46 protein-coding genes and 1 tRNA gene (2 of these 47 cut by a window edge) are annotated in these 57,671 nt (G+C 74.3%); 17 read left to right on the top strand and 30 right to left on the bottom strand.

Annotated features, from left to right (window positions below):
- The 3 genes from rsgA to hisN form a co-directional block, all read left to right on the top strand.
- On the top strand, positions 1-880 hold the 3' portion of the coding sequence (gene rsgA, locus ACIRST_RS07805; protein WP_350523018.1) for a ribosome small subunit-dependent GTPase A. 176 nt of this gene lie to the left of the window's left edge; only the last 880 of its 1,056 coding nucleotides appear in the window; its start codon lies off the left edge, out of view; the stop codon is at positions 878-880.
- 118 nt (positions 881-998) lie between these two features.
- Positions 999-1,322: a DMT family transporter gene (locus ACIRST_RS07800; RefSeq protein WP_402800727.1), complete on the top strand. Its 324-nt coding sequence runs from the start codon at positions 999-1,001 to the stop codon at positions 1,320-1,322.
- Between the two features lie 109 nt (positions 1,323-1,431).
- Entirely contained in the window at positions 1,432-2,229 is a 798-nt protein-coding gene (hisN, locus tag ACIRST_RS07795) for a histidinol-phosphatase (protein ID WP_396544470.1), read from the top strand.
- Between the two features lie 70 nt (positions 2,230-2,299).
- Here the strand turns inward: hisN and ACIRST_RS07790 are convergent, their stop codons facing one another.
- Positions 2,300-3,775, bottom strand: coding sequence for a catalase (locus ACIRST_RS07790; RefSeq protein WP_396544472.1), 1,476 nt, complete (start codon positions 3,773-3,775; stop codon positions 2,300-2,302).
- A 103-nt stretch (positions 3,776-3,878) separates the two neighbouring features.
- Here ACIRST_RS07790 and ACIRST_RS07785 point away from each other — a divergent pair, with 103 nt between their 5' ends.
- The gene (locus ACIRST_RS07785; RefSeq protein WP_396544474.1) at positions 3,879-4,292 is read left to right on the top strand and encodes a Fur family transcriptional regulator; all 414 of its coding nucleotides are present in this window, start codon (positions 3,879-3,881) and stop codon (positions 4,290-4,292) included.
- A gap of 36 nt (positions 4,293-4,328) precedes the next feature.
- Here the strand turns inward: ACIRST_RS07785 and ACIRST_RS07780 are convergent, their stop codons facing one another.
- The 3 genes from ACIRST_RS07780 to ACIRST_RS07770 form a co-directional block, all read right to left on the bottom strand.
- A complete protein-coding gene (locus ACIRST_RS07780) occupies positions 4,329-6,302 on the bottom strand; it encodes a tetratricopeptide repeat protein (RefSeq protein WP_402800725.1) in 1,974 nt (657 codons plus the stop codon).
- 367 nt (positions 6,303-6,669) lie between these two features.
- Positions 6,670-6,743, bottom strand: a tRNA-Met gene (locus ACIRST_RS07775).
- Positions 6,744-6,832: 89 nt separating this feature from the next.
- Positions 6,833-9,823: a UPF0182 family protein gene (locus ACIRST_RS07770; RefSeq protein WP_350523024.1), complete on the bottom strand. Its 2,991-nt coding sequence runs from the start codon at positions 9,821-9,823 to the stop codon at positions 6,833-6,835.
- 223 nt (positions 9,824-10,046) lie between these two features.
- Here ACIRST_RS07770 and ACIRST_RS07765 point away from each other — a divergent pair, with 223 nt between their 5' ends.
- Positions 10,047-10,619, top strand: a complete 573-nt coding sequence (locus ACIRST_RS07765) for a PPA1309 family protein (RefSeq protein WP_350523025.1) — start codon at positions 10,047-10,049, stop codon at positions 10,617-10,619.
- 3 nt (positions 10,620-10,622) lie between these two features.
- Here ACIRST_RS07765 and ACIRST_RS07760 read toward each other — a convergent pair whose 3' ends face one another.
- From ACIRST_RS07760 to ACIRST_RS07745, 4 genes are all read right to left on the bottom strand, one after another.
- A complete protein-coding gene (locus ACIRST_RS07760; RefSeq protein ID WP_350523026.1) occupies positions 10,623-11,735 on the bottom strand; it encodes a PDZ domain-containing protein in 1,113 nt (370 codons plus the stop codon).
- Positions 11,736-11,777: 42 nt separating this feature from the next.
- Positions 11,778-11,969, bottom strand: a complete 192-nt coding sequence (locus tag ACIRST_RS07755; protein WP_350523027.1) for a hypothetical protein — start codon at positions 11,967-11,969, stop codon at positions 11,778-11,780.
- A gap of 322 nt (positions 11,970-12,291) precedes the next feature.
- Entirely contained in the window at positions 12,292-12,732 is a 441-nt protein-coding gene (locus ACIRST_RS07750; protein WP_350523028.1) for a molybdenum cofactor biosynthesis protein MoaE, read from the bottom strand.
- 136 nt (positions 12,733-12,868) lie between these two features.
- On the bottom strand, positions 12,869-14,017 hold the full coding sequence (locus tag ACIRST_RS07745) for an NAD-dependent epimerase/dehydratase family protein (RefSeq protein ID WP_402800723.1): 1,149 nt from the start codon (positions 14,015-14,017) through the stop codon (positions 12,869-12,871).
- A gap of 198 nt (positions 14,018-14,215) precedes the next feature.
- Between ACIRST_RS07745 and ACIRST_RS07740 the strand changes: the two genes are divergently transcribed.
- Entirely contained in the window at positions 14,216-15,730 is a 1,515-nt protein-coding gene (locus ACIRST_RS07740; RefSeq protein ID WP_402800722.1) for a zinc-dependent metalloprotease, read from the top strand.
- On the top strand, positions 15,727-16,317 hold the full coding sequence (locus ACIRST_RS07735; RefSeq protein WP_402800720.1) for an NUDIX hydrolase: 591 nt from the start codon (positions 15,727-15,729) through the stop codon (positions 16,315-16,317). Before ACIRST_RS07740 ends, ACIRST_RS07735 begins: the two co-directional genes overlap by 4 nt.
- Positions 16,318-16,470: 153 nt before the next feature.
- Here ACIRST_RS07735 and ACIRST_RS07730 read toward each other — a convergent pair whose 3' ends face one another.
- On the bottom strand, positions 16,471-17,100 hold the full coding sequence (locus ACIRST_RS07730; RefSeq protein WP_402800719.1) for a M48 family metallopeptidase: 630 nt from the start codon (positions 17,098-17,100) through the stop codon (positions 16,471-16,473).
- 360 nt (positions 17,101-17,460) lie between these two features.
- On the opposite strand from ACIRST_RS07730, the gene ACIRST_RS07725 reads away from it, so the two are divergent.
- Complete coding sequence (locus ACIRST_RS07725) at positions 17,461-18,549, top strand: TOMM precursor leader peptide-binding protein (RefSeq protein WP_350522096.1); 1,089 nt, start codon at positions 17,461-17,463, stop codon at positions 18,547-18,549.
- A 133-nt stretch (positions 18,550-18,682) separates the two neighbouring features.
- On the opposite strand, the gene ACIRST_RS07720 is transcribed toward ACIRST_RS07725, so the two are convergent.
- Positions 18,683-20,230, bottom strand: a complete 1,548-nt coding sequence (locus ACIRST_RS07720; protein WP_350522097.1) for an MFS transporter — start codon at positions 20,228-20,230, stop codon at positions 18,683-18,685.
- Positions 20,231-20,385: 155 nt separating this feature from the next.
- On the opposite strand from ACIRST_RS07720, the gene ACIRST_RS07715 reads away from it, so the two are divergent.
- Positions 20,386-21,108: a TetR/AcrR family transcriptional regulator C-terminal domain-containing protein gene (locus tag ACIRST_RS07715; protein WP_396544494.1), complete on the top strand. Its 723-nt coding sequence runs from the start codon at positions 20,386-20,388 to the stop codon at positions 21,106-21,108.
- Between the two features lie 160 nt (positions 21,109-21,268).
- Positions 21,269-22,663, top strand: coding sequence for an AarF/ABC1/UbiB kinase family protein (locus ACIRST_RS07710; RefSeq protein WP_350522099.1), 1,395 nt, complete (start codon positions 21,269-21,271; stop codon positions 22,661-22,663).
- A gap of 128 nt (positions 22,664-22,791) precedes the next feature.
- Here the strand turns inward: ACIRST_RS07710 and ACIRST_RS07705 are convergent, their stop codons facing one another.
- From ACIRST_RS07705 to ACIRST_RS07690, 4 genes are all read right to left on the bottom strand, one after another.
- Positions 22,792-23,190: a hypothetical protein gene (locus ACIRST_RS07705; protein WP_350522100.1), complete on the bottom strand. Its 399-nt coding sequence runs from the start codon at positions 23,188-23,190 to the stop codon at positions 22,792-22,794.
- Positions 23,187-23,555, bottom strand: a complete 369-nt coding sequence (locus ACIRST_RS07700) for a WhiB family transcriptional regulator (protein WP_402219043.1) — start codon at positions 23,553-23,555, stop codon at positions 23,187-23,189. The genes ACIRST_RS07705 and ACIRST_RS07700 overlap by 4 nt, the downstream gene beginning before the upstream one ends.
- Before the next feature lie 169 nt (positions 23,556-23,724).
- On the bottom strand, positions 23,725-24,183 hold the full coding sequence (locus ACIRST_RS07695; protein WP_350522101.1) for a hypothetical protein: 459 nt from the start codon (positions 24,181-24,183) through the stop codon (positions 23,725-23,727).
- Positions 24,184-24,442: 259 nt separating this feature from the next.
- The gene (locus ACIRST_RS07690) at positions 24,443-26,710 is read right to left on the bottom strand and encodes an ATP-dependent DNA helicase UvrD2 (RefSeq protein ID WP_402800716.1); all 2,268 of its coding nucleotides are present in this window, start codon (positions 26,708-26,710) and stop codon (positions 24,443-24,445) included.
- Positions 26,711-26,874: 164 nt separating this feature from the next.
- Between ACIRST_RS07690 and ACIRST_RS07685 the strand changes: the two genes are divergently transcribed.
- On the top strand, positions 26,875-27,132 hold the full coding sequence (locus tag ACIRST_RS07685; protein WP_350522102.1) for a mycoredoxin: 258 nt from the start codon (positions 26,875-26,877) through the stop codon (positions 27,130-27,132).
- A gap of 28 nt (positions 27,133-27,160) precedes the next feature.
- Here ACIRST_RS07685 and ACIRST_RS07680 read toward each other — a convergent pair whose 3' ends face one another.
- From ACIRST_RS07680 to ACIRST_RS07655, 6 genes are all read right to left on the bottom strand, one after another.
- Positions 27,161-28,000, bottom strand: coding sequence for a GntR family transcriptional regulator (locus ACIRST_RS07680; RefSeq protein ID WP_350522103.1), 840 nt, complete (start codon positions 27,998-28,000; stop codon positions 27,161-27,163).
- A 240-nt stretch (positions 28,001-28,240) separates the two neighbouring features.
- Positions 28,241-29,152 (bottom strand): NAD(+) diphosphatase, encoded by a 912-nt coding sequence (gene nudC, locus ACIRST_RS07675; protein ID WP_350522248.1) that lies wholly within the window; start codon positions 29,150-29,152, stop codon positions 28,241-28,243.
- A 99-nt stretch (positions 29,153-29,251) separates the two neighbouring features.
- Positions 29,252-30,655, bottom strand: a complete 1,404-nt coding sequence (locus ACIRST_RS07670) for a dipeptidase (RefSeq protein ID WP_350522104.1) — start codon at positions 30,653-30,655, stop codon at positions 29,252-29,254.
- Between the two features lie 154 nt (positions 30,656-30,809).
- Positions 30,810-33,680, bottom strand: a complete 2,871-nt coding sequence (locus ACIRST_RS07665) for an FtsX-like permease family protein (protein WP_402800714.1) — start codon at positions 33,678-33,680, stop codon at positions 30,810-30,812.
- Positions 33,677-34,444 carry an ABC transporter ATP-binding protein gene (locus ACIRST_RS07660; RefSeq protein WP_396544744.1) on the bottom strand — a complete coding sequence of 256 codons (768 nt, stop codon included), beginning with the start codon at positions 34,442-34,444 and terminating at the stop codon, positions 33,677-33,679. Before ACIRST_RS07660 ends, ACIRST_RS07665 begins: the two co-directional genes overlap by 4 nt.
- A gap of 71 nt (positions 34,445-34,515) precedes the next feature.
- A complete protein-coding gene (locus ACIRST_RS07655) occupies positions 34,516-35,145 on the bottom strand; it encodes a PadR family transcriptional regulator (protein ID WP_350522107.1) in 630 nt (209 codons plus the stop codon).
- Positions 35,146-35,224: 79 nt separating this feature from the next.
- On the opposite strand from ACIRST_RS07655, the gene ACIRST_RS07650 reads away from it, so the two are divergent.
- Positions 35,225-36,196: an endonuclease/exonuclease/phosphatase family protein gene (locus tag ACIRST_RS07650; RefSeq protein ID WP_402800713.1), complete on the top strand. Its 972-nt coding sequence runs from the start codon at positions 35,225-35,227 to the stop codon at positions 36,194-36,196.
- A 10-nt stretch (positions 36,197-36,206) separates the two neighbouring features.
- Here ACIRST_RS07650 and ACIRST_RS07645 read toward each other — a convergent pair whose 3' ends face one another.
- The 4 genes from ACIRST_RS07645 to ACIRST_RS07630 form a co-directional block, all read right to left on the bottom strand.
- Entirely contained in the window at positions 36,207-37,421 is a 1,215-nt protein-coding gene (locus tag ACIRST_RS07645) for a PP2C family protein-serine/threonine phosphatase (protein WP_350522109.1), read from the bottom strand.
- A gap of 194 nt (positions 37,422-37,615) precedes the next feature.
- Complete coding sequence (locus tag ACIRST_RS07640; protein ID WP_402800712.1) at positions 37,616-40,825, bottom strand: UvrD-helicase domain-containing protein; 3,210 nt, start codon at positions 40,823-40,825, stop codon at positions 37,616-37,618.
- Between the two features lie 90 nt (positions 40,826-40,915).
- Positions 40,916-44,320: an ATP-dependent helicase gene (locus ACIRST_RS07635; RefSeq protein WP_402800710.1), complete on the bottom strand. Its 3,405-nt coding sequence runs from the start codon at positions 44,318-44,320 to the stop codon at positions 40,916-40,918.
- Positions 44,321-44,411: 91 nt separating this feature from the next.
- Entirely contained in the window at positions 44,412-44,789 is a 378-nt protein-coding gene (locus ACIRST_RS07630; protein ID WP_396544520.1) for an MGMT family protein, read from the bottom strand.
- A 134-nt stretch (positions 44,790-44,923) separates the two neighbouring features.
- Between ACIRST_RS07630 and ACIRST_RS07625 the strand changes: the two genes are divergently transcribed.
- Positions 44,924-47,707 (top strand): flippase-like domain-containing protein, encoded by a 2,784-nt coding sequence (locus tag ACIRST_RS07625; RefSeq protein ID WP_402800708.1) that lies wholly within the window; start codon positions 44,924-44,926, stop codon positions 47,705-47,707.
- 73 nt (positions 47,708-47,780) lie between these two features.
- Here the strand turns inward: ACIRST_RS07625 and moeZ are convergent, their stop codons facing one another.
- The 5 genes from moeZ to ACIRST_RS07600 form a co-directional block, all read right to left on the bottom strand.
- Positions 47,781-48,959, bottom strand: coding sequence for an adenylyltransferase/sulfurtransferase MoeZ (gene moeZ / locus ACIRST_RS07620; protein ID WP_350522114.1), 1,179 nt, complete (start codon positions 48,957-48,959; stop codon positions 47,781-47,783).
- A gap of 233 nt (positions 48,960-49,192) precedes the next feature.
- Positions 49,193-50,212, bottom strand: a complete 1,020-nt coding sequence (locus ACIRST_RS07615; protein ID WP_402800706.1) for an NAD-dependent epimerase/dehydratase family protein — start codon at positions 50,210-50,212, stop codon at positions 49,193-49,195.
- A 112-nt stretch (positions 50,213-50,324) separates the two neighbouring features.
- Positions 50,325-51,416, bottom strand: coding sequence for a hypothetical protein (locus ACIRST_RS07610; RefSeq protein WP_402800703.1), 1,092 nt, complete (start codon positions 51,414-51,416; stop codon positions 50,325-50,327).
- Entirely contained in the window at positions 51,416-53,044 is a 1,629-nt protein-coding gene (locus tag ACIRST_RS07605) for a DUF3492 domain-containing protein (protein ID WP_402800701.1), read from the bottom strand. The genes ACIRST_RS07610 and ACIRST_RS07605 overlap by 1 nt, the downstream gene beginning before the upstream one ends.
- A 490-nt stretch (positions 53,045-53,534) precedes the next feature.
- Complete coding sequence (locus ACIRST_RS07600; RefSeq protein WP_350522118.1) at positions 53,535-54,437, bottom strand: alpha/beta hydrolase; 903 nt, start codon at positions 54,435-54,437, stop codon at positions 53,535-53,537.
- 220 nt (positions 54,438-54,657) lie between these two features.
- Between ACIRST_RS07600 and ACIRST_RS07595 the strand changes: the two genes are divergently transcribed.
- The 3 genes from ACIRST_RS07595 to ACIRST_RS07585 all read left to right on the top strand — a co-directional run bounded on the left by ACIRST_RS07595 (position 54,658) and on the right by ACIRST_RS07585 (position 56,139).
- A complete protein-coding gene (locus tag ACIRST_RS07595; RefSeq protein WP_350522119.1) occupies positions 54,658-55,317 on the top strand; it encodes a TetR/AcrR family transcriptional regulator in 660 nt (219 codons plus the stop codon).
- A 131-nt stretch (positions 55,318-55,448) separates the two neighbouring features.
- Positions 55,449-55,676 carry a DUF3107 domain-containing protein gene (locus tag ACIRST_RS07590; protein ID WP_350522120.1) on the top strand — a complete coding sequence of 76 codons (228 nt, stop codon included), beginning with the start codon at positions 55,449-55,451 and terminating at the stop codon, positions 55,674-55,676.
- 136 nt (positions 55,677-55,812) lie between these two features.
- Positions 55,813-56,139, top strand: a complete 327-nt coding sequence (locus ACIRST_RS07585) for a hypothetical protein (protein WP_350522121.1) — start codon at positions 55,813-55,815, stop codon at positions 56,137-56,139.
- Positions 56,140-56,147: 8 nt separating this feature from the next.
- Here ACIRST_RS07585 and ACIRST_RS07580 read toward each other — a convergent pair whose 3' ends face one another.
- Entirely contained in the window at positions 56,148-56,876 is a 729-nt protein-coding gene (locus ACIRST_RS07580; protein ID WP_350522122.1) for a ferritin-like fold-containing protein, read from the bottom strand.
- Positions 56,877-57,352: 476 nt separating this feature from the next.
- Here ACIRST_RS07580 and ACIRST_RS07575 point away from each other — a divergent pair, with 476 nt between their 5' ends.
- Positions 57,353-57,671: the start of a DEAD/DEAH box helicase gene (locus tag ACIRST_RS07575; protein WP_402800698.1), read on the top strand. 1,973 nt of this gene lie beyond the right edge of the window; the window shows 319 of its 2,292 coding nt (coding positions 1-319); the start codon lies at positions 57,353-57,355; its stop codon lies beyond the right edge, outside the window.

Below are 57,671 nucleotides of genomic sequence, written 5' to 3'. Positions count from 1 at the left end.
GCGCGAGGTCGTCGCCATGAAGGCCCGCGAGCTAGGCCGCAAGGGGGTGGTCGTCGGCGACGTGGTCAACCTGGTCGGCGACCTCTCCGGGGACGCCGACACCCTCGCCCGGATCGTCCGGGTCGAGGAGCGCAGCTCGGTGCTCCGGCGTACCGCGGACGACGACGACCCGTACGAGCGGATCGTCGTCGCCAACGCCGAGCAGCTGGCCATCGTCACCGCGCTGGCGGACCCGGAGCCGCGCCCCCGGCTGATCGACCGCTGTCTGGTGGCCGCGTACGACGCGGGCATGGAGCCGCTGCTGGTGCTCACCAAGTCGGACCTCGCCCCGGCCTCGACCCTCCTGGACTCCTACGCCTCGCTCGGCATCCGGTACGTGGTCACCCGCCGCGACGAGCTGGAGACCACCGGCGCCGAGGCCGTCCGCGAGCACCTGCGCGGGCGCTCCACGGTGTTCATCGGCCACTCCGGCGTCGGCAAGACGACCCTGGTCAACGCCCTCGTCCCGGACCGCCAGCGGCAGACCGGCCACGTCAACGCGGTGACCGGCCGCGGCCGGCACACCACCGTCTCCGCCCTGGCGCTGCGGCTGCCGCCGCCGCCCGGTGCCAAGCCGGGCTCGAAGAAGGCGCTGGACCCGGGCTGGGTGATCGACACCCCGGGCTTCCGTTCCTTCGGCCTCTCGCACATCGACCCGTCCCGGGTCATCCTCGCCTTCCCGGACCTGGAGCCCGGCACCGTCGACTGCCCGCGCGCGTGCAGCCACGACGAGCCGGACTGCGCGCTGGACGCCTGGGTCGCCGACGGCCACGCCGAGGCCGCCCGGCTCTACTCGCTGCGCCGCCTGCTGGCCAGCAAGGAGGCCCGCGAGGGCGACTGAGCCCTCCGGGCCCCCGAGGTCCGTGGCCCGTTCGAGGTGTCGGACCGCGCCCGCCTGGCGATCATAGGAAGGTCGGGCCGGGTGCGGTCCGACCGTCGATCCACTGGGAGGGCGCGCGATGGCATGGGCCCTGGTGATCCTGGCCGGCCTGCTGGAGACCGGCTTCGCGATCAACCTCAAGCTCAGCGAGGGTTTCACCAAGCTCTGGCCCACCATCAGCTTCTGCGTGTTCGCCCTCGGCAGCTTCGGTCTGCTCACCCTCTCGCTGAAGAGCCTGCCCATCGGCCCCGCCTACGCCGTCTGGACGGGCATCGGCGCGGCCGGCACCGCCATCTACGGCATGGTCTTCCTGGACGAGAGCACCTCGGTGCTCAAGCTGGTCTCGATCTCCCTGGTGATCACGGGGGTCATCGGCCTCCAGCTCAGCGGTACGACGCACTGAGCCGACGCACGACGCACGGCGCACGGCGCACCGGGGCGCGCGGGAACGCCTCGTCCCGCTCCGCGAGCCCGGCTGTGCCGATCGGGGCGGGCTCGCTAGGGTCTTGGACATGGCCGACTACCACGACGATCTCCGACTCGCCCACGTCCTCGCCGACTCGGCCGACTCGGTCACCCTGGAGCGATTCCGCGCCCTCGACCTGAAGATCGAGACCAAGCCGGACCTCACCCCGGTGAGTGACGCCGACAAGGCCGCCGAGGAGCTCGTGCGCAGCGTGCTCCAGCGCGCCCGCCCGCGCGACGCGATCCTGGGCGAGGAGTTCGGCCTGCAGGGTTCCGGCCCGCGCCGCTGGGTGATCGACCCGATCGACGGCACCAAGAACTACATCCGCGGGGTCCCGGTCTGGGCCACCCTGATCGCCCTGCTGGAGGACGGCCCGGACGGCGTCGAGCGCCCGGTGGTGGGCATCGTCTCCGCCCCCGCGCTGCAGCGCCGCTGGTGGGCGGCCAAGGGTCTCGGCGCCTTCGCCGGCCGCAGCCTGGCCAAGGCCTCCCGGATCCACGTCTCCGGCGTCTCCCGGATCGAGGACGCGTCCTTCTCCTACTCCTCGCTCACCGGCTGGGAGGAGCGCGGCCGCCTCGACCCGTTCCTGGACCTCACCCGGGCCTGCTGGCGCACCCGTGCCTACGGCGACTTCTGGTCCTACATGATGGTCGCCGAGGGCGCCGTCGACATCGCCGCCGAACCCGAGCTGTCGCTGTGGGACATGGCGGCCAACTGCGTCATCGTCGAGGAGGCCGGCGGCCGCTTCACCGGCCTGGACGGCATCCCGGGCCCCGGCGGCGCGGACGCCGTCGCCTCCAACGGCCTGCTGCACGAGGAGGCGCTGCGCCGCCTCTCGGTCTGAACGTGGATGCAGGCCCTGTGACCGGTGGGAGCCGGTCACAGGGCCTGCTGCTTTCTCGGGCCGGTCGCTGCTACCGCTTGCGCAGCTCCCGGACCGCCGCCTCCAGCCGCTGCCCGTAATCGGCGTCGGCCTTGCGGAAGTTGTCGATCGCCCGCTCGACGATGTCCTCGCGGTCGGCCGAGACCTTGGCGATGAAGCCGGCCAGGTTGGCGATCAGCCGCTGCTTCTCGTCCTCCGAGAACAGCCGGTACAGGTTGCCGGCCTGCACGAAGTCGTCGTCCTCGGCGTGCGCGGGCGCCACGTGGGTGCCGGTGAGGCCGTCGACCGCCGTGGCGGCCCACAGCGGGCGGCCGGTCTGCACGGGGCCGCCGAAGCTGTTCGGCTCGTAGTTCTTCTGCCGCCCGTGGCGCCCGTCGTACAGGTGGCCGTCGCGGCCGTTGGTGCGCGCCTCGGTGGCGTGCGGGCGGTTCACCGGCAGGTGGTCGGCGTTGATGCCGACCCGGTAGCGGTGGGCGTCGGCGTACGCGAACAGGCGGCCCTGGAGCATCTTGTCCGGGGACGGGCCGATGCCGGGCACGAAGTGCGCCGGGGAGAAGACCGACTGCTCGACCTCGGCGAAGACGTTGTCGGGGTTGCGGTTGAGCTCCAGCCGGCCGATCTCGACCGGCGGGTAGTCGGCGTGCGGCCAGACCTTGGTCAGGTCGAAGGGGTTGAAGCGGTAGTTCGCCGCGTCGGCCGCCGGCATGATCTGGACCTGCACCGTCCAGCTCGGGAAGTCGCCGCGCTCGATCGACTCGCGCAGGTCGCGCTGGTGGCTGTCCGGGTCCTCGCCGGCGAGGGTGTTGGCCTCGGCCTGGGTGAGGTTGCGGATGCCCTGGTCGGTCTTGAAGTGGTACTTGACCCAGAAGTGCTCGCCGGCCTCGTTCTGCCACTGGAAGGTGTGCGAGCCGTAGCCGTTCAGGTGGCGGTAGGAGGCGGGTATGCCGCGGTCGCCGAAGAGCCAGGTGACCTGGTGGGTTGCCTCGGGGGACAGGCCCCAGAAGTCCCAGACGTTGTCGGCCTCCTGCGAGCCGGTGTACGGGTCCCGCTTCTGGGTGTGGATGAAGTCGGGGAACTTGATGGCGTCCTTGATGAAGAACACCGGGGTGTTGTTGCCGACGAGGTCGTAGTTGCCCTCCTCGGTGTAGAACTTCAGTGCGAAGCCGCGCGGGTCGCGCACCGCGTCGGCCGCGCCGAGGTTGCCCGCGACGGTGGAGAAGCGCAGGAAGACCTCGGTTTGCTTGCCGACCTCGGACAGGAAGGCCGCCCGGGTCCAGGGCGTCACGTCGGCGGTCACCGTGAAGGTGCCGTACGCCCCGGCGCCGCGGGCGTGCACCACGCGCTCCGGGATCCGCTCGCGGTTGAAGTGCGCGAGCTTCTCGAACAGCAGCTGGTCCTGGATCAGGGCCGGGCCGCCGAGACCGGCGGTCTCGGTGTTCTGGTTGTCGGCGACGGGGGCACCCGCCTCGGTGGTCAGGGTCGGGCGCAGCTCGTCCTGCGTGGTCATAACGGGTGCCTCCACGGGTCCGATCGTGATGACACGATCCTAACTTGGACTTTGTCCAAGTCAACACTGGAACCAATCCCGGACCTGAATTACCCTGGTGGACATGAACGACCTGCTGGAGAGACTGCGCGAGCGCGGCTGGCGGCTGACCTCGCAGCGCCGGGTCGTGGCCGAGGTCCTCGACGGCGATCACGTCCACCTCACCGCCGACGAGGTGCACGCCCGCGCGGCGGCCCGGCTGCCCGAGATCAGCCGCGCCACCGTCTACAACACGCTCGGCGAGCTGGTCGCCCTCGGGGAGGTCCTGGAGGTCGCCACCGACGGCCGCGCCCGGCGCTACGACCCCAACGCGCACCGCGCCCACCAGCACCTGGTCTGCTCGGGCTGCGGCGCGATCCGCGACGTCCACCCGCACGGCGACCCGCTCGCCGCACTGCCCGCGGCCGAACGGTTCGGCTTCACCGTCACCGCCGCCGAGGTCACCTACCGCGGCCTGTGCCCCGACTGCCGCCCGTAACCCGAGGGCCGCCCGTAACCCGACGGCCCGGCGCCGCTACGCGCTCAACTCCGCGTGCAGCGCGCCCAGCAGGCGCCCGGCCCGCTCCGCCACCTCGGCCGGGCCGTAGTCGATCGCCCGCCGGCACCAGTTCTCCGCCTGCACCGGCTCCCCCCGGCGCAGCGCCAGCAGCGCGAGCCGCAGGGCCGCCCGCCCGTGCCCGGCGTCGGCGGCCCGGGTGTACCAGAGCATCGCCTCGGCCTCGCTGTCCTGCCGGGCCAGCAGCAGCCCCAGGTTGAACGCGGCGCTGCGGCTGCCCGCCTCGGCGGCCCGCCGGTACCAGCTCTCGGCGATCTCCAGCGCCCCGCGGTCCGCCGCCCGCACACCCATCCGCACCTGCGCCCGCCGGTGCCCGGCGTCGGCCGCCAGCGCGTACCAGTGCTCGGCCTCGGCGTCCGCGTCCCCGCGCCGGTCCAGCAGCGAGGCCAGCCGGAACGCGCCCTCCGCCGAGCCGCCCGCCGCCGCCTGCCGGTAGCGCTCCAGCGCCCCGGCCAGGTTGCCGCGCTGCTCCTGGGCGACGGCGAGCTGCAGTGCCGCCTCGCCGTGCCCCTCGGCGGCGGCCCGCGCGTACCACTCCTGGGCCTGCCGCTGCTCGCCGCGCCCGGCGTGCAGCACGCCGAGGTTGAACGCGCCGTCCACGCTGCCCGCCTCGGCCGCCTTGGAGAACCACGGCTCGGCGCCGGACTCGTCGCCGCGGTGCAGCAGCACCACGGCCAGGGCGTTGCAGGCCTCCCGGTGCCCGGCGTACGCGGCCCGGCGGTACCACTGCTCGGCCTGCTGCTCGCGGCCGGTGCCGGCGCAGAGCAGGCCGAGGTTGAAGGCGCCGTTCTGGTCGCCCGCGTCCAGCGCGGCGCGGTACCAGCGCTCGGCCTCCTTGGCCTCGCCACGGCTCGCGTGCAGGGCGCCCAGCGCGTTGGCGGCGTTGCCGTCCCCGGCCTCGGCGGCCTCCTGCCACCACTCGGCGGCGGCCGCGACGTCCCCGGAGTCGCGCAGCAGGAAGCCCAGCGCGCAGGCCGCGCGCGGCTCCCCGTTCTGCGCGGCCTGCCGGTACCAGCGGGCCGCCTCCTCCAGCAGGGACTGGTCGGTGCGGGCGCGCTCCTCCAGCAGCACGCCCAGGCGCAGCGCGGCGCGGGCGTGGCTGCGGGCGGCGGCGGTGCGGTACCAGGCCTCGGCGGTGTCCTTGTCCCCGGCGGCCTCGCGCATCCGGGCCAGCCGGTAGGAGGCCTCCCGGTGCCCGGCGTCGGCGGAGACCTTGAACCAGCGCTCGGCCCGGACGTCCCGCCGGTGCTCCATCAGGTCGCCCAGGGCGTAGGCGCCGAGGGGGTGTCCGTGGTCGGCGGCGAAGTGCAGCCAGTACTCGGCGGCCTCCTCCTCGCCCTGGTCGCGCAGCTGCAGCCCGAGCGCGTGCGCGGCCGGGGCGCTGCCGGCGACGGCGGCCTGGCGCCACCACTGGCCGGCCTCGGCCCGGTGACCCTGCTGGTGCAGCAGCACGCCGAGGTTGTTGGCGGCGGCGCGCAACCCGGCCGCAGCGGCGGCGCGCAGGTACGGTTCGGCGTCCTCCAGGTCCCCGCGGCGCAGCAGCAGGGTGCCCAGCCGGCCGGCGGCGTCCGGGTCCCCGCTGTCGGCGGCCTGCCGGTGCCGGGCCTCCAGGGCGGCAGACTCGCGGGCGGCGAGCGCGGTCTCGAAGCTGGTCGGGTCCAGGCCCGTCGGGTCCAGGGCGGCGCCGGCGGCCGGCTCGTCGCCGGGCCGCTCCCCGTACGCGCCGACGGCGGCGGCGAACTGACGGGTGGACACGTGGACCAGGCTGTCGGGGCCGTAGCCCGGGGTGGGGCGTTCGGAGAGTCCGCTGGTGCGCTGGGCCGGCAGGGCTCCGGGGCGGTGTTCGGGGCTCTCGGTGCTCTCCGCCCAGGCGTCGGTGTCCGCCTCGGCCGCCGCCGCGGGCTTGGCGCCTGACTTGCCGATCAGCCTCATGCCGACTCCCGCTCCCCCAGAGTGTCGCGGCATCGTGCCCCGGCGTGCGACCGGGGGGACTCCCAGGAGAGGCGCCGGACCCGACGGCCAATCAGCGGCCGTGCACCGTCCCCCATGTGTCCCATCGTCGCATCACCTGCTACCCGCGTACACCTGCCCCGGCCGAATTCGGGCCGGGCTGACCCGAAGCCGACGGAATTGCTTCGGCGCTTTGTCGATTTCCCGACACTTCAACCTCACAAACCCCTGCGCCCTCCTCCTTGGCGACGGTCGATAGTACCGGAGCGGTTCCCACCGCTTCCGTGCGAAGACACCCCGGGAAACACCGGAGGCCCGGAGGAAGGATCCTCCGGGCCTCTGGCCTTTGTAGCGGGGACAGGATTTGAACCTGCGACCTCTGGGTTATGAGCCCAGCGAGCTACCGAGCTGCTCCACCCCGCGTCGGTGGTTGAACCATAGCACCGATGCGGGGTGGAACGGAAAACGGTTGCCGCAGCTCAGCGGTCCACCGCTGCGGCCCGTGGCCGGAGCTACGGCCGGGGGCTCGGTGATCCGGCCCCGGTGGCCCCCGCGGCGGGAGTGCCGGTCGGGGCGGGGGCCGGGCTGCCGCCACGGGCCGCCACGGCCGCGTTCAGGGCGTCGCCGAGCGCCTTCTGGGCGTTGCCGTAGGCCACCCAGTCGCCGTTCTTGAACGCCGTCTGACTGTCGTTGTACGCCTTCTCCGCGTCCGACAGCGCCTTCTGCAGCTCCGGCGAGATCGTCCCGCCCGGCGCGGGCGTGGCCGGCGCGGTCGGCGTGGGCGTCGCCGGGGAGGTCGGGGTGCCCGGGGCGGTCGGGGCCGTCCCGTTGCCCGGGTTGGACGGCGCCACCGGCGTGGCCGGCGGGGCCTGCCCGGCGAAGAGCTTGTTCAGCGCCTTCTCCAGGGTGTCCTCGAAGGCCACGTTGTCGTCCCCGTACACCGCCAGGACCTTCTGCAGCGTCGGGTACTTGGCGCCGCGCCCGCGCACGTACACCGGCTCGACGTTGAGCAGGCCGCCGCCCATCGGCAGGGTCAGCAGGTTCCCGTACTCCAGCTCGGTGTCACCGCCGGTCTTCAGTGCGTAGATCTGCGAGGCCACCTCCTGGCGGGAGTTGAACTTCGACTGCACCAGGCCGGGGCCGGGGGCGCCGGACTCGCCGGTCATCTTCAGGACGCGGATCTTCCCGTAGTCGTCGCCCGGGTCCGCGTTGACGGCCATGAACGCCGCCAGGTTCGGACGGCCGTTGGGCACGAAGGAGCTGGTCAGCGAGAAGCTCGCGCCCGCGGCGTCCGGCATCCGCACCGTCACGTAGTACGGCGGCTGGACCTGCTTGGTGTCACTGGTCGGGTCCACCGGGACCTGCCAGATGTCACTGCCGTTGAAGAAGGAGTTGGAGTCGGTCACGTGGTACTGGCCGAGCAGGTCGCGCTGCACCTTGAACATGTCCTGCGGGTAGCGCAGGTGCGGCAGCAGCGACTGCGGGATGTCCGCCTTCGGCTCCACGGTGCCCGGGAAGGCCTTCATCCAGGTCTTCAGCACCGGGTCCTTCTCGTCCCACTGGTAGAGCTTCACCTCACCGGTGTACGCGTCGACCGTGGCCTTGACCGAGTTGCGGATGTAGTTGACCTGGTTGGCGACGGTCAGCAGCTCACCGCGCTGGTTGGTCAGCGAGTCCTTGGTGGCCGCGCCCAGCGTCGTCTTCGAGGAGAACGGGAAGCCGTCCGAGGTGGTGTAGCCGTCCACCACCCAGACCACGTGGCCGTCCTGCACCACCGGGTACGGGTCGGCGTCGATCGACAGCCACGGGGCGACCTTCTCCACCCGCTCCTTCGGCGTGCGGTTGTAGAGCACCTTGGCGCCGTCGGTGATCGCCCCCGCGTAGAGGATCTGCGGCTCGGTGAAGCGCACCGCGTACGCGGCCCGGGTGATCGGGTTGTCCAGCGAGACACCGCCGGAACCGGTGTACGTGTACTCCACGTTCTGGCCGGTCTTGGTGTCGGTGTAGTCGATCTCCTTGTTGGAGCCGCCGACGATCGAGTACGTCGTCGTCTTCTCGCCGTAGTAGATCCGCTGCTGGTAGTCGCCGAGCGAGCCGGTGGCCGGCAGGCCGGACTCGGTGAACACCGGCCCGCCCTTGTCGTCGACCTGGTTGCCCTTGGCGACCGCCGCACCGTAGCCGTGGGTGTACTTGAAGTGGTCGTTGATCCAGTTGCGCTGCACGCCGTTGAGGTCCAGCTCGCGCAGGCCGACGACGGTGTCCTGCTTGCCCGTGTCGGTGCGGTACCGGTCCACGTCCAGCGTGCTCGGGAAGGCGTAGTAGTTGCGCTGCTGCTCCAGCGACTGGAAGGTCTGCGACACGATGTTCGGGTCCAGCAGCCGCACGTCCGCGATGGTCTGCGCGTCGGGCTTGAGCGCGTCACCGCCGGTCGAGCCCTGCGGGCTGTACGGCGTGGTCTGCGCGTCGGCGATCCCGTACGCCTGCCGCGTCGCGTCGATGTTCTTCTGGATGTACGGCGTCTCCTTGGCCTGCTCGTTCGGCTTGACCTGGAACTGCTGCACGATCGCCGGGTACAGGCCGCCGATCAGCACCGCCGACAGCACCATCAGCCCCAGCCCGATCAGGGCCGGCGCCCAGGTGCGGCGGATCGGGGTCAGGAAGAACAGCACGGCGCAGATGATCGCGACGAAGAACAGGATGGTCTTGGCCGGCAGGAACGCGTTGGCGTCCACGTAGCGCAGGCCCGTCCAGCCCGAAACACCCTTGTACGAGCCGGTCTTGACCGCCAGCGCGTACCGGTCGAGCCAGTAGGCGACGGCCTTCAGCAGCACGAACACGCCCAGCAGCACCGCCAGGTGCCCCTGCGCGCCGGCGCTCGCCCGCCGACCCGGGCCCTGCAGCCGCAGCCCGCCGTACAGGTAGTGCACCAGCGCGGAGGTCAGCAGCGAGACGATCACCGCGCTGAACGCGAAGCCCAGCACGAACTCGTAGAAGGGCAGGTCGAAGGCGTAGAAGGAGACGTCCATGCCGAACTGGGCGTCCTTCTCCCCGAAGGACGTCGAGTTGGTCCACATCAGCCAGGTCCGCCACTGGCCGGACGCCGCGGCGCCCGCCACCAGGCCGATCACCAGCGAGATGCCGATCAGCGCCCAGCGCTTGAACGGCGCCAGGCCCGCCCGGTAGCGGTCCAGGCTCTGCTGCTCCACCGACATCGCCGACAGCGGCGGCCGCAGCCGGTGCGCCAGCCAGATGTTGAAGCCGACGATCACCGCCATCAGCAGGCCGAACACCGCGAACAGCCCGACCTTCGTCCACAGCTGGGTGGTGAACACCGAGGAGTAGTGGACGGACTTGAACCACAGCCAGTCCGTCCAGAAGCCCGCGAACATGACGAACAACAGGAACAGCACCGCGAGTACGCCCAGGGTCAGCAGGGCCACCCGCGCCCGCCGCGACGGCGGGCCCACCCTTCGCCGGAAACCCGGCCCTGAGCGTTCCGGCATCTGGAATACCACGGTGGCACCTCAGCTGTGTCGTCTGGATATCGGTCGGTCGTCAGAGCAACTTAACCAGGCTTTGGCCGAGTTCCCACCGTTAGCAGACGGTTACTACGGCGCCCCGCCCCCGGCCGTCCCCGCCCCGCCCGCACCGGGGCGCGCGGCACGCCGCCCGCCCCCACCGGACCGCCCGGCGAGCGCGCCCCGCCCGGCGTGTGAGGATTGAGGCATGTCCGACGCGTCTGATCTGAACAACTCCCCCGACGACGTCTCCAAGCTCCCCGCCGCCACCCCGCTCACCCGGGCCGCGCTGGAGATCGACGAGTACGCCGCCACCCTCGGCTGGGACCTCCCGGCCCGGCTGTTCGCCCTGGTGGACAGCGCCGCCCTGCGCAAGGCCAACCCGAAGATCGCCGAACAGCTCGGCCTCGCCGACGGCGACGAGCCCGGCCTCACCCCGATCGAGCAGGACGAGATCCCGGCCGGCACGCCGCTCGACAAGTTCCTCGGCACCATCGCCTGGCCCGACTCGGTGGCCGGCTGCGCCCTGGTCGTCGAGCGGCAGATGCTGCCGCCCGGCGCCGAGCAGACCCGCCCCCGCGGTGCCAGCGACGCCCAGCTCGCCGACTGGGTGGCCAACCACCCGCAGCGCGAGGAGGTGCGGATCACCGCCGCGGTGCTGCGCGACGGCAAGAAGGAGATCGCCCTGCGGCTGCGTTCCAAGGACGTCGCCCGCGAGGTGCTGACCGGTCCGGACCTGGTGCCCGGCCTCACCGAGGCCCTGCTGGCGACCTTCTCCTGACCCCTACTTGGCGCAGGACGGCAGCGCGGAGGTCTGCCCGGAGCGGATCTGCTCCAGCGACTTCAGCGCGCCGTCCAGCGTGTCCGTCTTGATCAGGGTCAGCCCGGACGGGATGTTCTTGGTGGCCTCGGCACAGTTCGAGGACGGGGTGAAGAAGTACTCGGCCCCGGCGTCCCTGGCGGCGATCAGCTTCATCGATATCCCGCCGATCGGGCCGACCTTGCCGTCGTCGTCGATGGTGCCGGTGCCCGCGACGAACCGGCCGCCGGTGAGGTCGCCGCTCGGGGTCAGCTTGTCGATGATGCCGAGCGAGAACATCAGGCCGGCGCTCGGGCCGCCGACGTCCTGCAGGCCGATGTCGATCCGGAACGGGTAGGTGTGCCGGATCCCGGTGCCGATGCCGACGGCGGCGAGCTCGGCCCGCTCGGGCGCGGCCTTCGGGTCGAGGTCCTTGACCCGGACGGTCGGGACGGCGACGTCCGTCCTGGCGGCGGGGTCGGCGGCGGCGTTTCCGGCGGCGTCCTTGACCCGCGGCACGACCGTGAAGACCACCGACTCGCCCGGCTTGTGCTTGGTGACCGCCGCGACCACCTGGTCGACCGTGGTGACCGGGGCGCCGTCGACGGCGACGATCGAGTCACCCGCGTGCAGCTTGCCCTCGGCCGGCGCTCCGGCGGTGACCGACTTGACGATCAGCTCGCTACCGACCGGGACGCCCAGCTGCTTGAGCGCCGCGGTGCGGGCGCTGTCCTCGGAGGAGGCGAACTCCTCGGCGTTCTGCTTCTTCGCGTCCGCGTCCGACTGCCCCTTCGGGTAGACGTTGTCGTGCGGAACCATCAGCACGTCGTCGCGCAGCCAGCCGACCACCGCGTTGACCAGGCTGGGCTCGTACTTGGCCCCGGTGACCTGGACGGTCGTCATGTTGAGGTGCCCGGTGGTCGGGTAGGAGTCGTGCCCGGCGATGCTGATCACCGGCTTGCCGCCCTGGTTGCCGAGCGTGTTGTACGTCGGCCCCGGGCTCATCTCCGTGTACGGCACCTTCATCAGCACCGAGACGCAGAGCAGTGCTATGAGCAGCAGGGTGGCAGCGAGCATCGTCGCGGAGCGGCGTGGCATGCCTCGACAGTACGGGACGCGGGTGACGCGGCGCCCGGCGGGCTACCGACCGGAGCGCTCACCGGGGGCGGCGGCCCCCGCCGTGGTGCGTTCCATGGCGGCCATGAAGCGCCGGTGTTCTGCGAGCGAGGCCGGATCCCCCGTGGCCCGCGGGGCCCGCTGGGCCCAGCCCGCCCAGAGGGCGGCGGCCACGACGGCGACCACCGGAATGATCAACCAGGCGAGCGCACCCATATCAGTACTCCCAGCTCGTCGTGTCTATGAGCAGATTAACCACTCCGGCGGACAACGCGGCCGGCGCCGTCCGGGTTACGGGACGGCCGATCGGCTCACTTCCAGGGAGTATTCGGGGCGCCGCCGCGAACCCGTTCGAGTGAGGCCCCGGCGCGCCTGCCCCGACAGACGCGCGGGACGTGCGGGCGGTTCCGCGCGCTGGTCAGGGCACGCGGGGGCGGTTCGGCGCACCGGCCGGGGCATGCGTGGGCGCTTCCGCGGCGCGGGCGGGCGGTGCGGCTCCGCGGCGCGGGCAGCCGGTGCGCTTCCGTTCCGGGCGGCGTCAGCAGCTGCCGGCGCCGACCCACTCCTCCTCGCCGTCGGCGAAGACCTGGTGCTTCCAGATCGGCACCTCGTGCTTGAGGTCGTCGATCAGCCGGCGGGCGGCCGCGAAGGCCTCGCCGCGGTGGGCGCAGGAGACGGCGACGATCACGGCCTTGTCCGTGATCTCCAGCCGGCCGATCCGGTGGACCGCGGCGAGCGCCCGGACCGGGAAGTCGGCGACGACCTTCTCGGCGATCCGCCGCATCTCCTGCTCGGCGGTGGGGTGGCAGCTGTACTCCAGCGCGGCGACCGACTTGCCGCCGTCGTGGTCACGGACCGTTCCGACGAAGACGGTGGTGCCGCCGGCCGCGTCGTCGCCGACCGCCTCGTACACCTCGTCCAGCGAGAGCGGGGTGTCGCGGATGGCGAGCAGGCGGATGGGGTCGTGGTTCTCGGACATGACCCCATGATTCCCCATCCGGGGCGGTCGGAGGCAAGGGCCTTCCGCATCACGATGTGGAAATTTCGCATCGTGAGAAACGACGGCGCCGCCCCGGATCCGTGGCGGCGCCGTGCCGGGACGTCCCGGGACGTCCTCAGAAGCGGCGCCGCTTGCGGGCCCGGCGCACCAGCGCCGCCGTACCGACCAGTGCCACCGTCGCCCCGGCCGCCCCCAGGCTGGTCGCGGCCTCCTTCCCGCCCAGCCGCCGCCCGGCCACCGCGTGCTTGCCGGACACCTGGGCCAGCAGCTCGGCCAGCACCTGCTCGTTGGAGTGCACCGGGCGCCAGCCCGCCTCGTGCAGCCGGCTGCCGGACACCACCCACGGGTACATCGTGTAGGCGAGGTCCCCGGCCGGCGCCGGGGTCAGGCCCAGCCGGTGCAGCCGCGCCGCCGTCCCGAGCGCCAGCGCCGCCGGCAGCTCCATCCGCCGGATCCCGGACAGCCGCTCCACGTCCTCCTGCTCCAGCCAGCCGTCGCAGCCGACCGTCACCTCGCCCTCGACCAGGCCCAGCGCCGCGTACTCCAGCGCCGCCGCCAGGTCGTCCACGTGGCAGAACTGCCAGCACGGGCGGGAGCCGGCCACCACCAGCAGGCGGGGCGCCTCGAAGTGCCGGGTCAGCACGGTGTCCACACCCGGGCCCACCACCACGGCCGGACGCAGCACCGTCACCTGCAGCCCGGGGTGGGCGCGCGGTGCGCGACGGGCCAGCCGCTCGATCTCCAGCAGGTCCCCGACCAGCGAGGCCTCCTCGGTCGCCCGCAGCTCGGAGTCCTCGGCCAGCGGCACCTCGTTGTCGGCCAGCGCGCCGTAGACCATCGCCGAGGTGCACAGCACCACCCGGTGCACCCCGGCGGCCGCGGCCGCGGTCAGCACCGTCTGGGCGCCGCGCACGTTGTAGGCGCTGCGGGCCCGCGGGTCCGACTCCATGCCGAAGTCCATCGCCAGGTGCACCACCACGTCGACCCCGGCCAGCCGCTCGGCCACCGCCGGGTCCCGGACGTCCAGCACCCGCCAGTGCACGCCCGGCACCTCGCCGCGCCGGTCGTCGACGGCCAGGACCTTCTTCACGTGCGGGGAGGCCACCAGTCGCGCCGCGACCTGCTCCCCCAGCACGCCCGCGGCGCCGGTCACCGCCACGGTCAGCGGCCGTCCGCCGTAGGCTGGAGGCGGTGACGCCGTGGTGTCCGACGCGTCCTCTCCTCCGGTCAGCCCAGAGCGAACGTCCGAAGGCGGGGAACTCACCGGCCATCCTCCACGGTTAGCTTATGTGCGTACGGACGTGTGTCACGTACGTCCATCCTGCCCGAGGCGAAGGCCCGGCGGTGCACCCGGCGCGGGCCTGCCGCGCGGGAGCCGCCCCCGAGTCCCCCACTCCACCGCCGCCCCGGGCGCAGACTTTTCCGCCACACCCGCATGACGGCCGACCGGATCGAGGACCCCGTGAGCGACCTTCCCTTCGGATTCGGCGTTCCGCCCGAGGAGCCCGAGGACGGCAAGGCCAAGCCCGACGACGCGCAGAAGAAGAAGGACCAGGAGCAGTCCGCCTCCGGCCCGCAGCCCTTCGGCTTCGGGGGCGCCAACCCCTTCGGCGCGATGTTCGGCATGCCCGGTGCCCCCGGCGGCGGCGGTGCCGACAACCCCTTCGCCGCGATGTTCGGCGGCATGAACCCCGGTGACCTCGGCGCCGCCTTCCAGCAGCTCGGGCAGATGCTCTCGTTCGAGGGCGGCCCGGTGAACTGGGACCTCGCCACCAACATCGCCCGCCAGAGCGTCGTCGCCGAGCCCGCCGAGGGCAAGAGCAAGGACCGCTCGGTCAGCGACGCGGAGCGCTCCGCCGTCGCCGAGGCCGTCCGGCTGGCCGACCTGTGGCTGGACGGCTCCACCGAGTTCCCCTCCGGCGCCGGCACCGCCGTCGCCTGGAGCCGCGCCGAGTGGATCGAGGCCACCCTCCCGGTCTGGAAGGACCTGGTCGACCCGGTCGCCGAGCGCGTCGGCAACGCCATGGGCGGCATCCTGCCCGAGGAGATGCAGGCCATGGCCGGCCCGCTGATGGGCATGATGCGCTCCATGGGCGGCGCCATGTTCGGCACCCAGATCGGCCAGGCGCTCGGCGCGCTCGCCGCCGAGGTGGTCGGCTCCGCCGACGTCGGCCTGCCGCTCGCCCCGGCCGGCAAGGCCGCGCTGCTGCCGCAGAACGTCGCCGAGTTCGGCGAGGGCCTGAACGTGCCCGCCGACGAGGTCCGGCTCTACCTCGCCCTGCGCGAGGCCGCCCACCAGCGGCTCTTCGCCCACGTGCCGTGGCTGCGCGCCCACCTGCTGGGCGCCGTCGAGGCCTACGCGCGCGGCATCAAGGTCGACACCTCCCGCATGGAGGAGCTCGTCGGCCAGCTCGACCCGACCAACCCCGAGGCGCTCCAGGACGCCCTGGCCGGCGGCCTGCTCCAGCCCGAGGACACCCCCGAGCAGAAGGCCGCCCTCGCCCGCCTGGAGACCGCGCTCGCGCTGGTCGAGGGCTGGGTCGACGCCGTCGTGCACGCCGCCGCCGAACCGCACCTGCCGCAGGCCGGCGCGCTGCGCGAGACCGTCCGCCGCCGCCGCGCGGCCGGCGGGCCCGCCGAGCAGACCTTCGCCACCCTGGTCGGCCTGGAACTGCGCCCGCGCCGCCTGCGCGACGCCTCCCGGCTGTGGGCGCTGCTCGCCGACGCCCGGGGCATCGAGGGCCGCGACGCGCTCTGGGAGCACCCGGACATGCTGCCCACCGCCGCCGACCTCGACGACCCGGACGCCTTCGTGCACCGGGGCACCGCGGACGGCCTGGAGGGCGGCATCGACTTCGACGCGCTCGACAAGCTGCTCGGCGAGGCCGCGGCCGGCAAGCCCGACCTGACCAAGCGCGACGACGAGCCGAAGACCGACGGCACCGACACCGACGGGAAGGGCGAGCCCACCGCATGACCACGGACACCGGGACGTCCGCGTCCACCCTGCACGCGGACGCCGTCCGCACGCTGTCCGCCTGGCGCCCCGCCGAGGAGGACCAGGAACGGCTGCGGCTCGACTACCTGGAGCACCTGGCGGAGCAGCCCGAGGGCCTGTACCGCTCCTGCCTGCCGGCGCACATCACCGCCAGCGCGGCGGTCGTCGACCCGGCGGCCGGTCGGGTGCTGCTCACCCTGCACCCCAAGGTCGGCATGTGGCTGCAGATGGGCGGGCACTGCGAGCCCGGGGACGGCGACCTCGCCTCGGCCGCGCTGCGCGAGGCCGTCGAGGAGTCCGGCATCCCCGACCTGGTCCTGCTGGAGGCGGACGGCGCCCCCGTCCCGGCCAAGCTGGACCGGCACCAGGTGCGCTGCGCCGGCAAGGACCGGCCGGAGAACACCCACCTCGACGTCCAGTACATCGCGGTGGCCCCGGCCGGCGCACAGGCGCTGATCAGCGAGGAGTCGCTGGACCTGCGCTGGTTCGACTACGACCGGCTGCCGGAGCTCACCGACCACTCGGTGCGCGACCTGGTGGCCCGGGCGCGGCGGCTGACCGGCTGAGGTGAGACAGACGAAGGGGGCGCGGGCCGCAACGGCCCGCGCCCCCTTCGCGTCGTCCTCCGGTCGGGCCCGCCGCACTCCGGCCGCCCGGCGTCCCGGGCCCTCCTCGATCACGCCCCCGGCCGCGGCCCCGGCCGCGCTCCCGGCAGTGCCTCAGCCGCAGGCGGCGGCCGGGTCCGGCCCCGGACCGGCGTGCCGGGCACCGGGGATGTGCGGCAGACGGGCCGCCGAGACCACGCCCTCCAGGTAGCCGCGGGCCCGCTCGGTGCGGGGGTAGGCCTCCAGCAGGGCCCAGAACGCCGGACCGTGGTCCGGCACCAGCAGGTGCGCCAGCTCGTGCAGCAGCACGTAGTCCAGGACGTACTCCGGCATGCCCTGGAGGCGGTGGGAGAGGCGGATGGTGCCCTCGCTCGGGGTGCAGGAGCCCCAGCGCGAGTTCTGATTGGTGACCCAGCGGACCTGGGTGGGATGGGCGCGGTCGCCCAGGTAGGCGGCCGACAGGTCGCGGGCCCGGGTCATCAGGGCCTCGTCCCCGGGGATCCGCCGGGACTCCTGGGCGGCGAGCTTCTCCAGCATCTGCGCGACCCAGCGCTGCTCCTCGGCGTGCGACATCCGGGCCGGGATCAGCACGACGGTGCGGTCACCCTCGCGGTAGGCGGAGACCGTACGGCTGCGGCGGGCGCTGCGCCGCACCTCGACCCGGCTGCGGTCGTGCGCCTCCGGGGAGAGCGCCCCGACGGGCGGGTGCTGCGACGACGGCCTCGACTGCTGCTCCGGGTGCATCTGGTCCGGGCGCCCGCGCGTGTTCGGCGCCGCGACCTGTGACCCGGACGCTGCACGGGCACGCCGACGCGACGCCGGTGGATGGGAGTCCCGCTCGGCTGCCATGGCACACGACGTTACCCGGTACCACGGACAGAAGTCCGCTGCCATGGCCGGAATCTTTCATGGAGTGATCGGGAACGAAAAGTCGACGGCGGGTGTCCGGAAACCGACGCCGGGGAGGATGCGCAGTTATCCACAAGGCGTGCGAACCGATGTTCCGATCATGGGTACGGACCTGTGGACAACCCTCGGCACGCCGTCGGCGCAATGGGGCATGCTGCGGTCGCCAGTCCGGAAACGATCGGAAGGGAGATCGCCGTGCGCCTCGCGCTGAAGCCCGCCCTGTCCCGCAGCTGGCGGGACTCCGAGACCCTGCAGTTCGGCACCGTCACCCGCCACGCGGGGGTGCTCGGCAACGCCGACCCGACCCTGTGCGCCTTCCTCGGGCTGCTCGACGGCACCCGCGACCGGCCCGAGCTCCTGGCGGCCGGCGAGCGGATCGGCCTCGGCCGCGAGCCGGCCGACACCCTGCTGACCGAGCTGGAGGAGACCGGGCTGCTGGACGACGCCGAGGCCGCCGACCGGGCCCTGACCCGTTTCCCCCAGCCGCACCGCGAGCTGCTCGGGCCCGACCTCGCCTCGCTCTCCCTGGTCCACTCCGGCCCGGGCGCCGCTCCGGCGGTCCTGACCCGACGGGCCGGCGCCCGGATCGAGGTGCGCGGCGCGGGCCGGGTCGGCGCCGCAGTGGCGGCGGTGCTCGCCGCCGGCGGAACGGGCACGGTCACCGTCACGGACGGCGGCCGGGTCGAGCCGGGCGACTGCTCCCCGGCCGGGCTGCCGCCCGCGGACGTCGGGCGGCTGCGCGCGACGGCGGCCCGGGAGGCGGTGCTGCGCGCCGCGGGCCGTCCGGCTGCTCCGGCGCCGCGCCGCAGGCCGGGGGACGGGCCGCCGGACTTCGTGGTCCTCGCACCCCGGGACGGCAGCGCCGCCTTCGCGGGCGGGACGTACGAGGCCCGGCTGCTGCTCCGGGCCGGGGTGCCGCACCTGTACGTGGGCGTGGTCGAGGAGTTCGGCGTCGTCGGACCGCTGGTGGTCCCCGGGAGGTCGGCGTGCGGGCACTGCCTGGTGCTGCGGAGGGAGGACGAGGACGCGGCCTGGCCGCGGGTCCTGGCCCAGCTGGCCCACGAGGGCCCGGGGCGGGCCCGCACCCCGGCCTGCGACACGGCCCTGGCGACGGCGGTCGCCGGACTGGCGGCGCTGCACGCGCAGGTGTACCTGGACGGCGGTCGGCCACCGAGCGTGGACGGGTGGTGCGAGGTGTCGGCGGGCGACGGGATGGCCCGGCGACTGCGGCTGCGGGGGCATCCGGACTGCGGGTGCCTGTGGCAGCCGCTGCCGCCGGGGTGAACGCCGACCCCGCCGACACCGCCGACACCGGGGAACGCCGGGGAACGCCGGGGAGCATCACGGAACACCGGGGAACGCCGGAGGCCGGCACCCCGCAGGGTGCCGGCCTTCCCGGTCCGCTCGCCGCCCGGCGTCAGGCGGCGCTCACGACCTCCTCCGCGCTCTCCGCGGCCCCCGCCGCCTTCCGGTCCCGCATCACCAGCGTGGCCACCAGCGCCGCCGCCAGCACACCGATCGCGCTCACGGTGAAGGTGGTCGTCATCGCCCCGGTGAACGCCTCCCGGGCGGTCCGGACGAGCCCGGAGTCCCCGCCGGCGATCGCCAGCGCCCCGGCGATGGAGTGCTTCGCCTGCTCCGGCGTCCCGGCCGGCATCCGGTCCGCGAAGCCGCTCGACAGCAGCGAGCCCAGGATCGCGATGCCGAGCGCGGTGCCCGCCTGCTGGATGGTGTCGTTCAGCGCCGAGCCGACGCCCGCCTGCTCCGGCGGGATCGTCCCCATCAGCGCGCCCACCGCGGCCGGCATCGCCAGGCCCGCACCGAGGCCGAGCAGACCGAGCGCGACGGCCGGGACGGCGAAGCCGGTGTCGGCCGAGACGGTGGTCAGCAGCGCGAACGAGGAGGCCATCACGAGCATCCCGCCGAGGATCAGCAGCCGGTTGCCGATCTTCGCCGCAGCCTTGGCGCCGACCCCGTTGCCGAGCAGCGCCGCGACGGCCAGCGGCAGGAACGCGAGGCCCGCCTTGACCGGCGAGTACCCGAGCACGAACTGCAGGTACTGGGTGAGCACCAGCAGCAGCCCGCCGTTGCCGATCTGGACCAGGGTCAGCGAGAGCGAACCGCCGCTGAAGTCGCGGGCCCTGAAGAGCACCAGCGGCACCATCGGCGCGGCGGTGACGTTCTCCCAGACCACGAACCCGACGAGCGAGACCACCGCGACGGCCAGGGTGACCAGCTCGCGGCCGGCGAACGCGCCGTACTGCGGGATCTCGATGATCCACCAGACCAGGGCGGTCATGCCGACGGCCGACAGCACCGCGCCGAGCGGGTCGGGCTTCTGCCACGGCCCCTTGGACTCCGGCATCAGCAGCAGGCCGGCCAGGACCGCGAGCGCCACCACCGGGACGTTGATGAAGAAGATCGAGTGCCACGAGAAGTGGTCGATCAGCACGCCGCCGAGCACCGGGCTGCCGACCAGCCCCAGCATGGCCACCGAGCTCCAGGCGGCCATCGCCTTGTTGCGCTCCTCCGCGTCGAAGACGGTGATGAGGATCGACAGCGTCGACGGCATGATCAGTGCTCCGCCGACGCCCATCGCGACCCGGGCCGCGATGACCTCGCCGGGGTTGGTGCAGACGGTCGCCGCGAGCGATGCGGCCCCGAAGAGCAGCAATCCGATGATCATGACCTTCCGGCGCCCGAAGCGGTCCCCGAGGCTGCCGGCGGTCAGCAGCAGGCCGGCGAAGACCAGGACGTAGGAGTCGAGGATCCACTGGGTGTCCTGGGCGCTCGCACCCAGGTCCGCGGTCATCGAGGGCACCGCGACGGTCAGCGCCATGCTGTCGACCACCAGCACCAGCGAGCTCAGGCAGAGCACGATCAGGATCCACCAGCGGTGCGGATTGCGGCCCCCGGTGGAGCGCCCCGCGGTGTCGACCGCCCCGGTCACGTCGTCGGCTGACATCGGTCATCCCTCCCCATCTGCGCACACCGTTCCCCCGGTGCGCACTGCGTTCCGTCGATGCGAACACTGTACGCACGGCGGAACAGTGTGCGCAACCCTTGACTCCTGTACGCTCCATGCGAACGGTGTACGCAGCGCGTAGGAGGAGGAGCCGCATGGCCGCCCGAACGAACCCGATCCCGTCCGTCTGGGCCCGTCGGCAGCCCGAGCCCGACCAGCCCGCCCTCAGCCGGGCCGCGATCGTCCGCGAGGCGATCGCGATGCTGGACGCCGACGGCATCGACGCCCTGAGCATGCGCAAGCTCGCCGCCCGCCTGAACGCGGGCGCCACCTCCCTCTACCGGCACGTGGCCACCAAGGACGAGCTGATGGAGCTCGCCGTGGACGAGGTCTTCGGCGAGATGGCCCTGCCGGCCGCCGGGAGCCCCGACTGGCGGGCCGCCGCCGCCGAGGCCGCCGAGGGCTTCCGGGCGACGGCCCTGCGCCACCCCTGGCTCTCCTCCGTCCTGGGCCAGGCGGGCCTCGCCTACCTCGGGCCCAACCTGCTCGCCTTCTCCGAGCGGCTGGGCGCCCTCTTCACCGCCGCCGGCTTCCCCGAGCCGGCCCGGGCGATCGAGACGCTCCTCGCCTTCGTGATCGGCATGAGCACCACCGAGGCCGCCTGGCTCACCACCGTGGCGCGCTCCGGCGAGACCGAGGCCGAGTTCATCGCCCGGCTGATGCCCGCCGCCCTGGAGGCCACCGCCGACTACGCCCACCTCTCCGGCGCCTACACGGCCGCCGCCGCGATCCCCGACCCGGTCGAGATCCGCAACAGCAAGTTCTGCTACGGCCTGGAGGTCGTCCTGGACGGTCTCGCCCTGCGCCTGCCCCGCTGACCCGGCCGACCGGGACCAAGCCGCCCAACTCCCCCGCAAAGGGGCGGAACTCCCCGCCCCGCCCCGCGGAATTCCGACGGGCCCGGCGCGGGGAGCGGGCACAATGGCGTAGTGATGGTCGGCCGTCCGGTGTCGGGGGGCCAGGGGATTGGAGGCCCGGGTGAGCGATCTTCCGCGCAAGGCAGTGACCCGCACGGCACGGCTCGCCGCCCTGCCGCTGGGGATAGCCGGACGCGCCACGCTCGGCCTGGGCAGGCGCATCGGCGGCCGCTCCGCCGAGGTGGTCACCGCCGAGCTCCAACAGGCCACGGCCGACCAGCTGTTCAAGGTCCTCGGCGAGCTCAAGGGCGGGGCGATGAAGTTCGGGCAGGTGCTGTCCGTCTTCGAGGCCGCGCTGCCCGAGGAGGTCGCCGGTCCGTACCGGGCCGCGCTCACCAAGCTGCAGGACGCCGCTCCCCCCATGCCCGCCGCCAAGGTGCACACCGCGCTCGCCCAGCGGCTCGGGGACGACTGGCGCGAGCTCTTCCGGGAGTTCGACGACCGGCCCGCGGCCGCGGCCTCGATCGGCCAGGTGCACCGGGCGGTCTGGCACGACGGACGCCGGGTCGCGGTCAAGGTGCAGTACCCCGGCGCGGGCGACGCGCTGCTCGCGGACCTGTCGCAGCTGAGCCGGGTGGCCTGGCTGCTGGGCCCGCTGATCCCCGGGCTGGACATCAAGCCGCTGATCGCCGAGCTGCGCGAGCGCGTCTCGGAGGAGCTGGACTACGAGCTGGAGTCGCAGGCCCAGCGCCTGCACGCCGAGGAGTTCGCGGGCGACCCGGACATCGTGGTGCCCGGCGTGGTGGCGCAGGCCGACCAGGTGCTGGTCACCGAGTGGATGGACGGCACACCGCTGGCCGAGGTGATCGCGCGCGGCACCCAGGAGGAGCGCGACCGCGCCGGGCAGCTGCTGGCCCGGTTCCTGTTCGCCGGGCCGTCCAGGACCGGCCTGCTGCACGCGGATCCGCACCCGGGCAACTTCCGGCTGCTGAAGGACGACGGCCCGGTGTCCGGCTGGCGGCTGGGCGTGCTGGACTTCGGCACGGTGGACCGGCTGCCCGGCGGGCTCCCCGCGCCGATCGGGGCCTCGCTGCGGATGGCGCTGGACGGGAACGCGGCGGGCGTGCTGAAGATGCTGCGCGAGGAGGGCTTCGTGAAGCCCTCGATCCAGCTCGACCCGGACGCGGTGCTGGACTACCTGCTCCCGATCATCGAGCCGGCCGCGGTGGAGAACTTCCACTTCACCCGCGCCTGGATGCGCGCGCAGGCGGCGCGGATCGCCGATCCGCGCTCGCCCGCCTACAACCTGGGCAAGCAGCTCAACCTGCCGCCCGCCTACCTGCTGATCCACCGGGTGACGCTGAGCACCATCGGCGTGCTCTGCCAGCTGGGCGCCAAGGCACCGTTCCGCGCGGAGATGCTGGAGTGGCTCCCCGAGTTCGGTGACCGGCCGCGGCCGCCGCAGCAGTCGAAGGCCCGCAAGGGCACCGCGCCGGTCCGCGTCACGAAGGACTGACGCCGCCGGGGCCGGCGGAGGGCGTCCGCCCCGACCGCCGCCCCCACGGCCGCAGGCCGCTCCCCACCTGGGGGAGCGGCCTGCGGCACGACGGGGGTCAAGCGGAGGGCCGGAGCGGCCCACGGGTCCTACATCAGCGCCACGGCGAGCGCCTTGCGGGCCCGCAGCGAGGCCCGCTCGGCCCGCTGCCTGAGCTTGCGGGCCCGGACGACCCGGCTGACGAGCCGTTGGTTCTCGGCCTCGTGGAGCCTGTCTTGCATATGGGCCCGGGCCAGGGATTCGTGGAGGAGTTGCATTTCGAGGATCCTGTTCTGGGTCTGACGTTCGGTGGCCTGCTCGGCGCGGGCGGTCGGATCGACGGCGGCGGGGGTCATGTCGTGGTCCTGCTCGTGGTGCGTGCTCGGGAACGGGCTACGGGCTGCGGCGTCGGCCTTGGCGGCGGCGATCCGCACGGAACGGCGGAGGGCGCTGTCCAGCGGGGGCTGCTCTCCCCGGCGGACGACCCTGGCCTGGTCGGCGGGGTTCACGCCATGACCTCGGTCTTGCGCGGGCGGCCACGCGGCCGCTTGCGGGCCACGACGACACCCTGGACGAACAGCTCGCCGCCCCAGACGCCCCACGGCTCGCGCCGCTCCAGGGCGCCGGCCAGGCAGGCGTCCTTCACCGGGCAGGTGCCGCAGAGGGACTTCGCGTACTCGACGTCGGCGGGCGTCTCGGCGAAGAAGACCTCGGGGTCGAAGGCGCGGCACGGGATGGGGAGACCGAGCGCCTCGGCCTGCTCGATGGAGCTGATCTGCATGGAAGGAACCTCCGGGGGGTCGGCCTGGTCGGCCTTGGTGATCTGGCTTGTCGGCGGTACGGACGGGGTGGGCGGCGTGATGACCGTGGACACTGTGGGCGTCTTCCTCGTCTTCTCAGTGGTTCCGGCCCAGTGGACTGGTGGTGCTGGGCCGGAGGCCCCGGAGGGCCTGGGTTGGTCTTGCGTACCGGACAAAACAGAAGGGCCGCGGATCCCGGTGTGACGGGTTCCGCGGCCCTGGAGGTGCCGACCTGAGGCTGACTCAGGTTCGTTCTCTCCAGGGTTCAGGGCCGCGGAAGGCCCGCATCCGGGCGGCCTTGGCGCCGTTGAAGGCGGCCATGGCCTGGTTAATCAGCTGCTCGTTCTGCTTCTGGGGGTTTCCGGCACCGATGACCTGCGCATAGCCGCCATGCGTGGCGGCGGCTACAGCTGCCTTCGGTGCCTGGGTCGGTCGCTCATCGCGCAGGGAGCGCGACGTGCCGAACGACGCCCAGCCACGGGACAGACCGGTCTCGACAACGGTGCCTTCGATGCTCCTGCTGCCCGTGAAGCACAGATCAGTGTGTCCGAGACCACTGACAACGGGGGCGACGGAGACACCGGTGGTGTCGAGACCCAGACCGGTTCCACCGAGCTCGGCGAGCGCCCGCAGACGGGCGGCACGCAGGGAGGCAGCGACAACGGTCTGGCCAGTCATTTTGGTGATCATGATGTTTCCCACTGTCTTCGCCTCCTCTCGGCGTCTCGCGGAGCCAGGTTCCCCCGGCTCCGAATGTTCGGATGTCTGTCTCGGTACAGCTCTGGGTGCAAGGGAATCGGCACAGGTGTGACCCCGTGCGATCGCGTCCCCTTGACCGCCCCGGCAGGCTATTGCGCTCCCGGTACACCGCGCAAACTATTTTTCGCGGCGAGTTCCACGGCGCGCTCCGCAGCCGGATTCGAAGTCCCCGAGCAGTCCCCTGGACCGCGCCCGTGCCGGCTCACGCCGGATCGACCGAACCGTCGTCCTCGACGCCGTCCGGATCCTCCTCGGGCTCCTCCCCCGCACACAACGAGAGCACGGCAGCCCCGTACTTGTCCAGCTTCATGGCACCGACCCCCGAGATCGAGGCCAGTTCGCCGCGGCTGGCGGGCACGTCCTCGGCGATCGCCATCAGCGTCGCGTCGGTGAACACGACGTACGCCGGGGCGCCCTGCTTCCTGGCCTGCCCGGCGCGCCACTCGCGCAGCCGCTCGTAGAGCCCCTCGTCCATCGTGGACGGGCAGCTCTCGCAGCGGCGCAGCTTGCGCTCGACGGCCTCGGTGAGCACCTTGTCGCAGACCCGGCACTTGACCGGTCCGCGGACCCGCCGGGCGGCGGAGCGCTCGCCGGGCTCGACGCCCCCGCGACCGCCGCGCGCGCCGGTCCGCGCGCCGGGTGCGGAGGAGCCGGGGCGCAGCCCGTCGAGGAAGCGGCTCGGCTTGCGGCTCGCGCGCCCGCCCGGGGAGCGGGAGAGGGCCCAGGAGAGGGTGAGGTGCTTGCGGGCGCGGGTGACGCCGACGTAGAGCAGGCGGCGCTCCTCCTCGACCTGCTCGTCGGTCTTGGCATAGATGATCGGCAGCGTGCCCTCGGTGAGGCCGACGAGGAAGACGGCGTCCCACTCCAGGCCCTTGGCGGCGTGCAGGGAGGCGAGGGTGACGCCCTCGACGGCGGGCGCGTGCTGGGCGGCGGCGCGGGCGTCGAGCTCGGCGACGTAGGCGGCGAGGTCGGTGCCCTGGCCCGCGGCGGTACGGGTGCGCTCGAACTCCTCGGCGAGCCGGACGAGGGCGGCGAGCGACTCCCAGCGGTCGCGGACGGCCCCGGAACCGGCCGGGGGCTCGGGGGTGAAGCCGCGGGTGGCGAGGACGGCACGGACCTGGCCGGCGAGGTCGGGGGCGCCGTCGGTGAGCGGGTCGGAGGCGGCCCGGGCGGCGCCGCGCAGCAGGACGCCGGCGTCGCGGACCTCGGGGCGCTCGAAGAACCGTTCGGCGCCCTTGAGCTGGTAGGGGACGCCGAGGTCGGCGAGGGCCTGCTCGTAGACCTCGGACTGGCCGTTGGTGCGGAAGAGGACGGCGATCTCGCTGGCGCGCACGCCGGCCGCGAGGAGGTCCTTGATCCGGCGCGCGGTGGTCTCGGCCTCGGTGGGTTCGTCCTCGTACTCGGTGTAGACGGGTTCGGGGCCGGCCTCGCGCTGGGAGACGAGTTCGAGGCGGTGCCGGGCGGCCTCGCCGCGGGCCTGGGCGAGCAGTCCGTTGGCGAGGTGGACCACCTGGGGGGTGGAGCGGTAGTCCCGGACGAGCTTGACGACGGTGGCCTCGGGGTGGAGGCCGCGGAAGTTCAGCAGGTAGTCGGGGGTGGCGCCGGTGAAGGAGTAGATGGTCTGGCTGGCGTCGCCGACGACGCAGAGGCTGGCGCCGCCGCCAGGGCCGGTCCACTGGTCGAGCAGGCGCTGCTGGAGCGGGGAGACGTCCTGGTACTCGTCGACGGTGAAGTGCCGGTACTGGGAGCGGACCTGGTCGGCGATGTCCGGGCGGTCCTCCAGGATGGCGGCGGTGAGCAGCAGGACGTCCTCGAAGTCGATGTTGCCGCGGCGGCTCTTGGTCTCCTCGTAGACGCGGTAGACCTGGGCGGTCTCGGCCGGGTCGCGGGGGGCCTCGCGGCCGGACTTGGCGACGGCGGCGGGGTAGTCGTCGGGGCCGGTCTGGGTGACCTTGGCCCACTCGATCTCGGCGGTGAGGTCGCGCAGTTCGGTGCGCTGGACGCGCAGGCCGCAGCGGCCGGCGGCCTCGGCGACGAGCTGCACCTTGCGCTCCAGCAGCTGGGGCACGGGGCCGCCGACGGCGCGCGGCCAGAAGTACTGGAGCTGGCGCAGGGCGGCGGCGTGGAAGGTGCGGGCCTGGACGCCGTCGGCCCCGAGCTGGCGCAGCCGCCCGCGCATCTCCCCGGCCGCGCGGGCGGTGAAGGTGACGGCGAGGACCTGCTGCGGGTGGTAGACGCCGCTGCGCACGCCGTAGGCGATGCGGTGGGTGATGGCGCGGGTCTTGCCCGTGCCGGCGCCGGCCAGGACGCAGACGGGACCGTGCAGGGCGGTGGCGACGGCGCGCTGCTCCGGGTCGAGCCCGGCGAGCACCGCGTCGGGGCCCGTGGCGGCGCCGGGGTCGGCCCAGGGGGAGCCGTGGGAGGCGTCGTACGGGCTGCCGCTCAAGAGGTCTTCCTGCATGCGTTCCATCTTCTCAGCCCGGTGGGACAACGGGGGCGGGGTTGTCCACAGGCCGGGTGTGATCGCAGGATGATCGCTCCGCAGTGCGGTCGATGGCGGGCCGGAATGCCCGCCGCCCGGCGGACGTTCCCTCCGGAGACCGTACGCACCTCTCTTTCGAAGGAGCCCCCTCGATGTCCGGCACCGTGACGATGTACAGCACGACCTGGTGTGGTTACTGCAACCGACTCAAGAGCCAGCTGGACCGTGAAGGCATCGGCTACACCGAGATCAACATCGAGGAGGACCCGGCGTCGGCGTCCTTCGTCGAGTCCGTGAACAACGGCAACCAGACGGTGCCGACGGTGCTGGTGAAGCCGGTGGGCGGCGGCGAGCAGGTCGTCATGACCAACCCGAGCCTGCTGCAGGTCAAGAAGGCCCTGGCGGCCTGATCCGGCCCGGTCGCCCGGTCGGCGCGCGTCACGTCGCGTCGGCCCGGGCGGGGTCGACGGGCGCGGCGGGCGCGGGCAGGGTGGTGCGCGCGCCGAGGTCGCCGATGCCGTAGACGAGCCGGCTGCGGTCGGCGGAGTAGCGGGTCTCGATGACCCGCACCGGCCCGCGCCGGTCGTAGGTGACGCGGGTCTGCACCATGAGCGGCACGCCCGGGCCGCCCTGGAACCACTGGGCCTCCTCGGGGCCGGGCATCCGGGCGACGAGGTGGTCGACGGCGCCGATCTCGGTGCGCCCGAGGGCGGCGAGCACGGCCTCGTCCCCGCCCTCGACCGGGTCGGGTTCCATCAGCGGGGTGCCGGCGGCGAGGCCGGCCCGGTAGTGGCTCTCCTCGATGGAGTACGGCTCGCGGTCGAGCAGCCGCAGCTGGCGGCGGACCACGATGGCCTCGCCGGGGCGCAGCCCCAGCCGTTCGGCGATGTCGACCCGGGCCCGGACGATCATCATCTCGAAGTCGGTGCCGAGTTCGCGTCCGGCCTCGGCGGCCTCGCCGAGGTAGACGGCGGAGGGCGCGGCCAGGCAGTCGCGCGGCGCGGGGGCCAGGGTCGGTCCGTAGGCGCGGTGGTCCAGGACGGGGTGTTCGCGCAGGTAGGTGCCCTTGCCCTGGAGCCGGACCAGACGGCCCTCGTTGACCAGGACGTCGACGGCGAGGCGGACGGTGTTGCGGGCGACGCCGTACTGGCGCTCCAGTTCGCTCTCGACCGGCAGGGCGGCGTCGGCGGTGAACTCGCCCTCGGCGATCCGACGGCGGAGGTCGGCGGCGAGGCGCTGGTATTTGGGCGATTGGGCGGTGCCCCGGGGGATTGTCACCCGAGTGAATGTAGCGAGCGCGGTGACACGGTTTCAGCCGTTTCCGGCAATGTCGTCCGTGCGGGTCGGCGTCGGGGCCGTCGAGCCGCGTTCCGGTAGCAGAACTGGCCCGTCCGGATACGAACAGCAGGTGGTGAGGAATTCGAGAAGGGATTGGAAAGGAAAAAGGGGGCGCATGGCAATGGCCGCACGCCCCCTTTCTGCGGGGGCCTCCGCCCGGCGGAAGCCCCCGTTGCGGAATTACCAGCGCGCCGCCGAGGGCAGCGGCTCGCCGTACCAGAGCTCCACCAGGTGCCGCGCGATCGAGATGCCGGACGGCGGCAGGATCTCGCCCGCCTCCATCCCGGCCCGCAGCTCCTCGCGGGAGAACCAGCGCGCCTCGGCCAGCTCCTCGCCGTCCACGGTGATCTCGGTGCCGCCCGGCAGCGCCTTGCCCGCGAAGCCGAGCATCAGGCTGGACGGGAACGGCCAGGGCTGGCTGGCGACGTAGCGCACCTCGCCGACCCGTACGCCCGCCTCCTCGTGCACCTCGCGGGCCACCGCCTGCTCGATGGACTCGCCCGGCTCGACGAAACCGGCCAGCGTCGACCAGCGGCCCTCCGGCCACAGCGCCTGCCGGCCGAGCAGGCAGCGGTCCTGCTCGTCGGTGATCACCATGATCACCGCCGGGTCGGTGCGCGGGTAGTGCTCGGCCGCGCAGGAGGTGCAGCGCCGCACGTGCCCGGCGCCGGCCTTCTCGGTCGGGTGGCCGCAGCGCGAGCAGAAGCTGTGCAGCCGGTGCCAGTGCTCCAGCGCGACGGCGTGCACCAGCAGCCCGGCGTCGCGGTCGGACAGCATCGCGCCGACCTCGCGCAGCCCGGCCGGACGGGCGTCGCCGTCCAGGCGCCCGGGCAGGCTCTCACCGGCCAGCGCGAAGTACGACACGCCGTCCTGGTCGGTCCCGAGGAAGTACCGGTCACCGGTCTGCGGCGCCTCGAAGGAGGGCAGCAGGACCAGTTCGGTCCCCTTCGCGGTGTCGACCACGAACGCCTCGCCGCCGGCGATCGGCAGCACCCGGGTGTTCGGGTGGCTCCAGGCCGCGGCCAGCCAGGGCTCGTCGAACCGGTGCTCGGCCGCCCGGTCCACCCCGGCCCGGGCCAGTGCCAGGTGCATCGGGCGCTCGGTCTCAGGCACGGTGCTCACGTCGTTCCATCCCCACGTGGTGAATCATCCGGATGAGTGATCTGACTGCCTCGGTGTGCGGCCGCCCGGTCACGAGCCGGGCCGGAAGTTCTCGGCCAGGTCGCCCCACAGGTACGCGGCGGTCTCCACGCCCTTGGCCAGCAGGTCGAGCTCGACCTTCTCGTTGACGGAGTGCCAGCCGTCCGAGGGCACCGAGATGCCGAGGAACAGCACCGGGGCGCCGAGCACGTCCTGCAGGTCCGCGGCCGGGCCGGAGCCGCCCTCGCGGGTGAAGAGGATCTTCTGCCCGAACGCCCGCCCCATCGCCCGGACGGTGGACTGCAGCGCCGGGTGGTCCAGCGGGGTCAGGCAGGGCCGCGTCGCGCCCGGGAAGACCAGCTCGTACCGCACGCCCGCGGGCACCTGCTCGGCCACCCACGCCCGCACCGCCTCGCGGACCTTCTCCACCTCCTGCCCGGCGACCAGCCGGAAGGACAGCTTGAGGTGCGCCGACGCCGGGACGATGGTCTTGCCGCCGGGGCCGGTGTAGCCGCCCCAGATGCCGTTGACCTCGGCGGTCGGGCGGGCCCAGATCCGCTCCAGGGTGGAGTAGCCGGCCTCGCCGCGGGTGCCGTGCGACTTGGCGACCTCCAGCCACCCCTCCTCGTCGAAGGGCAGCTCGGCGAACAGCTCGCGCTCGCGCTCCGTCAGCTCGATCACGCCGTCGTAGAAGCCCGGGATCGCCACCCGGCGGTCGGCGTCGTGCAGGGCGGCGGCCAGCTCGGCCGCGACCTGGGCCGGGTTGGGGACGGCGCCGCCGAAGGAGCCGGAGTGGATGTCGGTGTCCGGCCCGTACAGGTCGACCTGGGCGTCGGCGAGGCCGCGCATGCCGGTGCAGACGGTCGGCGTGGACGCGGACCACATGCCGGTGTCGGAGATGACGACCACGTCGGCGGCCAGCCGGTCGGCCTCGCGGCGGACCAGGTCGGCGAAGTTCGGCGAGCCGGACTCCTCCTCGCCCTCGATCAGCAGCTTGAGGTTGACGGCCGGCGCCGAGCGGCCGGTCGCGTCCAGGTGGGCGCGCACGCCCAGGGTGTGGAAGAACACCTGGCCCTTGTCGTCGGCGGCGCCGCGCGCGTACAGCCGGCCGCCGACCACGGTCGGGGTGAACGGCTCGGTGTCCCAGCCGTCCTCCTTGGCCGCGGGCTGCACGTCGTGGTGCCCGTAGACCAGGACGGTCGGCGCGGACGGGTCCCCGGAGGGCCACTCGGCGAACACCGCCGGCAGACCGTCGGTCTCCCACACCTCGGCGACCGGGAAGCCGGTGTCACGCAGCTTGGCGGCCAGCCACTCGGCCGAGCGCCGCACGTCCTCGGCGCGGTCCGGCTCGGCGGAGACCGACGGGATGGCCAGCCACTCGGAGAGGTCGGCGAGGAAGGAGGCCTGGTGCCGGTCGATGTAGGAGCGGACGGCGCTGTCCGGGGTTCTCGTCATACCGACGACTGTAGTTCGCCCGTGCGGGTGTCCGCCCCGGCCGTCCGGGTGCCGGCCGCTCCCGGGGCTGTAACCTCCGTCACCCCCGAACGTCCGTCACCCCCGCCGCGGCACGGGCGCGCGACGGAGGTGGCGGTGGCGGGGCCGCGGGGTCTCAGCCCGAGCGGCGCAGCATCGTGATCCGCGAGCGGGTGAGCACCGCCGCGAGGGCGGCCGCGAGCAGCGGCAGGACCACGACGGTGGCGGCGATGGTGGGCCACGGGAAGACCACGATCGCCTTGTTGGCGATCTCCTCGGGGCTCATGCCGGGGTAGGTGCTCGCCGCGCCCTCGACCTTGCGCAGTGCCACGCCGGGCACGATGCCGCAGACCACGCCGAGCAGCGCGCCCATCGCCGCGATCACGCCGCACTGGAAGCCGGACAGCGAGCGCCGGATCCGGGGCTCGGCGCCGACCGCCGCGAGGGTGGTCAGGTCGCGCTGGGAGTCGGCGGCGGCCAGCCCGGTGGCGATCCCGGCCGCACCGAGGGCGACCAGCGCGGCGAAGGCGGTCAGACCGAGGCTGACCAGGCCGGCCTCGGACTGGTAGCCGCGCTCGATGCTCAGGACGTCGTGGTCGCTGATCTTGGCGAGCGCGCCGTCGGCCCGCTGCTGGGAGCCGTCGGAGGGCATCGCGTCGGGCAGCCAGACCGAGCCGGCCGGCGAGGTGACGAAGCCGAGCCTGGCCGCGGTGGCCGGGCTGACCACCGCCTGCCCGGGGGCGGACACCGCGGAGTTCGCGAGGACGGCGTCGACGGCGATCTCGGTGTACGCGGGCTTGTGGTCGGCATTGCCGCTCGCCGTGTAGTCGACCGGCTCGCTGTACTGCACGGCGACCTTGCCGTCCTTGATGTAGCGGGGGTCGAAGACCACGGCCTTGCCCGCGGCGAGGGCCTGGCCGGCGGCCTCGTCGGTGACGCCGTAGAGGTTGCGCAGCAGGGTCGCGTCACCCGCGTTCAACGCGCCGAACGGGTTGCCGCGGCGGGTGTTGACCTGGCAGCGCTTGTCGCCCGCCAGGATCCGGTCGAGCTCGCCGGCGCTCAGCTCCGTTTCCGGCGCGAAGGCGGGGCAGCGGTCCTCCTTGGGCATCTCCACGCTGATGTAGCCGCACGGGCCGCTGTCGGTGCAGGCGGTCTTGTAGCTGACGCGCTGGACGTCGGCGCGCGGGCCGAGGCCGGGGATGCTGCGCTCGACGGCCTCGCGCATCTGCGGCAGCAGCTTGCCGTCCTCACCGGCCAGCCAGCCGTTGCCGAGCAGGACGGACCCGGAGGGGCCGTGGGCGACGTACTCGCGCCGGTACTGCTCGTCGGAGCTCGTGGTGTAGACGCCGACCGCGATGGAGCCGGCCACCGCGGCCATGACGGCGGCGACGGCGGGTGCGGTGCGGCCGCGGTGGCGCACCGAGTCGCGCAGGGCGAGCCGGGGGCCGAGCGACAGCCAGCGGCCGAGCCGCCCGAACAGGCTGACCAGGGCCGGCGTGAGGGCGACCATGCCGAGTTCGGCGACGGCCGAACCGCCGAGGACGGCGAGGCTCCGGCTGCCGACGCCGCTGGTGGCCCCGAGCAGGGCGAGGGCGGCGCCGCCGGCGAGCATCAGCAGGCCGAGCGCGGCGAGCTTGCGGTTCGGCGGCTTGAGCGAGTCGCGGCCGGTCAACGCGGACACGACGTCCTGGCGGGAGGCCTGGACGGCGGGGACGATGGCGGCGAGCAGCCCGGTGACCAGGCCGACCAGGAGGACGCCGAGCAGGTCGACCGGCTGGATCGCGAAGTGGCCGAAGCGCTGGCCGGCGTACTCCTCGGCCTGGGTGCGCAGCAGGGCGACCAGGCCGACGCCGAGGACGAGGCCGACCGCGGCGCCGGTGACGCCGAGGACGATGCCGCCGCCGAGGACGACGGCGCGGACGTTGGCACGGTCACCGCCGGCGGCGGCGAGCAGGCCGAGCTGCCGCCTGGAGCGCCGGGCCCCGACGGCGAAGGCGGGGCCCGCGAGGAGGACGATCTCCAGCAGGGCCATGCCGACGACGGTGGCGAGGATGACGACGGAGGTCCGGTCGAAGTACCGGGTGCCGTCGCCGCCCTTCGCGTCCTGCTCGACGTAGTACGGGACGTCGGCGCGGGCCGGCGGGTCGAGCAGGACGGCGCGGGAGGTGACGCTGAAGCCGTACTGGTTGAGTTCGGTGACCTTGGGCCAGTCGAGGACGGTGCCGGCCGGGAGCTTGACCAGCCAGCGGGTCGGCTCGTCGGTGCCGTCGGTCTTGCCGCGACCGGTGCCGGCGTTCTTGGCCAGCCGGTCGATCAGCGCTCCGGGGCGGGCGAAGAGCTCCGTGGCGCTCAGTTCGCCGGGGTACTCGTAGACCCCGGTGATGGTGAAGGGGCTCGACTCCAGTCCGCGGACGGCGGTGCGGTCGCCGAGCTTGAGGCCGGCGCGCTTGAGGAACTCCGGGGTGACGGCGGCCTCGTGCTCGTCCGCGGGGGCGCGGCCCTTGACCAGGTTCGTCCGGCCCTGCCAGACCGGGTCGCTCAGGTCGGCCTCGTTGACGCGGGTGCTGAGCAGCCCCTCGGCGCTGCTCGCCGCGGTGTACGGGCCCTGGCGCTCCGGCACGAGGGTGGCGCCGGCCGGGAGCAACTGCGCTGCCAGTGCGGCCGGTTCGGTGTCCAGGGCGCGCTGCTGGGCGGGGGTGTAGGTGAGCGCGGCACCGTTCTTCACGGTGTCCTTGGGGTTCTGGACGCTGAACCCCTGCTCCGGGTCGGGCGCCTGCTTCACGGAGGAGCCGCGCTCGACCATCTCCAGCTCGCCGCCGGCCTGGCCCATGACCCGTACGGCGTGTTCGGCGGGCGTGAGTTCGGCGCTGCGGAAGAACACGTCGGCGCCGCTGACGCCGAGGACGGGCAGCGCCACCATCGCGATGACGAGGGCGCTGCGTCCCCTGGCGCGCAGGGCGTCGCGGCGGGCGATGCGCAGGGCGACCCGCCAGGCGCTGAGCTTCACTCGTCCACCTTCAGGCTGTTGGTGGCGGCGCTGACGAGCAGGCTGGCGGCGTCCTGGCTGGCGGACTCGTCGACCATGCGGCCGTCGCGCAGGAAGACCACGCGGTCGGCCCAGGCGGCGTGCCGGGCCTCGTGGGTGACCATCATGGCGGCGGCGCCGGCGTCGCAGCGGGCGCGCAGCACGGCGAGGACGGCCTCGCCGGTGGTGGAGTCGAGGGCGCCGGTGGGTTCGTCGGCGAGGACCAGGCGGCGGTCGCCGATCAGGGCGCGGGCGATGGCGACGCGCTGCTGCTGGCCGCCGGACATGTCGTCGGGGAAGCGGTCGGCGAGCTCGGGGATGCCCAGCTCCTCCAGGGCGACCAGAGCCTCGCGGCGGGCGGCGCGGGCGGACAGGCCGTCGAGTTCGCGCGGCAGCGAGATGTTCTCGGCGGCGGTGAGCGCCGGGATCAGGTTGTAGTCCTGGAAGACGTAGCCGACGGAGCGGCGGCGGACCTGGGCGAGCTTCTTGCGGTTGAGGTCGCCGAGGACGACGCCCTCGACCAGGACCCGGCCGGTGCTCGGGGTGTCGAGGCCGCCGGCCAGGGTGAGCAGGGTCGACTTGCCGGAGCCGGAGGGGCCCATGACGGCGACGAACTCGCCGGGGTGGACCTTGAGGTCGACGCCCCGCAGGGCCTGGACCTCGGCCGCGCCGTGGCCGTGGACGCGGGTGACGTTCTCCAGGTGCAACACCGGCGTCTGCCGGGACTCTTGGGTGTGGGACACGATTCCCCCCTTGTGCTGGGTGTGGGCCCGGGCCCGGGGCCGGGGCCCGGGCCGGTGGTTCGGGTGCGGAGGCCTCAGGTGCGCAGGCGGCGGCCGCGTTCGGCGGGTGCGGCGCCGCCGTCGCGGGCGGCCTCGGCGTTGCGGGTCTGCAGGAGTTCGGCCTGCTGGGCGAGACGGGTCTCGCAGTGGTCGAGCCAGCGGATCTCGGCCTCGGTCTGGAAGATCAGCTGGTCGAGGACGAGCAGCCAGGCGAGGTCGTTGCTCGCGGAGGGCACCACACCGGGGCGCGACTCGCCGGCCAGGGCGCGGCCCTTGAGCCGGGTGTAGTCCTGGAGCGCCTTGATGCTGTGCCGACGCTGGCCCTGGACGACGGAGGAGACGTCCACCCCCGGGACGGTGACGGCCATGGCGAGCTTGATCGCCAGCTCGTCGCGCGGCGGGTTGGTCCGGGGCACCGGGGTGTCGAACCAGGCCCGCAGCTCGGCGCGGCCGGCGTCGGTGGCGGCGTAGAACTGGTGGCCCTCGCCGTCCTCCCCCGCGGCCTCGACCAGGCCGTCGCGTTCCAGCCGGGACAGCGTGGTGTAGACCTGCCCGACGTTGAGCGGCCAGGTGGCGCCGGTGCGCGCCTCGAACTCGGTGCGCAGCTGGTAGCCGTAGCGCGGGCCCTGGTCGAGCAGGGCGAGCAGACCGTGACGGATGGACATACCGAGTATGTATACCCGGTATGCCCCACCGCCTCAAGCGGCACCCCCCTCCCCCGGCGAGCGGGTACCGTCGTGCGGTGTGAGCCAGTTGCGCATCGCCACCTTCAACCTGTTGCACGGTCAGCCGCTCGCCCGGGACGGCGCGCCGCAGCCCTACCCGGCCGACGCCGGGCAGCCCTTGGCCGAGGCGGTGGCCGCGCTGGACGCCGACGTGCTGGCGCTGCAGGAGGTGGACCGGCACCAGACGCGCTCCGGCGGCACCGACCAGGCGGCCGTCGCGGCCGCGGCCATGGGCGCGAAGGACTGGCGCTTCGCCGCCGCGCTGCACGGCCGGCCCGCGCCGGTGGCCGGCTGGGTGCCCGACCCGTCCGCGCCGAACGGCCTGCGCGTGTACGGGCCGGCCGAGGTGGACGAGGCCGCCCCGCCCTCCTACGGGACGGCACTGCTGACCCGGCTGCCGGTGCGGCACTGGCGGGCCAGGCGCTTCGCCCCGGCGCCGTTCGGACTGCCGCTGCGGGTGGCCGGGCGGCGCGGGCTGACCCCCGTACCGGACGAGCCCCGGGCCGCGCTGGCGGCGGTGCTGGAGGGCGAACGCGGGCCGTTCACCGTGGTGGCGGCGCACCTGTCCTTCGTACCGGGCTGGAACATGGCGCAGCTGGCGGGCATCCGGCGGTGGATCGCCGACCTGCCGCAGCCGTACCTGGTGCTGGGCGACTTCAACCTGGTGGGCGCGGTGCCGCGCACGGTGCTCGGCGGGGCGGCGGCGCTGGACCGCACCGCACCCAGGGCCCGGGTCCGGGAACTGCGGGCGGCCCGGCGCACCCGACCCCTGCTGACCGAGCCGCGCCGGCGGCGGGTGCGCGAGCCGCGGGCCCGGCTGCAGGGCTGGTACGACCTGGCGCGCACGCCGACGTACCCCTCGCACCGGCCGGCGGTGCAGTTCGACCACGTGCTGGCGATCGGCGTGCCGCGCACGGCGGTGGGCCCGGCCGCGGCCCCGCGCGCCGCGGTGTCGGACCACCGGCCGCTGCTGGTCGAGGTCTCGCTCTAGGCTCCGACCCTCAGGCCGGGGCCTGGCCTCCGACGGCCGGCTGGTGGCGCGCCAGGACCCCGGCCTGCTGCGGCACGTGGACGCCCGCCGTCGGCGACGGGTCGTACTGCAGGAGCAGCATGGCCGCGTCGTCGCCGAGCTGGCGTCCGACGTGCCGCACCACGTCCTCGTGCAGGCGCTGCAGGACGTCGGCGGGGCGGCCGTCGGCGCAGCGCGGGAACCGCTCGGCGAGCGGGTAGAAGGCGCCCGCGCGGTCGCGGGCCTCGATCACCCCGTCGGTGAACAGCAGCACGCGGTCCTCGCCCAGCAACGGCACCCGGTGGACCGGCGGGCGCACGTCGGCCGGGTCCAGGACACCCAGCGGCGGTACGGTCTCGGCGAGTTCGAGCGGGCGCACCTCGCCCGCGCGCAGCAGCAGCGGCGCGGGGTGGCCGCAGTTGACGATCTCCGCCGCGCCGTCCGGGCCGACGCCGATCAGCACCAGGGTGACGAACTCCTCCTCCACGCCCGGGTGGTCGTTCTCGTGCAGGGCGCGGTCGAGGCTGACGGCCAGCCAGCCGGCCACCCGGTCCAGCGCGGGCTCCTGGTGGGCGGCCTCGCGGAAGGCGCCGAGCACGGCGGCGGCCGTCTCGACCGCGCCGAGGCCCTTGCCCCGGACGTCGCCCACCACGGCCCGGACCCCGTGCCGGGTGTTGACCACCTCGTAGAGGTCGCCCCCGATGCGGGCGTGCGCGGCGGCGGCCTCGTAGTGGACGGCGGCCCGGACGGTGCCGACCCGCTCGGGGACGGGCCGCAGCAGGACCCGGCGGGCGATCGAGGCGACCAGTTGGGCGTCGGCCAGCGCCCGTTCCTGGCGCAGCCGCAGGGTCGCGCTGACCCAGCCGATGGTCGCGACGAGCAGGACGGCGATCACGCTGGCGGCGTGCACGGACGAGCCGAGCGTGTCGCTGCGGAAGGCCATCAGGAAGGCCGCCGCCTCGGTGCACAGCCCGATGACGAGCGGGTACCAGGTGCGCCGGCTGACCACGGCGGCCAGCGCGGGCACGGCGGTGAGGGCCGGTTCGACCGTCACCCCGGTGCCACTGAGGTAGTCGAGGACGACGATCAGCCCCATCCCGATGAACGGCAGTGCCAGCGCCGTCCTCGGCCAGGTGCCGGTCGCGCCCGGGGCGGGTCCCGGGGTCGGCCCGGTGAACCGCTCTCTGATCCATCCGGTCGCGCTCAACGTCGGTTTCTCCAGCAGAAGGCGCCGATGCCCAAGGGCACCTGCGGTGATGACTGAGGGTTAGGGAAAACGGGCCTCGCTGGCGGCCGGAGCACGGGGGTTGACCGGTTACCGACCCCACAATAGGCGCGAAACGTGCACGACGCACAGGTTTCGGGCACTGGCGTGATGACTTGGATGCTCTGCGTGACTCATTATTCACTGTTCCCGATCAGGAGCCGTTCCAACTCTTTTCGGTCGGGAAGTCCTGCCGGACGGACGATCCGCCCGCTGCGGACGTACAGGAACGAAGCCGTGACCAGCTCGGGATCGACGCCCGCCTGCTCGGCCCAGGCCAGTCGGTAGACCGCGAGCTGCAGCGGGTCCGCGGTCTCCTCGCGGTGGGTCTTCCAGTCCACCACTTCGTAGCGTGACGCACCACCTGATCCTGACAACACGTCACCGTCCCGGTAGACCGCGTCGATCCGGCCGCGCACCACCCGCCCCGCCAGCACCAGTTGGAACGGCGCCTCGACCCGGTGGGGCTTGCGCTGCGCGTACGGGGTGCGCAGGAACGCCTCCTTGAGCCGCTCCAGGTCCTGCTCGTCCTCGATGCCGTCGTCGTCGGCGCCGGGCAGCGCGCCCGGCTCGACCAGCAGCAGCGGCTCGATCCGGGACTGCACCCAGGCGTGGAAGCGGGTGCCGCGCCGGGCGGCGGGCTGCGGGGGCCGCGGCATCGGGCGGGCCAGGTCGCGGGCGAAACCGTCCGGATCCGCAGCCAGGCGCAGCAACTGGGTGGCGGACAGCGCGGCGGGCAGCGGCACCTCGCGCGCGGTCCGCCGGGAGCGCTCCAACTCGCCCAGCAGCGCGGTCAGATCGCGGTCCCAGGAGGCCACCTGGCGCTGGTCCTCGGGGGCCATCGGCTCGGGCTCGGGAGCCGGGGCGCCGGCCAGGCGGGCGTGCACCACCTCGGCGACCCGGCGCCGGGCGTGCTGCGCCGCCGGATCCAGCGGCAGCGGCCAGGGGCGCTGGACGGGGGCGGCCAGCGCCGGGTTCTCGGCGCCCTTCTCCGGCTGCTCGGCCCAGTGCTCGACCTCGCCCGCACCGGGCTGCTCGCAGTGCTCGCGCAGCCCCTCCAGGAAGGCGGACGGGCCCCGGACGGTCTTCTGGCTCGGCCCCCACCAGTGCCCGGAGGCCAGCAGCAGCGAGCGCGGCCGGGTGAAGGCGACGTACCCCAGGCGCAGTTCCTCGGTGGCGGTGTGCTCGGCCAGCTCCTTCTTGAAGGCGGTCATCGCCTTGCCGGTCCACCCGCCGCGCACGTCGGGCAGGGTGGCCGCGTCGCCGCGCAGGGCGTGCGGGAGCACGCGCTTGGCGCTGGTCCAGCGCTCGCGCGGGGTCGAGGAGGGGAACGCGCCCCGCACCAGGCCGGGGACGGCGACCACGTCCCACTCCAGGCCCTTGGACTTGTGCGCGGTGAGCACCTTCACGGTGTCCTCGCCGCCGGGCAGGCTGCTGTCCAGGCCGCGCTCGTACTCCTGGGCGGCCCGCAGGAAACCGAGGAAGGCGGCGAGGCCCGGGTCCCCGTCGAGGTCGGCGAAGGAGGCGGCGACGTCCAGGAAGGCGTGCAGGGTCTCCCGCCGGCGGGCGGCCAGGGCCTGCGGCGAGGCGGCGAGCTCGACCTCCAGGCCGGTGACCGCCAGCACCCGGTGCAGCACGTCCATCAGCGGGTCGGCGAGCGAGCGGCGCAGCTCGCGCAGCTCCTGGGCGAGGCGGGCGAAGCGCACCCGCGCCTCGGCGGAGAACGGCAGCTCGTCCGGCTGCTCGGCGTCCAGGAAGCTCTCGACCGCGTCGGCCAGCGACACCACCTCGGTCGGGTCGGCCTCGGCGACGGCGGCGGCCAGCGCCTCGACGCCCTCGGGCCGGTCGGTGCGGACCAGCTCGGCGGCCCGCCGGCCGAGCAGCGCGAGGTCGCGCGGGCCGATCCGCCAGCGCGGGCCGACCAGCAGCCGCACCAGCGCGGCGTTCGCGGTCGGGTCCTGCAGCACCTCGCAGACCGCCACCAGGTCGGCCACCTCGGGCAGCTGCAGCAGCCCGCCGAGGCCGACCACCTCGACCGGCACCTCGCGGGCGACCAGCGCCGCGTGGATGTCCGGGAAGGCGGCGCCGCCGCGGCACAGCACGGCGATCCGGCCGGGCGCGGTGCCGGTGCGCACCAGGTGGGAGATCGAGTCGGCGAGCCAGTCGACCTCCTCGGCGTGGGTGGGCAGCAGTGCCGTCCGCACGAAGCCGTCCAGCTCGGCGCCGGGGGCCGGGCGCAGCGCCTCGACGCCCTCGTGCATCTCCCGCAGCGGCGCGGCGAGCGCGTTGGCGAAGGCGAGCAGGCGTCCGCCGCTGCGCCGGTTCTCACTGAGCGCGTAGCGGTCGGCGGGGCGGCCGTCGGCCTTGGGGAAGTGCCGCGGGAACTCGTCGAGGTTGGCGACGGAGGCGCCGCGCCAGCCGTAGATCGCCTGGCAGGGGTCGCCGACGGCGGTCACCGGGTGGCCGCTGCCCGCGCCGTCCGGGCCGGCGCCGAAGAGCCCGGCGAGCATCAGGCGCTGGGCGACCGAGGTGTCCTGGTACTCGTCCAGCAGCACGACCCGGAACTGGCCGCGCAGCAGCTCGCCCACCTCGGGGCGCTGCTGGGCGAGGCGGGCGGCGGCGGCTATCTGGTCGCCGAAGTCCATGAGCCCGGCGGAGCGCTTGCGGCGCCGGTACTCCTCGACCAGGCGCAGCAGCTCCAGGCGGGCCCGGGCGGTGGCCGGCACCGCCCGCAGGTCGTCGTTGGTGAGCTTGACGGTGGCGAGGGTGTCCAGCAGCCCCTCGTCGAAGTCGCGCAGGGCCTGCGGCTCGACCAGGTGCTCGGCGAGTTCGCCGTCCAGCGCGGTGAGGTCGGCGACCAGGTTGGCGAAGGTGCCGGTGAGCGCGGGGAACGGGCCGCGGGCGGTGCGCAGCACCTTGGCGGCGAGCTGGAAGCGGGTGGCGTCGGCGAGCAGCCGCACGTCCGGCTCGATGCCGATCCGCAGGCCGTGCTCCTTGAGCAGGCGGCCCGCGAAGGCGTGGTAGGTGGAGATCTCCGGGTCGCCGAGCGGGTCGGCGGCGTCCCGGTCGGCCACCCCGGCGCGGAGCAGGGCGGCGCGGACGCGTTCGGCGAGCTCGCCGGCGGCCTTGTTGGTGAAGGTGAGGCCGAGCACCTCCTCGGGCCGTACGGCGCCGGAGCCGACCAGCCAGACGACCCGGGCGGCCATCACGGTGGTCTTGCCGGAGCCGGCGCCGGCCACGATCACGGCCGGAGCCAGGGGGGCGCCGATGGCCGCCATCTGCTCCCGGTTGAAGGGGATCCCCAGCAGCTCCTTGAGCTGGTCGGGATGGCTGAGCACGGCGGTCACCCAGCAACGTTAACGGGCCGGACCGACACTGCGGACCTCCGGCCGCAGTGACCCCGACTACTCGACGGCCACCCGACGGCCACTCGTCGGCTACTCGACCAGCTGCGCGCCGTCCCGCTGGGCCGAGCAGCTGCGGCGGAACGTGCACCGGTCGCAGCCGCCACCGGTCTGCGGGACGAAGCGCTCGGCCAGGACCTTCCCCGCGGCCTCGGCGAGCAGGCCCTCGATCCACGGCTCGCCCTCCGGCGGGTCCTGCCGCTGCACCTTGGGGGCGTCCTGGGAGGCCTTGCCGGCGGGCTCGCGCAGGTGGACCAGTTCGGCGCCGCCGGTGGCCGGGGTGTGCTCGGCGAAGCCGGGCAGCTCGTTGAGGGCGCCGGCCCGGACGGCGAGCTGGTAGACGGCCAGCTGCTTGTGCTCGGGCAGGGACTTGTCGGTGGGCAGCTGCTTGCCGGTCTTGAAGTCGACGACGTAGGCGCGCCCGGCCGTGTCCTTCTCGACCCGGTCCATCGAGCCGCGGATGCGCACCGAGACGCCGCCGACGTCGAGGGTGACGTCGAAGCCGTGCTCGGTGGCGACCACGTCCCGGCCGCGTTCCAGGACGTGCCAGTTGAGGAAGCGCTCCAGGGCCGCGCGGGCCTCGGTCTTCTCCTGCTGGGACTTCCAGGGCGCGTCGAAGGCCAGCGCGTCCCAGACGGTGTCCAGGCGCTCCATCAGGACGGCGAGGTCGGCGGGGGTGCGGCCGGAGCCGACCTCGTCGGCGAGCGCGTGCACCACGTTGCCGAAGCCCTGGGCCGCCGAGCCGACGCCGCGCGCCTTGACCTCCTTGTCCAGGAACCACTGCAGCGAGCAGCTCTCCAGCTGCTCCAGACCGCTGCCGGACAGCCGCACCGGCAGGTCGGCGCTGCGCAGCGGCTCGGGGGCGGCGGTCGGGTCGTCCAGTCCCCACCAGCGTTCGGGGTGGGCGGCGGGCACCAGCGGCAGCCCGTCCTCGTCGGCGGCGGCGGCCAGGGTGGCGAGCCGTTCGGCGGCGGCGCGGCGCAGCTCGGGCGAGCGGGCCGGGTCGACGGTGACCGCCCGCAGCTCGGCGACCAGCGCGGCGACGGACAGCGGCCGGCGCGGGCGGTGGGTGACGTCCTCGACGGTGACCGGCGGGGTGCGGCGCACCACCTTTCCGGTGCGGGGGTCGACGTCCTCGCGGTAGAGCTCGCGCAGGAAGCGGGAGGGCTCGTCGCCGTCGTCGGCCGGGGCCTTGACGGCGGTGACGATCAGCCGCTCCTTGGCGCGCGTCGCGGCGACGTAGAAGAGGCGGCGCTCCTCGCCGAGCAGCGCGGCCGGAGAGAGCGGCTCGGCCAGTCCGTCGCGGCCGATCCGGTCGGCCTCCAGCAGGGAGCCGCGGCGGCGCAGGTCGGGCCAGAGGCCGTCCTGGACCCCGGCGACGACGACCAGGCGCCACTCCAGGCCCTTGGACCGGTGAGCGGTCATCAGTCGGACGGCTTCGGGGCGGACGGCGCGGACGGTGAGGGTGTCCGCGGCGATGTCCTGGGCTTCGAGTTCGGCGAGCAGGTCGAGGGCGCTGCGGTGGCCGGTGACCTGCTCCTCGGCACGGGCCGCGGTCTCGAACAGGGCGCACAGCGCGTCCAGGTCGCGGTCGGCGTTGCGGCCGGCGGCGCCGCCGCGCAGGGCGGCCCGCTCCAGCCGCTCGCGCCAGCGGCGGCTGCCGTCCCACAGCTCCCAGAGCGCCTCCTCGGCGGTGCAGCCGCCGGCCAGCAGCTCGCGGACCTTGCGCAGCAGGGTGCCGAGGTCGCGGGCGCGGCGGGCCTGCGCGGGGTCGAGGGCGACCAGCCGCTCCGGCTCGGCGAGGGCCTCGCGGATCAGCTCGCCGGCCGGGCGCGGGGCGGTGGCGGGGCGGCCTTCGGCGCGCAGTGCGGCGCGTTCCTCCTCGCGCAGGGCGCGGCCCAGGCGTCGCAGGTCGGAGCCGTCGAGGCCGCCGAGCGGGCCGGTGAGCAGGGCGTGCGCCAGTTCGGTGGTGAGCGGGTCGGGGCCGGCGGCGGCGCCGGCCCCGCTGCCGGGGTCCCCGGTGTCGTCGTCCCGGGCGCCGTCGTCCCCGGTGTCGGGGTCCGGCTCGCCGTGCCGGTCGCGGGCGGCCTGCCGGGCCGCCTGCTGGGCGCAGACCCGCAGGGCGAGCAGCAGCTGGGCGACGGCGGGCTCCTCGCGCAGCGGCAGGTCGTCGCCGTCGATCTCCAGCGGGACGCCGGCCGCGCCGAGCGCGCGCCGCACGCCCGGTATCGAGCGGGCACCGGCCCGGACGAGCACGGCCATCTCGCCCCAGGGCACGCCGTCCTCCAGGTGGGCGCGGCGCAGCAGGTCGGCGATCGAGTCGAGTTCGGCCCCGGGGGTCGGGTAGGTGTAGACCTCGACCCGGCCGCCCTCGCGGGAGGGCAGCAGGGCGCGGTGCTGGGCGAGCTTGTCGGCGGGCAGCCGCCCCATCGGCATCCGCCGGGCGACCTCCCGGGAGGCGGCGAGCAGGAGGGCTCCGGAGCGGCGGGAGACCCGCAGCACCTTGACCTCGGCGGGCTCGCCGTCGGCGCGGCGGAAGGTCTGCGGGAAGTCGAGGATGCCGTTGATGTCGGCGCCGCGGAAGGCGTAGATCGACTGGTCGGGGTCGCCGACGGCGACCAGGTCGCGCCCGCCGCCGGCGAGCCGGCGCAGCAGCCGGACCTGGGAGGGGTCGGTGTCCTGGTACTCGTCGACGAACACGACGTCGTAGCGCCGGCGCAGGTCCTCCTCGACCTCGGGGCGCTCGGCGAGCAGGACGGCGCGGTGGACGAGTTCGGCGTAGTCCAGGACGCCGCGCAGGTCCAGCACGTCGAGGTAGTCGGCCAGGAAGTGCGCGGCGGCGGCCCAGTCGGGGCGCTGGACGCCCTGGGCGAAGCGCTCCAGCTCGGCCTCGCCGAGGCCGAGCTCGCGGCTGCGGGCGAGGACGGCGCGGACCTCGTCGGCGAAGCCGCGGGTGGTCAGGCAGGCCCGCAGGTCCAGCGGCCAGGCGATCCGGGAGCTGCCGAGGCGGGCGTCCTCGGCGCCGCCGGCCAGCAGTTCGCGGACCATGACGTCCTGCTCGGGGCCGGAGAGCAGCCGCAGCGGCTCGGCGTAGTCCTGCGGGTCCTGGTGGGAGCGCAGCAGGGCGTAGCAGAAGGAGTGGAAGGTGGTGGCCTGCGGGGCGGCGGCGGAGCTGCCGAGCCGGCCGGACATCCGGTCGCGCAGCTCCATCGCGGCCTTGCGGCTGAAGGTGAGGACGAGGATCCGCTCGGGGTCGGTGCCGTCCGCGATCCGCCGGGCGACCGCCTCGACCAGGGTGGTGGTCTTGCCCGTGCCGGGCCCGGCCAGGACCAGCAGCGGCCCGTCGGCGTGCTCGACGACGGCACGCTGGTAGGCGTCCAGCACCGGCGGGTCGGGCTGGACGAGCGGGCTGCGCACGAGCCGGTAGGGGGAAGTCAACGAACGGATCCTGGGGTCGAGCAGGGCGGGGCGGGCACGGCAGGGCGGGCCCGCTCGGGCCCGCCCGCATCGAGCCTACGATCCTCCCCCGTCAATCCCGTCCGTGCGGGGAGTTCGGGGAAATCTCCCGGCCGTCCCAGCGGGCCCGCCGGAGGTCGACCCGGGGCGGGTCGGCGAGCTCGCGCAGCGGGGTGCCCTCCTCGCCGTAGTGGGCGAGGGCGCGCTGCTCGTGCCCTGGCAGGAAGCGGCCGTCCGCGCGGATCACCCGCCACCAGGGCACCGAGCCGCCGTACAGGGCCATCACCCGGCCGACCTGGCGGGGCCCGCCCTGGCCGAGGTACTCGGCGACGTCGCCGTAGGTCATCACCCTGCCGGGTGGAATCCGCTCGGTCAGGTCGAGCACCAGTTCGGCGAAGGGCGGCAGGGCGTCCGGGAGGCCGTCGTCTGTTACGTCCGTCACCTGCGGCATTCTTCCTCACGGGGGCGCACCCTTGGTCCCGTACGAACGGGACGCCGCGCCCGATCCGCCCCCTGTCCAGCACGGGGGGCCGGGGCATGCCACCATCTTCGGGGCGGTGAGTGGTGATACGAGGACAAGACCAGATGACCGGGACGGCTGACGTGGGCGTGGACAAGGACTCCGACGAGTCCTCTGCCGCCGTGCCCCCGGCGCCCGGCGGCGGGACCGAAGGCCGACCCGAACCCGGGCCGACGCCGGAAGTCTCCCTGATCAAGGACCGGACGATCAAGACCCCCGCGCCCGCCCGGGCCCCGGAACAGCCCGAACGGACCGCACCACCGGAGGCCGCGGCCCCGAAGGCGGTCGTCCCGGCGCCGACGGCCCCGGAGCCCTCGACCCCCGAACCGGCGGCCCCCGAACCGGTGCCGGACCACCAGGACCAGCTGGACGACGCCCCGCACCTGGACGTCGACGAGCCGCTGCTCGCCGCCCGCGCGCACCGCCCGTCCGACCTGATCCGCTTCCTGGCCGGCGTCTTCGGGATAGTCGCCGTCTTCGTGCTGGCCGGCATCGCCACCTCGACCACCACCGGCATCGAGCAGGACATCGCGACCAACGCGCCGCACTTCTCCGCGGTGCTCTCCACCATCACCGGCCTGGTCTCCAGCGTCGCGGTGCTCGCCGTGCCGCTGGCCTTCGCCGTCGAACGGCTGATCAAACGCGACGGCCTGCGGGTCGCCGACGGCGTGCTCGCCTCGGTGCTCGCGTACGGCGTCTCGCTGGGCATCGACTGGTGGGTGGCCGAGGGCGCCTCCGAACACATCCGCGACGCGCTGACCAGGCTGCCGCTGGACAGCAACGGCACCCTCACCGACCCGGTGCACGGCTACCTCGCCCCGGTGATCGCCTACATGACCGCCGTCGGCATGTCGAGCAGACCGCGCTGGCGGGTCGCCCTGTGGGTGGTGGTGGTCTTCAGCGGCGTCACCGAGCTCCTCGGCGGCTACACCACCCCGCTGTCGCTGATGCTCACGGTGCTGATCGGCTGGTCCGTCGCCTACGGCACGCTGTACGCGATCGGCTCCCCCAACATCCGGCCCACCGGCCAGCACCTGATGATCGGCCTGCGCAAGGTCGGCTTCACCCCGGACGGCGCCCACCGCGCCCCCGACGCCCCCGGCGGCACCCGCCGCTACTACGTCACCCAGCAGGGCGGCCGGCCCCTGGACGTCCACATCATCGACCGCGAGCAGCAGGCCTCCGGCTTCTTCTACCGGGCCTGGCGGCGGCTGCGGCTGCGCTCGGTCGCGGTGCGCCGCAGCCCGCAGTCGCTGCGCCAGGCGCTGGAGCAGGAGGCCCTGATCGCGTACGCGGCGGCCGCCTCCGGCGCCCACGCCCCGCAGCTGGTCGCCACCTCCGAGCTCGGCCCGGACGCGGCGATCCTGGTGTACGAGAACGTCGAGGGCCGCACCCTCGACGAGCTGGCCGACGACGAGGTCACCGACGAGGTGATGGCCTCGATCTGGCGGTCGGTGGCCGCGCTGCACGAGCGCCGGATCGCCCACCGCCGGCTGACCGGCGAGTCCCTGCTGGTGGTGGACGAGCGGAGCGCCTGCCTGGTCAACCTCTCCGGCGGCGACATCGCCGCCACCGACCTCACCCTGCGCATCGACGTCGCCCAGCTGCTCACCACCTTCGCGCTGCGGATCGGCCCGGAGCGGGCCGTCGCCACCGCCAACGCGGTGCTCGGCGCCGAGCGGGTCGCCCAGGCGCTGCCGCTGCTCCAGCCGGTCGGGATGAGCCGGTCCACCAGGGTGGACCTGTCGAAGCTCAGCAAGGAGCGCAAGGCCACCGCCCGGGCCAAGGCGCTGGAGCAGGTCGCGGCCGGCGAGCGCACCCAGCAGCAGGCCGAGGAGGACATCGCGGTGGCCGGCGAGGACCTGCTGAGCCGCATCCGCGGGCAGATCCTGCAGATCGCCCCCGAGGCGCCGATGGAGCCGGCCAAGCTGGAACGGCTGAAGCCGAAGACCCTGATCATGGTCATCGCGCTCACCTTCGCCGCGTACCTGGCCCTGACCACCATCAAGCCGGCCCAGCTCAAGCTCTCCCAGATGGACTGGGCCTGGGCCGCGGCCGCCCTGCTCGCGGCCGCCTTCAGCTACGTCGCCGCCGCGATGAGCCTGACCGGCTTCGTCCCCGAGAAGCTGCCGTTCCGGCGCACCGTCGCCGCCCAGCTGGCCGGCTCGTTCGTCAAACTGGTCGCCCCCGCCGCGATCGGCGGCATCGCGCTCAACACCCGCTACCTGCAGAAGGCCGGCATCCGCTCCGGCCAGGCGGTCGCCTCCGTCGGCGCCTCCCAGCTGGCGGGCCTGGCCGGGCACCTGCTGCTGCTGTTCAGCTTCGGTCTGATCACCGGCAGCCAGACCAACGGCGACCTCTCCGCCTCCCGCGCGGTGATCATCGGCGTGCTGACCGCCGCCGTGCTCGCCCTGGTGGTGGCCGCCGTCGCACCGCTGCGCCGGTTCGTGCTGGGGCGGCTGCGCTCGCTGTTCTTCGGCGTGGTGCCCCGGATGCTCGACCTGATGCAGACGCCCAGCAAGCTGGTCACCGGCTTCGGCGGAATCCTGCTGCTGACCCTCTCCTTCACCGCCTGCCTGGACTTCTCGGTGCAGGCCTTCGGCGGCGACGTCAGCTTCTCGGCGGTCGCGGTGGTCTTCCTGACCGCCAACGCGGCCGGCTCGGCGATCCCCACCCCGGGCGGCATCGGCCCGGTCGAGGTCGCCCTGATCGGCGCCCTGACCGTCGCGGACGTGTCCCCCGCGGTCGCCACCCCGGCGGTCTTCCTCTACCGGGCGCTCACCTTCTGGCTGCCGGTCCTGCCGGGCTGGATCGCCTACAACGTGCTGCAGCGCCGGAACGCGCTCTGACCCGCCGCCGGGGTGCCCGGCGCACGACTGAGGGCCCCGCCGTACGGCGGGGCCCTCAGTCGTGCGACACCTGCTAGTAGACCGGCTTGTGCGGCTCGATCTGGTTCACCCAGCCGAGCACGCCGCCGCCCAGGTGGACGGCGTTGGCGAAGCCCGCGGCCTTCACCACGGCCAGCACCTCGGCCGAGCGCACGCCCGACTTGCAGTGCAGCACGATCTTCCGGTCCTGCGGCAGCTTCTCCAGCGCGTCGCCCATCAGGAACTCGTTCTTCGGGATCAGCACCGCGCCGGGGATGTTGACGATCTCGAACTCGCCGGGCTCGCGGACGTCGATGAGGTAGATGTCCTCCGCGTCGTCCTGCCACTGCTTCAGCTGCTGCGAGGTGACGGTCGAACCGGCGGCGGCGGCCTGCGCCTCCTCCGACACGACGCCGCAGAAGGCCTCGTAGTCGATCAGCTCGGTGACCGTCGGGTTCTCGCCGCAGACCGCGCAGTTCGGGTCCTTGCGGATCTTCACCTGGCGGTAGTTCATCTCCAGGGCGTCGTAGATCATCAGTCGGCCGACCAGCGGGTCGCCGATGCCGGCCAGCAGCTTGATCGCCTCGTTGACCTGGATCGAGCCGATGGACGCGCACAGCACGCCCAGCACGCCGCCCTCGGCGCAGGAGGGGACCATGCCCGGCGGCGGGGCCTCCGGGTACAGGCAGCGGTAGCAGGGACCGTGCTCGGCCCAGAACACGCTGGCCTGGCCGTCGAAGCGGTAGATCGAGCCCCACACGTACGGCTTGCCGAGCAGCACCGCGGCGTCGTTCACCAGGTAGCGGGTGGCGAAGTTGTCGGTGCCGTCCACGATCAGGTCGTAGCCGGAGAAGATCTCCATGACGTTGGAGTTGTCGAGGCGCTCCTCGTGCAGCACCACGTCCACGTACGGGTTGATCTCCTTGACCGAGTCGCGCGCCGACTCCGCCTTGGAGCGGCCGACGTCCGACTGGCCGTGGATGATCTGCCGCTGCAGGTTCGACTCGTCCACCACGTCGAACTCGACGATGCCCAGCGTGCCGACACCGGCGGCGGCCAGGTACAGCAGCGCGGGCGAGCCCAGACCGCCGGCGCCGACGCACAGCACCTTGGCGTTCTTCAGCCGCTTCTGCCCGGCCATGCCCACGTCGGGGATGATCAGGTGGCGGGAGTACCGGCGGACCTCATCGACGGTGAGCTCGTCGGCCGGCTCGACCAGGGGTGGCAACGACACGGGGACTCCGATGGGTGTCTTGTTCGGGGTGGCCAGGGCCAGCCTCGGTGTGGGGTTGTTGCTCCGCCACTCGGGTGGCTGTCCAGACCAACAGTGTCACGTCCCCCCGGTATTCCGAGACAGCTCGTCCGAAGGGCGAGACGGGCCGCGCCGGATCGTGGAATCGGCCGGGAGGCCCCGACAGCCGCCCCGGGCCTGGGTTTCCCGGGCCCGGGGAAGCCTGCGGAGCACCCTCAGACCCGGCAGGCCGTCTCCAGCCAGACGTCCCCCAGGGACTCCTCCAACGGCACCTGTGTCCGCCATCCGAGACGGTCCCTGGCGGTGCGCACGTCCGCCTGCCGCCACGGCACCGGCTCGCCCGGCACCGCCCGGCCGTCCGGCCGCTGCCCCTCCAGCCGGTGCCCCGGCAGGTACGGGCCGGGCTGGTGGTGGTGGCCCGGCAGGTGGCCGGGCAGGTGGTCGCCGCCCGCCCCGACGGCCTGCGCCGGCAGCAGGACCTGCCGGTTCTCCTCGACGATCGACCCCTCGAAGCCCGAGGCCCGCACCAGCAGCTGGGCCGCGTCCCGGGCCCGGACGGCGTGCCCGCTGCCGATGTTGATCACCCCGGTGGCGGCCGACACCGCGGCCGCCTGGATGGCCCGCGCGACGTCCCGCACGTCGACGAAATCCCGGTATCCGGACAGGTCCGGCATCCGCACCTGGTTCTCGTCCCGCTCCAGCGCCCGCCGCAGGCCCTCGGCCAGCCGCCCGAACAGCGAGGCGGTCGGCGCGCCCGGTCCCACCACGTCGAACACCCGCAGCACCGCCGCGTCCAGCCCGGAGGCCAGCACCAGCTCCGTCCCGGCCAGCTTGGACACCCCGTACGGGCCCACCGGCCGCGGCTCGGCCGCCTCGGACACCGGCACCCCGCCGGGCACCGGCCCGTACTCGGCGGCCGAGCCGACGTGCACCAGCCGGGCCGGCTCCCGGCTGCGCCGGATCGCCTCGCAGACCGTCGCGACGGCCAGCGTGTTCGACCGGATCAGGGTGCGCGAGCTGCCGTAGGTGGCACCCGCGCAGTTGATCACCACCTGCGGCGCGACCGCGTCCAGGAAGCGGGCCAGCGCGCCCGGACTCCCGGTGGTCAGGTCGAAGCGGATGTCGGCCGAGTCGCGCCGGCCGAGCACCGTCACCTGCAACTCCTGGTCCATCAGCAGACGGTCGGTGACCCGGCGGCCGATGAAGCCGTCGGCGCCCAGCAGCAGCACCCTCATCGGGGGTGTCCTTCCACGAAGCGAGGTCGGGGACGACCTGGCGGACTGAAATCAACGAAGGGACGAAACACGGATCGGGGAGCGGGCATCGGGGGCAGGGGCGCGGGCCGGATCAGCGGTAGGAGCCCGCCCGGCCCAGCACCGCCCAGGCGTACGCCAGCAGCACCGCCGCGACGGCGCCGCCGCCGAGCAGGAGGGCCGAGGGCAGGGCGCGGCCCGCGGCGAGCAGCCCCAGCGTCGCGGCGGGCCCGGCCAGCGCCCCCACCGCCGCCGCGGTCGGCCGGCCGCAGTGCGCCAGCAGCGCGGGCAGCACCAGCAGCAGGCCCAGCACGCCCTGCGCCGCCCACGGCCCCGGGCCGGCCCGCTCGGCCGCCAGGTGCAGCAGCCCGCCGCCGTGACCCGGTGCCGGGCCCGGCGCGACGACGGTCCGCACGGCCAGTGCGGCGAAGGTCAGCGCGGCGAGCACCGCCAGGTGCAGGGCGACCGCGACCGGCAGCACCGGGCGCATCCGGGACCGGAACTCGGCCAGGGTGCCCGCCGCACCGAGGTGGCCCCGGCCGACCTGCCGGTACCAGCGGGCCGCCCGTTCGGCGGACCCTGCCGACACCGCCGCCGCCAGTCCCAGTGCGACGGCCGACGGGCCGTCCCCGGCCGGTACGGCCAGCGGGAGCAGCAGCAGTGCGGCCAGCCCCAGCCCGTACCCGAACGCGGCCGGGTGCCGACGGGACCGCACGGGCCACCGCGGCACCGGCGCCGGCCCGAGGGCGTCCGACGGGCGGCACGGCGGGGCGGTCGAGGGGCCGGGCCCGTCCTCCGGCGGTGCGGTCAGCACGGGCAGCAGCACCAGCGGGACGGCGGCGGTCAGCAGCACCGGCCAGCGGGCACCGAGCGCGGCCACCCCCGCGCAGGGCAGCGCGGCCAGCGCGGCGGCGGTCAGCGCCGCCCGGGCCGCGGCCCCGCGCCGAGGCGGCCGGACCGGCCCGGGCTCCGCCGGGCGCCGGGGCACCCGGGCGTACAGCTCCTCGGCGAGCGAGAACAGGTCGGCGTGCCGGCAGCGGGCGGCGGCGTCCGGGCCGAACCCGGCCTCCTCCAGCCCGGCGGCGATCTCCAGCGGGTCGACGGCGCGCTCGCACAGCTCCCGGTGCTCCGCCATCACCTCGCGCACCGGGTCCGCGCTGCTGCCGAGCGCCGCGCGGCCGGACATCAGACGGCCTCCGCGAACGCGGCGGGCTCCGGCGCGGCCGACGTCCGGGTGTCGGCACCCACGCCGTCCCCGCCGCCACCGTCCCCGCCGTCCCCGGCCGGGACTCCCCGGCCGTCCGCCAGCCAGTACTCGGCGGGCCGGGCGAACGGACGCGGCGCGGGGCCGCCCTCGCCGCCGCCCCCGCCGCCGGGGAAGGCCGGGTACTGCGAGACCAGTTCCAGGTATATCTCCCGGAAGGCGCCGATCACCGGCTCGACGGCGAAGCGTTCCTGCGCCCGCAGCCGCCCGGCCAGCCCGAGCCGGGCCCGCCGCTCCTCGTCGCGCAGCAGCGCCAGGCAGGCGCCGGCCAGGGCGCGCGGGTCGCGGGCGGGCACCAGCAGCCCGGCGGGCCCGACCACCTCGCGGGCCACCCCGACGTCGGTGGACACCACCGCCCGGCCGCTGAGCATCGCGTCCGCGAGCAGCCGGGGCGCGCGCTGGGACAGTGCCGAGAAGACCACGGCCGTACCGGCCTCCCAGACCTCGGCGAGCGTCCCCGGCCGTCCGGCGAAGTCCACCGCGGCGGCCACCCCCAGCCGCTCGGCCACCGCCGCGCAGTGCGCCCGGTAGCCGGGCGCCGCCTCCTCGCCGTACAGCACCAGCCGGGCGCCGGGCAGCTCGTCGCGGACCCGGGCGAAGGCGTGCAGCGCCAGCTCCGGGTCCCGGCCGGGCTCCAGCGCGCCCGCCCACACCAGGGTCGGCGCGGCCGGTTCCGGCCCGGCGGCCGGGCGGTCCACGGCCGGCGTCCCCTCGTACACCACCCGGGTGCGGGCCGGGTCGGCCCCGCAGCGGCGCTGCCACTGCCGGTCGTGGGCGCTGCCCGGGGTCAGCACGGCCGCCTGCCGGTAGGTCTCGCCGGTGAGCGCCCGGAAGAAGGACAGCAGCAGCACCCGCACCGGCCACCGGTACGGCGCCTCGCGGTAGCCGAGGTACTGCTCGCGCAGGTGCAGGCCGTGCTCGGTGACGACGAACGGCACCCCGTGCAGGTGCCGGGCCACCAGGGCGGGCAGCGCGGCGAGCCCGCCGCCGACCACGTGGCACAGGTCGGCCGCGCCGAGGCCGCCGGGGCCGGTGCCGTACCAGGGCGCGGACAGCGGCCGCAGGCACTGCTCCAGCAGGTCGGCCGCGACCAGTACGTCGCACACCAGCGGTTGCCCGGCCGAGGTGTCCGCGCCGGGCAGCCGCCAGGTCCGCTCCAGGATCCGCCGGGCGTGCGCGGAGGCCAGGAAGGCGGGCAGCCCGCCGTCCTCGCCCGCGAGCGCCGCCAGCCGGTACAGCCCGGGGCCGAAGCCGGCCCGCTCCCCCGGCAGAACCAGCGCCCGCACCAGCTGCTCGTACGCCCCGGCGTACCTGCGTCTGCGCACCGCGCCGGGTGCCCGGCCGGCCGGCCGGCGCCCCCACAGGGCCAGGTCGCGGACGTCGCGCCAGGCGGGCGACAGCCGCTCGACGGCACCCGGGCCGTCCGGGCCGGTCAGCAGGTACAGCTCGAACTCGTGCTCCGGCAGGCCCTCGGCCAGTCGGTCGCACCAGCCTCCGGCGCCACGCTGGGGATGCGGACGGGCACCCTCGGTGAGCAGGGCAATGCGCACGGGAGACCTCCAGGGCAGAGCGGATTCGCGGACGGATCACGGACGGATCGACGGACGGCCGAGCGGCCCGAGCGGTGGCCGGGGGCGCCCCCGTGCGCAGCGGGGACGGCCGGGGCCGGGGAGTCGGTCGGCCGGGCCGGCGCCGCGGCGCCCCGTGCGGCGGCCCGGCGGCACGGCCGCGGCCGTGCCGCGTTCCGTTCCCCCGGGCGCCCGCCCGCTCCGGCGGCCGGACCCGACCGCCGGGACCCCTGACCGCGGCCGCCCTCCGGTTTCTCCGGCGGCCGCGGCTCCCCCACACCTGTTCGGTCCGACAGCAGAAAGGTAGGACCGGCCCCGGGCAATCCATCGGTCACATGCCTGGCTGCCACCTGAACGAGTGAAAGGCCGTGACCTCGACCCGAACCGGGCCGTTACCGGGCGGTACGCGCGCCCGCCCGCGACGCCCGCGTCCGGCGGGCCCGCGACGCCCGCCCGCGGCGGGCCCGCCCGCTCAGCGCGCGGTCTGCGCGATCAGCTCCCGCACCGCGCGGGCGACCTCGTCCGGGTGCTCCATCATCGCCACGTGCCCCGACTCCGGCAGCACCAGCAGCCGGGCGTCCGCGAAGGCGGCGCAGGCGCGCCGGGCCGAGCGGTAGGAGACCAGCTTGTCGCGCAGCCCGTACACCAGCAGCACCGGTGCCGTGACCTGTTCGGCCTGCCGCCACAGCGCCTGGTCGCCGCGCTCGGTGTACGCCGAGACGATGCCGCGGGCCGAGCCGATCAGCGCCTGCATCGCGTGCGGCACCTCCAGCCGGCGCCGGTACTCGGCGACCGCCTCGGCCCGGACGGCCGGGCTCAGGCTGCCCGGGTCGCCGTAGACCAGCCGCAGCAGGTCCTCGGTGGCCGCCTCGACGTCGCGCCCGTTCGCGGCCAGCCGGCGCAGCACCGCGGGCACCCCGGGGACGGCGAGCAGGCCGGTCGGCCAGGCGGAGCGCTGCGGGGGCAGCTCGGGCAGCGCGGGCGAGACCAGGGTGAGGCTGCGCACCAGGTCCGGGCGGAGGGCGGCGAGGCGGACGGCGACCGCGCCGCCGAGGGAGTTGCCGAACAGGTGGACGGGGCCGCGGTCGGCGGCCTCCAGGTAGCCGATCACCGCGCGGACGTGGCCGGAGACGGTGAGGTTGCCGTCGGTGGGCGGGTGGGAGCGGCCGAAGCCGGGCAGGTCCACGGCCTCGCCGTCGACCAGTCCGGAGAGCCGGTCCATCAGGGCCGTCCAGTTGGCGGCCGAGCCGCCGAGCCCGTGCACGAAGAGGCCCGGCTCGCGGGCGTCGGCGGCGCCGTCGGCGGCGGCCCGGTGCACCGCGAGCACCGCGCCGGGGACCTCGACCGTACGTACCTGCTGCTCAGCGCTGCTCATGGTGGACGATGGTAGTGAGCCCGGGCCCGGAGCACCCGGGGTGGTCCGGCCGTCCCTTCCCTTCGTCACACCACTGCCGAGGCCGAGGTCAGCGCCGTATTGTGGGCTCCTGACAACCAGCCGACCGTCTTTTCTCGCCTTCGCCGAACGCGGGCGCGGTTACCGAAAAGTAGAATCGGCCATCTTGCCAGCCCCGAACAGACCCGAAGTGAGGAGCGCCGTGACGGCCATCCAGGAGGCGCAGGAGCGCCCGCGCGGTGCCCGCCTGCCGCGAAGCGCCCGCCGTGAACAACTGCTCGGTGCCGCCCAGGAGGTGTTCGTCGCGCAGGGCTACCACGCGGCCGCCATGGACGACATCGCCGACCGCGCCGGGGTCAGCAAGCCGGTGCTGTACCAGCACTTCCCCGGGAAGCTGGAGCTCTACCTGGCGCTGCTCGACAAGCACTGCGACGCCCTGGTCGAGTCGACCCGCGAGGCGCTGTCGACGACCAACGACAACAAGCAGCGCGTGGCCAACACCATGGAGGCGTACTTCAACTACGTCTCCAGCGAGTCGGGCGCCTTCCGCCTGGTCTTCGAGTCGGACCTGACCAACGAGCCGGCCGTGCGCGAGCGGGTCGAGCGGGCCTCCGAGGCGAGCGCGACGCTGGTCAGCAAGGTGATCCAGGAGGACACCGACCTGCCCGAGGCGGAGTCCAAGCTGCTCGCCGCCGGCGTCTGCGGCCTGGCCCAGATCACCGCCCGGTACTGGCTCTCGCAGGGTCTGGAGATCCCGCGCGACGAGGCGGTGCGACTGGTCGCCAGCCTGTCCTGGCGCGGTCTGAAGGGCTTCCCGATGCACCCGGGCGACCTGCCCGGTGAGGGTGCCCACCAGGGGTGATCCGCCGACCTTCGCCTGGGCGCTGATCCGGTGCTCTATGGTGAAGCCGTACGGCGCGGTCGCCGCGAACGCTTGTTCCAGGCGGTCCGGTGCCCGCGCGTGGAGGCTGCAACCCCGGAGGGACGGAAGCCGTGGAGGTCAAGATCGGCGTGCAGAACGCGCCGCGCGAGATCGTGATCGAGAGCTCGCAGACTGCCGATGAGGTCCAGAGCGCGGTCGCGAAGGCGCTGGAGGGCTCGGAGAAGCTCCTCACGCTGACCGACGAGCACGGCCGTCGCGTCATCGTCCCGGCCGAGCGCCTGGCGTACGTGGAGATCGGTGAGCAGGCCGTCCGCAAGGTCGGCTTCGGCACCCTCTGAGGCGCCGCCCGAGCAGTCGTTACCGGTGCCCCGTTCCCGCGAGGGAGCGGGGCACCGCTGCGTGTACGGCCGGGTGGGGCGGGGTACGGCGACAGGTGCGGCAACGGTGCCGCACGCCCGTCCCCGGGAGGCAACCTTGCTGGTGGAGTCGCTCGCGTTCGCCCTCGTCGGCCAGGTCACGGGCGGCGCCGCACTGCTGGCCCTGCCCGCGTACTTCCGGGCTCCGCGCGCCCTGACGCTCGGCACCGCACTGGCGGCGGCACTGGTCGGCGGGGTGGTGGCGCACTTCTGCCTGGACGGGCGCTACCCGGCGGTGTCGGTGGCGGCGGCCGCACTGGCCTCGGCCGTGCTCACCTCGATGCTGGCCCGGCCGGACCTCGCCGCCGGGCGGGCCCCGGCGCACCGCCACCACCCGCACCGGACCGGCGCCCACCGCGCGCCGCGGCGGCACCGGCCCGCGTAGCCGGTCGGTCAGCTGGCCAGGCCCAGGGCGGCCATCCGCTTGGTGTGCGCCTCGGTGATCCGGTTGAACATCTTGCCGACCTCGACGAGGTCGAAGCCCTGCACCCGGACGCCGCCGACCAGCAGGTTGGACAGCGCGTCACGCTCGGCGACCACCCGCTGGGCCTGGCTGAGCGCCTCGCCCATCAGCCGCCGGCCCCACAGGGCGAGCCGGCCGCCGGCCCGCGGGTCGGCCTGGATCGCCTCGCGCACCTTGTCGACGGCGAACTGGGCGTGGCCGGTGTCGGACATGACGCCGAGCACCAGGTCGCGGGTGTCGTCGTCCAGCCGGACGGCCACCTCGCGGTAGAAGTCGGTCGCGATGGCGTCGCCGACGTAGGCCTTGACCAGGCCCTCCAGCCAGTCCGAGGGCGCCGTCATCCGGTGGAACAGCTCCAGCGGCTCGACGAACGGGCGCATCGCCTCCTGCGGGTCGGCGCCGATCTCGGCGAGCCGGTCGTGCAGGCGCTGGTAGTGCTGGAACTCGGCGGAGGCCATCCGGGCCAGGGCCGCCTTGTCGGCGAGGTCCGGCGCCAGCTTGGCGTCCTCGGCGAGCCGCTCGAAGGCGCTCAGCTCGCCGTACGCGAGCGCGCCGAGCAGATCCAGCACCGCCGCCCGGTAGCCGGGGTCGGCCGAGCACGCGGCCCAGTCGCCGATCGAGCCGGCCGCGGCGTCCTGCGTCTCACCATGGGTCTCCATGACCTGTCACCTTAAGGCCTGTCCCCGGGCTCCCGCCCGTGTCGCGACGCCGGGTGACCGGCCCGATCGTGTGATCGTGCGGCGGTCACCGGGGGCAATGTCAGACGCGTCACGTGTTCGAGTCGTCGCCTGACTGTATGGTGGTACGGAGCCCCGTCGTGCTTGCACGGTGTCACCGCCGTCTCGGTAACCCGCGCAAGCCCGCTCCGAAGCGGCACCGTCCAGCCGGACGTGTCCGCACCGGAGGCACGGGTACTCACGTACGCGGATGCCCGGTCGGAGAGCCGATCGGCTCCGACCATGGCTTGGACTTCAAGCCTTGGCACCGCATCAGTGGCCGAGCGAGGGCCGCCGAGACCACGCCCCCTGGCGGAGGTCCCGCGCAGGTCCCTCACGGGAACCCTCCCCGACGCCGCCGGCGACGCGCCCCGCACCAGGGCAGCGCGCACCGGCCGGCCGCAGGGACCGGCGCGGTTGTGCGTCCGCGCAGCTGTAATCGGGGCCGCACAGGCCCGTACGCAGCCGCGCGGCTGCCCGCCCGCCGCTCGCTCTCGGCCCCTCCACACGGAAGAGGCAGCACCCTGTCCACCACCGCTGAACCCATCAAGACGACGTTCCGGGACCTGGGGATCCTCCCGGAGACCGCCGAGGCGCTCGAAGCCGTCGGCATCGTCCACCCCTTCCCCATCCAGGAGATGACCCTCCCGGTCGCGCTGACCGGCCACGACGTCATCGGCCAGGCCAAGACCGGCACCGGCAAGACCCTCGGCTTCGGCCTCCCGCTGATCGAGCGGG

Origin of the sequence: Kitasatospora sp. NPDC101447, from assembly GCF_044767225.1 — a bacterium.
GTDB lineage: Bacteria > Actinomycetota > Actinomycetes > Streptomycetales > Streptomycetaceae > Kitasatospora.
This window is presented reverse-complemented; position numbering and strand designations above follow the sequence as displayed.

Coding starts and splice junctions, on each gene's coding strand:
- ACIRST_RS07800 (WP_402800727.1), top strand. CDS start 999: ATGGCATGGGCCCTGGTGATCCTGGCCGGCCTGCTGGAGACCGGCTTC.
- hisN (WP_396544470.1), top strand. CDS start 1,432: ATGGCCGACTACCACGACGATCTCCGACTCGCCCACGTCCTCGCCGAC.
- ACIRST_RS07790 (WP_396544472.1), bottom strand. CDS start 3,775: ATGACCACGCAGGACGAGCTGCGCCCGACCCTGACCACCGAGGCGGGT.
- ACIRST_RS07785 (WP_396544474.1), top strand. CDS start 3,879: ATGAACGACCTGCTGGAGAGACTGCGCGAGCGCGGCTGGCGGCTGACC.
- ACIRST_RS07780 (WP_402800725.1), bottom strand. CDS start 6,302: ATGAGGCTGATCGGCAAGTCAGGCGCCAAGCCCGCGGCGGCGGCCGAG.
- ACIRST_RS07770 (WP_350523024.1), bottom strand. CDS start 9,823: ATGCCGGAACGCTCAGGGCCGGGTTTCCGGCGAAGGGTGGGCCCGCCG.
- ACIRST_RS07765 (WP_350523025.1), top strand. CDS start 10,047: ATGTCCGACGCGTCTGATCTGAACAACTCCCCCGACGACGTCTCCAAG.
- ACIRST_RS07760 (WP_350523026.1), bottom strand. CDS start 11,735: ATGCCACGCCGCTCCGCGACGATGCTCGCTGCCACCCTGCTGCTCATA.
- ACIRST_RS07755 (WP_350523027.1), bottom strand. CDS start 11,969: ATGGGTGCGCTCGCCTGGTTGATCATTCCGGTGGTCGCCGTCGTGGCC.
- ACIRST_RS07750 (WP_350523028.1), bottom strand. CDS start 12,732: ATGTCCGAGAACCACGACCCCATCCGCCTGCTCGCCATCCGCGACACC.
- ACIRST_RS07735 (WP_402800720.1), top strand. CDS start 15,727: ATGACCACGGACACCGGGACGTCCGCGTCCACCCTGCACGCGGACGCC.
- ACIRST_RS07730 (WP_402800719.1), bottom strand. CDS start 17,100: ATGCACCCGGAGCAGCAGTCGAGGCCGTCGTCGCAGCACCCGCCCGTC.
- ACIRST_RS07720 (WP_350522097.1), bottom strand. CDS start 20,230: ATGTCAGCCGACGACGTGACCGGGGCGGTCGACACCGCGGGGCGCTCC.
- ACIRST_RS07715 (WP_396544494.1), top strand. CDS start 20,386: ATGGCCGCCCGAACGAACCCGATCCCGTCCGTCTGGGCCCGTCGGCAG.
- ACIRST_RS07690 (WP_402800716.1), bottom strand. CDS start 26,710: ATGGAACGCATGCAGGAAGACCTCTTGAGCGGCAGCCCGTACGACGCC.
- ACIRST_RS07685 (WP_350522102.1), top strand. CDS start 26,875: ATGTCCGGCACCGTGACGATGTACAGCACGACCTGGTGTGGTTACTGC.
- nudC (WP_350522248.1), bottom strand. CDS start 29,152: ATGCACCTGGCACTGGCCCGGGCCGGGGTGGACCGGGCGGCCGAGCAC.
- ACIRST_RS07670 (WP_350522104.1), bottom strand. CDS start 30,655: ATGACGAGAACCCCGGACAGCGCCGTCCGCTCCTACATCGACCGGCAC.
- ACIRST_RS07655 (WP_350522107.1), bottom strand. CDS start 35,145: ATGTCCATCCGTCACGGTCTGCTCGCCCTGCTCGACCAGGGCCCGCGC.
- ACIRST_RS07630 (WP_396544520.1), bottom strand. CDS start 44,789: ATGCCGCAGGTGACGGACGTAACAGACGACGGCCTCCCGGACGCCCTG.
- ACIRST_RS07625 (WP_402800708.1), top strand. CDS start 44,924: ATGACCGGGACGGCTGACGTGGGCGTGGACAAGGACTCCGACGAGTCC.
- ACIRST_RS07615 (WP_402800706.1), bottom strand. CDS start 50,212: ATGAGGGTGCTGCTGCTGGGCGCCGACGGCTTCATCGGCCGCCGGGTC.
- ACIRST_RS07610 (WP_402800703.1), bottom strand. CDS start 51,416: ATGTCCGGCCGCGCGGCGCTCGGCAGCAGCGCGGACCCGGTGCGCGAG.
- ACIRST_RS07600 (WP_350522118.1), bottom strand. CDS start 54,437: ATGAGCAGCGCTGAGCAGCAGGTACGTACGGTCGAGGTCCCCGGCGCG.
- ACIRST_RS07580 (WP_350522122.1), bottom strand. CDS start 56,876: ATGGAGACCCATGGTGAGACGCAGGACGCCGCGGCCGGCTCGATCGGC.